This is a genomic window from Amaricoccus macauensis, from assembly GCF_049800915.1.
Taxonomy (GTDB): domain Bacteria; phylum Pseudomonadota; class Alphaproteobacteria; order Rhodobacterales; family Rhodobacteraceae; genus Amaricoccus; species Amaricoccus macauensis_A.
The window spans coordinates 1-55,578 of sequence record NZ_JBNAFY010000011.1 but is presented as its reverse complement, the minus strand read 5'-3'; the positions used below and the strand labels follow the sequence as shown (position 1 = coordinate 55,578).

General features: G+C 61.1%; 57 protein-coding genes and 4 pseudogenes (1 of these 61 only partly in view). 24 read left to right on the top strand and 37 right to left on the bottom strand.

Features of this window, described 5'->3' with window-relative positions; all coding sequences use genetic code 11:
* Together ACP15W_RS20400 and ACP15W_RS20395 are read left to right on the top strand one after the other, a co-directional pair.
* Positions 1-2,126: the 3' portion of a relaxase/mobilization nuclease domain-containing protein gene (locus ACP15W_RS20400; protein ID WP_424934727.1), read on the top strand. It extends 223 nt beyond the left edge of the window; only the last 2,126 of its 2,349 coding nucleotides appear in the window; its start codon lies beyond the left edge, outside the window; the stop codon is at positions 2,124-2,126.
* Positions 2,119-4,074 (top strand): type IV secretory system conjugative DNA transfer family protein, encoded by a 1,956-nt coding sequence (locus tag ACP15W_RS20395; protein ID WP_424934726.1) that lies wholly within the window; start codon positions 2,119-2,121, stop codon positions 4,072-4,074. The genes ACP15W_RS20400 and ACP15W_RS20395 overlap by 8 nt, the downstream gene beginning before the upstream one ends.
* 276 nt (positions 4,075-4,350) lie before the next feature.
* On the opposite strand, the gene ACP15W_RS20390 is transcribed toward ACP15W_RS20395, so the two are convergent.
* Positions 4,351-4,707, bottom strand: coding sequence for a c-type cytochrome (locus ACP15W_RS20390; protein WP_224953406.1), 357 nt, complete (start codon positions 4,705-4,707; stop codon positions 4,351-4,353).
* A 172-nt stretch (positions 4,708-4,879) separates the two neighbouring features.
* Here ACP15W_RS20390 and ACP15W_RS20385 point away from each other — a divergent pair, with 172 nt between their 5' ends.
* From ACP15W_RS20385 to ACP15W_RS20350, 8 genes are all read left to right on the top strand, one after another.
* Positions 4,880-5,275: a hypothetical protein gene (locus tag ACP15W_RS20385; protein WP_010141886.1), complete on the top strand. Its 396-nt coding sequence runs from the start codon at positions 4,880-4,882 to the stop codon at positions 5,273-5,275.
* 74 nt (positions 5,276-5,349) lie between these two features.
* On the top strand, positions 5,350-6,894 hold the full coding sequence (locus tag ACP15W_RS20380) for a multicopper oxidase family protein (protein ID WP_089849739.1): 1,545 nt from the start codon (positions 5,350-5,352) through the stop codon (positions 6,892-6,894).
* A gap of 121 nt (positions 6,895-7,015) precedes the next feature.
* Positions 7,016-7,144, top strand: coding sequence for a hypothetical protein (locus ACP15W_RS20375; RefSeq protein ID WP_018001747.1), 129 nt, complete (start codon positions 7,016-7,018; stop codon positions 7,142-7,144).
* A gap of 16 nt (positions 7,145-7,160) precedes the next feature.
* On the top strand, positions 7,161-7,547 hold the full coding sequence (locus tag ACP15W_RS20370) for a DUF302 domain-containing protein (RefSeq protein ID WP_018001746.1): 387 nt from the start codon (positions 7,161-7,163) through the stop codon (positions 7,545-7,547).
* A 1-nt stretch (position 7,548) separates the two neighbouring features.
* Positions 7,549-8,220 carry a TVP38/TMEM64 family protein gene (locus tag ACP15W_RS20365; RefSeq protein ID WP_018001745.1) on the top strand — a complete coding sequence of 224 codons (672 nt, stop codon included), beginning with the start codon at positions 7,549-7,551 and terminating at the stop codon, positions 8,218-8,220.
* Positions 8,220-9,572 carry an APC family permease gene (locus tag ACP15W_RS20360; protein ID WP_010139851.1) on the top strand — a complete coding sequence of 451 codons (1,353 nt, stop codon included), beginning with the start codon at positions 8,220-8,222 and terminating at the stop codon, positions 9,570-9,572. The genes ACP15W_RS20365 and ACP15W_RS20360 overlap by 1 nt, the downstream gene beginning before the upstream one ends.
* A 49-nt stretch (positions 9,573-9,621) precedes the next feature.
* Positions 9,622-11,955: a heavy metal translocating P-type ATPase gene (locus tag ACP15W_RS20355; protein ID WP_424934725.1), complete on the top strand. Its 2,334-nt coding sequence runs from the start codon at positions 9,622-9,624 to the stop codon at positions 11,953-11,955.
* Positions 11,956-11,986: 31 nt separating this feature from the next.
* Positions 11,987-12,472 carry a DUF411 domain-containing protein gene (locus ACP15W_RS20350; protein ID WP_424934724.1) on the top strand — a complete coding sequence of 162 codons (486 nt, stop codon included), beginning with the start codon at positions 11,987-11,989 and terminating at the stop codon, positions 12,470-12,472.
* A gap of 35 nt (positions 12,473-12,507) precedes the next feature.
* On the opposite strand, the gene ACP15W_RS20345 is transcribed toward ACP15W_RS20350, so the two are convergent.
* From ACP15W_RS20345 to ACP15W_RS20280, 14 genes are read right to left on the bottom strand one after another with little or no spacing between them, the layout of a single operon-like run.
* Positions 12,508-13,533: a type IV secretion system protein gene (locus tag ACP15W_RS20345; RefSeq protein ID WP_128910814.1), complete on the bottom strand. Its 1,026-nt coding sequence runs from the start codon at positions 13,531-13,533 to the stop codon at positions 12,508-12,510.
* Positions 13,533-13,952 (bottom strand): hypothetical protein, encoded by a 420-nt coding sequence (locus tag ACP15W_RS20340; RefSeq protein WP_424934723.1) that lies wholly within the window; start codon positions 13,950-13,952, stop codon positions 13,533-13,535. The genes ACP15W_RS20345 and ACP15W_RS20340 overlap by 1 nt, the downstream gene beginning before the upstream one ends.
* 16 nt (positions 13,953-13,968) lie before the next feature.
* Positions 13,969-15,003 (bottom strand): ATPase, T2SS/T4P/T4SS family, encoded by a 1,035-nt coding sequence (locus ACP15W_RS20335; RefSeq protein ID WP_424934722.1) that lies wholly within the window; start codon positions 15,001-15,003, stop codon positions 13,969-13,971.
* 1 nt (position 15,004) lies between these two features.
* Entirely contained in the window at positions 15,005-16,330 is a 1,326-nt protein-coding gene (locus tag ACP15W_RS20330; protein WP_424934721.1) for a TrbI/VirB10 family protein, read from the bottom strand.
* Positions 16,327-17,028: a TrbG/VirB9 family P-type conjugative transfer protein gene (locus ACP15W_RS20325; RefSeq protein ID WP_424934720.1), complete on the bottom strand. Its 702-nt coding sequence runs from the start codon at positions 17,026-17,028 to the stop codon at positions 16,327-16,329. Before ACP15W_RS20325 ends, ACP15W_RS20330 begins: the two co-directional genes overlap by 4 nt.
* Positions 17,025-17,672 carry a virB8 family protein gene (locus tag ACP15W_RS20320; RefSeq protein ID WP_424934719.1) on the bottom strand — a complete coding sequence of 216 codons (648 nt, stop codon included), beginning with the start codon at positions 17,670-17,672 and terminating at the stop codon, positions 17,025-17,027. Before ACP15W_RS20320 ends, ACP15W_RS20325 begins: the two co-directional genes overlap by 4 nt.
* A gap of 14 nt (positions 17,673-17,686) precedes the next feature.
* Positions 17,687-18,484: a type IV secretion system protein gene (locus ACP15W_RS20315; RefSeq protein WP_057796681.1), complete on the bottom strand. Its 798-nt coding sequence runs from the start codon at positions 18,482-18,484 to the stop codon at positions 17,687-17,689.
* Positions 18,481-19,647, bottom strand: a complete 1,167-nt coding sequence (locus ACP15W_RS20310) for a lytic transglycosylase domain-containing protein (protein WP_424934718.1) — start codon at positions 19,645-19,647, stop codon at positions 18,481-18,483. The genes ACP15W_RS20315 and ACP15W_RS20310 overlap by 4 nt, the downstream gene beginning before the upstream one ends.
* A gap of 4 nt (positions 19,648-19,651) precedes the next feature.
* On the bottom strand, positions 19,652-19,867 hold the full coding sequence (locus ACP15W_RS20305) for a hypothetical protein (RefSeq protein WP_028095514.1): 216 nt from the start codon (positions 19,865-19,867) through the stop codon (positions 19,652-19,654).
* Positions 19,864-22,248, bottom strand: coding sequence for a type IV secretion system protein B4 (locus ACP15W_RS20300; RefSeq protein ID WP_424934717.1), 2,385 nt, complete (start codon positions 22,246-22,248; stop codon positions 19,864-19,866). Before ACP15W_RS20300 ends, ACP15W_RS20305 begins: the two co-directional genes overlap by 4 nt.
* Entirely contained in the window at positions 22,238-22,516 is a 279-nt protein-coding gene (locus tag ACP15W_RS20295) for a type IV secretion system protein VirB3 (RefSeq protein ID WP_424934716.1), read from the bottom strand. The genes ACP15W_RS20300 and ACP15W_RS20295 overlap by 11 nt, the downstream gene beginning before the upstream one ends.
* A 9-nt stretch (positions 22,517-22,525) precedes the next feature.
* Positions 22,526-22,816 (bottom strand): TrbC/VirB2 family protein, encoded by a 291-nt coding sequence (locus ACP15W_RS20290; protein WP_287257506.1) that lies wholly within the window; start codon positions 22,814-22,816, stop codon positions 22,526-22,528.
* The gene (locus tag ACP15W_RS20285; protein WP_424934715.1) at positions 22,813-23,496 is read right to left on the bottom strand and encodes a lytic transglycosylase domain-containing protein; all 684 of its coding nucleotides are present in this window, start codon (positions 23,494-23,496) and stop codon (positions 22,813-22,815) included. The genes ACP15W_RS20290 and ACP15W_RS20285 overlap by 4 nt, the downstream gene beginning before the upstream one ends.
* Positions 23,453-23,779, bottom strand: a complete 327-nt coding sequence (locus tag ACP15W_RS20280; protein ID WP_010138156.1) for a hypothetical protein — start codon at positions 23,777-23,779, stop codon at positions 23,453-23,455. Before ACP15W_RS20280 ends, ACP15W_RS20285 begins: the two co-directional genes overlap by 44 nt.
* A 192-nt stretch (positions 23,780-23,971) precedes the next feature.
* Here ACP15W_RS20280 and ACP15W_RS20275 point away from each other — a divergent pair, with 192 nt between their 5' ends.
* A complete protein-coding gene (locus tag ACP15W_RS20275; protein ID WP_283983972.1) occupies positions 23,972-24,250 on the top strand; it encodes a hypothetical protein in 279 nt (92 codons plus the stop codon).
* A gap of 14 nt (positions 24,251-24,264) precedes the next feature.
* On the opposite strand, the gene ACP15W_RS20270 is transcribed toward ACP15W_RS20275, so the two are convergent.
* Together ACP15W_RS20270 and ACP15W_RS20265 are read right to left on the bottom strand one after the other, a co-directional pair.
* Entirely contained in the window at positions 24,265-24,585 is a 321-nt protein-coding gene (locus ACP15W_RS20270) for a type II toxin-antitoxin system RelE/ParE family toxin (RefSeq protein ID WP_424934714.1), read from the bottom strand.
* Between the two features lie 5 nt (positions 24,586-24,590).
* Positions 24,591-24,833: a type II toxin-antitoxin system ParD family antitoxin gene (locus ACP15W_RS20265; RefSeq protein WP_194098604.1), complete on the bottom strand. Its 243-nt coding sequence runs from the start codon at positions 24,831-24,833 to the stop codon at positions 24,591-24,593.
* 474 nt (positions 24,834-25,307) lie between these two features.
* Between ACP15W_RS20265 and ACP15W_RS20260 the strand changes: the two genes are divergently transcribed.
* Positions 25,308-25,961, top strand: a complete 654-nt coding sequence (locus ACP15W_RS20260) for a hypothetical protein (RefSeq protein WP_283983975.1) — start codon at positions 25,308-25,310, stop codon at positions 25,959-25,961.
* A 236-nt stretch (positions 25,962-26,197) separates the two neighbouring features.
* Positions 26,198-27,040, top strand: coding sequence for a hypothetical protein (locus ACP15W_RS20255; protein ID WP_424934713.1), 843 nt, complete (start codon positions 26,198-26,200; stop codon positions 27,038-27,040).
* A 640-nt stretch (positions 27,041-27,680) separates the two neighbouring features.
* Here the strand turns inward: ACP15W_RS20255 and ACP15W_RS20250 are convergent.
* Positions 27,681-28,547: a LysR family transcriptional regulator gene (locus ACP15W_RS20250; RefSeq protein ID WP_424934712.1), complete on the bottom strand. Its 867-nt coding sequence runs from the start codon at positions 28,545-28,547 to the stop codon at positions 27,681-27,683.
* A 150-nt stretch (positions 28,548-28,697) separates the two neighbouring features.
* On the opposite strand from ACP15W_RS20250, the gene ACP15W_RS20245 reads away from it, so the two are divergent.
* Positions 28,698-29,417 carry a putative quinol monooxygenase gene (locus ACP15W_RS20245; RefSeq protein ID WP_012187353.1) on the top strand — a complete coding sequence of 240 codons (720 nt, stop codon included), beginning with the start codon at positions 28,698-28,700 and terminating at the stop codon, positions 29,415-29,417.
* A gap of 200 nt (positions 29,418-29,617) precedes the next feature.
* On the opposite strand, the gene ACP15W_RS20240 is transcribed toward ACP15W_RS20245, so the two are convergent.
* Positions 29,618-29,923 (bottom strand): hypothetical protein, encoded by a 306-nt coding sequence (locus tag ACP15W_RS20240; RefSeq protein WP_424934711.1) that lies wholly within the window; start codon positions 29,921-29,923, stop codon positions 29,618-29,620.
* Positions 29,924-29,976: 53 nt separating this feature from the next.
* Between ACP15W_RS20240 and tnpA the strand changes: the two genes are divergently transcribed.
* The 6 genes and pseudogenes from tnpA to ACP15W_RS20210 form a co-directional block, all read left to right on the top strand.
* On the top strand, positions 29,977-30,381 hold the full coding sequence (gene tnpA, locus ACP15W_RS20235) for an IS66-like element accessory protein TnpA (protein WP_054538607.1): 405 nt from the start codon (positions 29,977-29,979) through the stop codon (positions 30,379-30,381).
* Positions 30,378-30,728 (top strand): IS66 family insertion sequence element accessory protein TnpB, encoded by a 351-nt coding sequence (gene tnpB / locus ACP15W_RS20230; RefSeq protein ID WP_054538608.1) that lies wholly within the window; start codon positions 30,378-30,380, stop codon positions 30,726-30,728. The genes tnpA and tnpB overlap by 4 nt, the downstream gene beginning before the upstream one ends.
* A gap of 59 nt (positions 30,729-30,787) precedes the next feature.
* Positions 30,788-32,401: an IS66 family transposase gene (gene tnpC, locus ACP15W_RS20225; protein ID WP_054538609.1), complete on the top strand. Its 1,614-nt coding sequence runs from the start codon at positions 30,788-30,790 to the stop codon at positions 32,399-32,401.
* Entirely contained in the window at positions 32,398-32,700 is a 303-nt protein-coding gene (locus ACP15W_RS20220; protein WP_224888767.1) for a hypothetical protein, read from the top strand. The genes tnpC and ACP15W_RS20220 overlap by 4 nt, the downstream gene beginning before the upstream one ends.
* A 33-nt stretch (positions 32,701-32,733) precedes the next feature.
* Complete coding sequence (locus tag ACP15W_RS20215) at positions 32,734-32,994, top strand: CoA transferase (RefSeq protein WP_424934710.1); 261 nt, start codon at positions 32,734-32,736, stop codon at positions 32,992-32,994.
* Between the two features lie 62 nt (positions 32,995-33,056).
* Positions 33,057-33,278, top strand: a pseudogene (locus tag ACP15W_RS20210) (IS3 family transposase); the annotation flags it as partial.
* On the opposite strand, the pseudogene ACP15W_RS20205 reads toward ACP15W_RS20210, so the two are convergent.
* The 13 genes and pseudogenes from ACP15W_RS20205 to ACP15W_RS20145 form a co-directional block, all read right to left on the bottom strand.
* Positions 33,203-34,564: pseudogene (locus ACP15W_RS20205) on the bottom strand (ISKra4 family transposase). The pseudogenes ACP15W_RS20210 and ACP15W_RS20205 overlap by 76 nt on opposite strands.
* Before the next feature lie 330 nt (positions 34,565-34,894).
* Positions 34,895-35,884: an aldo/keto reductase gene (locus ACP15W_RS20200; protein ID WP_424934709.1), complete on the bottom strand. Its 990-nt coding sequence runs from the start codon at positions 35,882-35,884 to the stop codon at positions 34,895-34,897.
* A 72-nt stretch (positions 35,885-35,956) separates the two neighbouring features.
* Positions 35,957-37,348, bottom strand: a complete 1,392-nt coding sequence (locus ACP15W_RS20195) for an NAD-dependent succinate-semialdehyde dehydrogenase (RefSeq protein WP_009573569.1) — start codon at positions 37,346-37,348, stop codon at positions 35,957-35,959.
* 95 nt (positions 37,349-37,443) lie between these two features.
* The gene (locus ACP15W_RS20190) at positions 37,444-38,538 is read right to left on the bottom strand and encodes an alkene reductase (RefSeq protein ID WP_009573568.1); all 1,095 of its coding nucleotides are present in this window, start codon (positions 38,536-38,538) and stop codon (positions 37,444-37,446) included.
* A 189-nt stretch (positions 38,539-38,727) separates the two neighbouring features.
* Positions 38,728-39,714 (bottom strand): aldo/keto reductase, encoded by a 987-nt coding sequence (locus ACP15W_RS20185; protein WP_009573567.1) that lies wholly within the window; start codon positions 39,712-39,714, stop codon positions 38,728-38,730.
* Positions 39,711-40,544: a glutathione S-transferase family protein gene (locus tag ACP15W_RS20180; protein ID WP_342741275.1), complete on the bottom strand. Its 834-nt coding sequence runs from the start codon at positions 40,542-40,544 to the stop codon at positions 39,711-39,713. Before ACP15W_RS20180 ends, ACP15W_RS20185 begins: the two co-directional genes overlap by 4 nt.
* On the bottom strand, positions 40,519-40,650 hold the full coding sequence (locus tag ACP15W_RS20175) for a glutathione S-transferase N-terminal domain-containing protein (protein WP_256376246.1): 132 nt from the start codon (positions 40,648-40,650) through the stop codon (positions 40,519-40,521). Before ACP15W_RS20175 ends, ACP15W_RS20180 begins: the two co-directional genes overlap by 26 nt.
* 10 nt (positions 40,651-40,660) lie before the next feature.
* Complete coding sequence (locus tag ACP15W_RS20170; RefSeq protein ID WP_009573565.1) at positions 40,661-41,338, bottom strand: type 1 glutamine amidotransferase domain-containing protein; 678 nt, start codon at positions 41,336-41,338, stop codon at positions 40,661-40,663.
* A gap of 9 nt (positions 41,339-41,347) precedes the next feature.
* Positions 41,348-42,385: an NADP-dependent oxidoreductase gene (locus ACP15W_RS20165; protein ID WP_009573564.1), complete on the bottom strand. Its 1,038-nt coding sequence runs from the start codon at positions 42,383-42,385 to the stop codon at positions 41,348-41,350.
* 12 nt (positions 42,386-42,397) lie between these two features.
* Complete coding sequence (locus ACP15W_RS20160; RefSeq protein WP_009573563.1) at positions 42,398-43,555, bottom strand: iron-containing alcohol dehydrogenase; 1,158 nt, start codon at positions 43,553-43,555, stop codon at positions 42,398-42,400.
* A gap of 4 nt (positions 43,556-43,559) precedes the next feature.
* Positions 43,560-43,976 carry an organic hydroperoxide resistance protein gene (locus ACP15W_RS20155; RefSeq protein ID WP_009573562.1) on the bottom strand — a complete coding sequence of 139 codons (417 nt, stop codon included), beginning with the start codon at positions 43,974-43,976 and terminating at the stop codon, positions 43,560-43,562.
* Between the two features lie 55 nt (positions 43,977-44,031).
* Positions 44,032-44,619 carry a TetR/AcrR family transcriptional regulator gene (locus tag ACP15W_RS20150; RefSeq protein WP_009573561.1) on the bottom strand — a complete coding sequence of 196 codons (588 nt, stop codon included), beginning with the start codon at positions 44,617-44,619 and terminating at the stop codon, positions 44,032-44,034.
* Between the two features lie 186 nt (positions 44,620-44,805).
* Positions 44,806-45,135 (bottom strand): ArsR/SmtB family transcription factor, encoded by a 330-nt coding sequence (locus ACP15W_RS20145; RefSeq protein ID WP_009573560.1) that lies wholly within the window; start codon positions 45,133-45,135, stop codon positions 44,806-44,808.
* Between the two features lie 87 nt (positions 45,136-45,222).
* Between ACP15W_RS20145 and ACP15W_RS20140 the strand changes: the two genes are divergently transcribed.
* A complete protein-coding gene (locus tag ACP15W_RS20140) occupies positions 45,223-46,419 on the top strand; it encodes an MFS transporter (RefSeq protein ID WP_009573559.1) in 1,197 nt (398 codons plus the stop codon).
* 45 nt (positions 46,420-46,464) lie between these two features.
* Here the strand turns inward: ACP15W_RS20140 and ACP15W_RS20135 are convergent, their stop codons facing one another.
* Together ACP15W_RS20135 and ACP15W_RS20130 are read right to left on the bottom strand one after the other, a co-directional pair.
* Positions 46,465-46,752 (bottom strand): hypothetical protein, encoded by a 288-nt coding sequence (locus ACP15W_RS20135; RefSeq protein ID WP_009573558.1) that lies wholly within the window; start codon positions 46,750-46,752, stop codon positions 46,465-46,467.
* 346 nt (positions 46,753-47,098) lie between these two features.
* Positions 47,099-48,127, bottom strand: a complete 1,029-nt coding sequence (locus tag ACP15W_RS20130; protein ID WP_224888745.1) for an IS110 family transposase — start codon at positions 48,125-48,127, stop codon at positions 47,099-47,101.
* Positions 48,128-48,261: 134 nt separating this feature from the next.
* Between ACP15W_RS20130 and ACP15W_RS20125 the strand changes: the two are divergent.
* Positions 48,262-48,520: pseudogene (locus tag ACP15W_RS20125) on the top strand (transposase); the annotation flags it as partial.
* Positions 48,521-48,713: 193 nt separating this feature from the next.
* Here the strand turns inward: ACP15W_RS20125 and ACP15W_RS20120 are convergent.
* Positions 48,714-51,537, bottom strand: a pseudogene (locus tag ACP15W_RS20120) (Tn3 family transposase).
* Positions 51,538-51,702: 165 nt separating this feature from the next.
* Between ACP15W_RS20120 and ACP15W_RS20115 the strand changes: the two are divergent.
* Positions 51,703-52,290 (top strand): recombinase family protein, encoded by a 588-nt coding sequence (locus ACP15W_RS20115; protein WP_424934708.1) that lies wholly within the window; start codon positions 51,703-51,705, stop codon positions 52,288-52,290.
* 99 nt (positions 52,291-52,389) lie between these two features.
* Here the strand turns inward: ACP15W_RS20115 and ACP15W_RS20110 are convergent, their stop codons facing one another.
* On the bottom strand, positions 52,390-53,457 hold the full coding sequence (locus ACP15W_RS20110; RefSeq protein WP_424934707.1) for a hypothetical protein: 1,068 nt from the start codon (positions 53,455-53,457) through the stop codon (positions 52,390-52,392).
* 227 nt (positions 53,458-53,684) lie between these two features.
* Between ACP15W_RS20110 and ACP15W_RS20105 the strand changes: the two genes are divergently transcribed.
* Positions 53,685-54,566 carry a recombinase family protein gene (locus ACP15W_RS20105; RefSeq protein WP_263830049.1) on the top strand — a complete coding sequence of 294 codons (882 nt, stop codon included), beginning with the start codon at positions 53,685-53,687 and terminating at the stop codon, positions 54,564-54,566.
* Between the two features lie 237 nt (positions 54,567-54,803).
* On the opposite strand, the gene ACP15W_RS20100 is transcribed toward ACP15W_RS20105, so the two are convergent.
* Positions 54,804-55,487, bottom strand: coding sequence for an IS6 family transposase (locus ACP15W_RS20100; protein WP_424934706.1), 684 nt, complete (start codon positions 55,485-55,487; stop codon positions 54,804-54,806).
* Between the last annotated feature and the right edge of the window lie 91 nt (positions 55,488-55,578).

The following is a 55,578-nucleotide window of genomic DNA, read 5'->3' as shown; positions in this document are numbered from 1 at the left end:
TCCTCGACAGTCGCGGCACCCATGACGGGAAGAAGCAGCTCTCGGAAGCCGAGATCAACCGAGTGGCGCGGCGGTTCGAGAACCAGTGGAACGAGCGCTACAGCCCCAAGCTTGGCCATACGTCGCATCTGCTGATGGCATTCCCGGTTGGAACCAGCGGCGAGGAGGTGCGCGATATCACCCAGGCGGTCTGCGAGAAGTTCTTTCAAGGTGAGGGGTCGCAATTCGACTATATTGCTGCAATACACCAAGATCGCGCGCATCCACATGCGCATATCGTTCTGAACCGCCGCAGCAAGGATGGCGAAATGTTCTTTCTCGGGAAGGATCATCACTTCAACTACGACGCCTTTCGCGAGGCGATGGTCGAGGCGGCCCAAGTTCATGGGATCCGCCTTGAGGCGACGCGGCGTCTGGATCGCGGCGTCACGACCTACCGCGCCGAGATTGATGAAATCTACAAGGCCCGCGACGAAGGTCGTCCCCCAGTCGAGCGCCAGAGAACCGGTGCTGACTTGGCGGCCGCACTGGAAACCGTCCGGCACAACGCTTTGATCTATCGCGGGCTCGCGGCGGAGGCGTCCCGTTCGAATTTCGAAGACGTGTCCGAGGCGCTCGAGAGGGCCAGCACCATCCTTGCCAGTGGCGGTCAGATTCAATCTGACGGAGCCATCTACATGTCCCAAGACGAAGCAGCGTTCGACACGCTGATCTCCGAGTTTTCTCAGAACATTCGCCAGATCGAGGCGGCGATCGACAGGGCGCCGGCGGCCGAGAGGCCGGTGATCGAGCGCAAGCTGACCGACGTTCTGGCCTCGGTCGCGCATTTGAACCCGCTCGGGGATCGCTCCGCCGCCCTGGTCGATGCCCCATCCAGGGACGGCATCTATGCAAGGCCGAACTTAAGTGAAGAACACCTCGCGCGTCTTGACGATGGAGAGGTGGCAACAAAGCTGGCCGAGGCGTTGCAAGGCACGGGCATCGATGCCGAGGCTGTGGCCGCGCGCCTGCGGGAGGGGGCAGGCAATGCCGCATTGGAGCGCCAGTGGCTGGCACAGGATCTGCAGGGGATTGCCAAAGCAAGCGATCTCGATCTGGAGAAATCTGCGGACCGGGAAGAAGCGCTCGACCGGCTGGAAGCCGTGCATGTTCGGTTGGGCGATGTCCTGACCGACGTACGCGTCCTTCGCGCGCCAACCGAGATCGACGAGGTGGACAACGCTGAGCCAGCGCTCGGCGAGCGGTTGGCGGCATCAGGGGGTGATCTCGAGAAGGACGGGCCCGAAATCTTTGCCCCATCGGAGCGGCAGGCGTTCAGGGCGCTGGTGGCGCAGTTCCGTCGGACGGATTTCGATCATCCGTTCTCCGACGACCCGTCTGTAAGGCGGGCCGGCGCCGTGGAGGTTGAAGAGGCCCGCGTCGCGTTCGACGCCTATGCGCAGAGATCTCCGCAACATGCCGAATTGGCCTCGATGGCTTGGGAACAGATGACTGACAGTCGAATGCCGCCGCAATATGCGGTATCGGAGCAGGACCGCACGCTTCATGCTGGCGACATGGACCTCGCCTTGCGGGATCCTTCGGATCATCTCGGTCCGATCACCGAAGAGCTCCGCATCCTCGCCCGTTATCGCACGGAGATGCCGGATGACGAGTTCGGGCAGGCCGTCCAGGACGAAATCAATCACCTTCGTTCGCTCGGCGCGTCGCGTGCCTATATCAGCGAACGCAGTTTCGAGATCGAGGACCAGGCGCGACAGGACTACGCCGAGCGCCGGTATCTGGAGGAGACAGCGCCAACCGTCATGGCCTTTGTGCGAAACGCCGACGTCGAGGGCCCACTCTCCGAGTCAGAGCAGCAGGACATCGTGCAGCAGATAAACGAGCGACTAAGCCCTGACGCAATCGACGCGCTGCGGGCGGGAAATGCGGACGTCCTGGACAAGTTTACCGAGGATCCGCAGCGCCAGCTGGAACTCGCCAAGACCTATCTTCAAAGCAGTGAGGTCACCGCGCATGGCCCGGCCATGGAGCGCGTTCTCGATGCTCTGGCCGAAGAGCAGATCGAGGCGCAGCGCGCGCGCCACGCCGCGGCACATGGTGAGAAGGGGATCACCCATGGATAAAGGCAAGATTGCCCTAGGAGTTTTGAGCCTCGTGCTGGTCGGTCTCGCCATGGGCTATGTCGTGGCGACCGGCTTTGTCATGTTCCGCTATGGGCTTTCTCCCACGCGTTTCGACGTCACCCTGCTTGCCCGCGAATATCGGGGTCTGTCTCAGTCTGCACCGAAAGACTTCCTTTGGGTGAACCTCATCTTGGGCGGCTTCGGCCTGGCATCGCTGATGCTGAGCGTCACGCTTCTGGGGGATGCATTGACCCGCTTCGGGACGACGCATTGGCAGACTCGCAGCGAGATGAAGAGGAACGGTTTCTTTGCCAAGCCTGGCGGCGGCTTCCTTCTGGGCAAGCTCGGCTCCCCGAAATCCAAGCGCCCGTTCCTAGTCTCAAAAACCTTCCCCCACGCGCTGATCGTGGCGCCGACAGGCCGGGGCAAGGGCGTGGGGTTCGTGATCCCGAACCTGCTGACCTACAAGGGCTCCGCGGTGGTGCTCGACGTGAAAGGCGAGAACTTCCGCGAGACCTCGCGCTTCCGAGCCAGCATGGGGGACAAGGTTTTCCGCTTCGCGCCGACCGACTGGGACCGACCGACACATCGCTATAATCCGCTGGCGCGCATTGCTGCCATGACCAACCCCGACCGGCAGCAGATGGAGCTGAAACTCACCGCTAAGCTCTTCCTGCAGACCGACAATGAAAAGCTGAGCGGGCTTCTGGCAGGCGGTATCGACTTGTTCGTGGCGGCCGGTCTTCTGGCCTTCGAGCGCGGCGTGCCGACCATCGGCGAGATCTACCGCATCACAGCCTCGGGGGGCGACAAGCAGAAGGAATACCTGAAGCGTACGCAGGAGGTGAAGAACAAGTCGGCCAAGCTGATCTTCGAGCGCATGGCTTCGACCAACAACGACACCCTCACTTCCTACCTCTCCCTCCTGATGACATCGGGTCTCGACACCTGGGACAACCGCGCGATCGACGCGGCCACCGCGACCTCTGACTTCTCATTCCGGGATATCCGCCGCCGCCCACATGCGATCTATCTTGTGGTTGAATCCGAGATGATCCGCCCGCTGGCTCCGCTGATCCGCCTCTTCTTCTCGGACCTGATCGCCTCGCTGCAGGCTCAGGAACCTGGAGACGACGAGCCTTGGCCGGCCATGATCATGCTCGACGAGTTCGACCGGCTGGGGAAAATGCCGATCGTCGCCGAAAGCATCAAGACGCTGCGCTCCTTCGGCGGCAACCTCGCCATCGTGACCCAGACCATCCCCGCGCTGGACGAGATCTATGGTGAGAACACCCGCAGGTCGCTTCAGGGTGGCGCCGGGGTAAAGCTCTACCTTACCCCGTCCGAGCAGAAGACCATCGAGGAATTGAGCCAGGCTGTCGGCAAGACGACCAAGCGCGTGGTGACCCGCTCCCGTGCTGTTGGACGCAATCCATTCGAAGGGCGCAGCGTCTCGGAAAGGACAGAAGATACCCCGCTTCTGACCGAGGATGAGGCCCGGCGCATGGACCTAGACGAGGTCATCCTTGTGATCGACGCGCAGATGCCGATCCGGGCAAGAAGGGTGAAGTATTTCGAGGACCCGGTGTTGAAGGTTCTGCACGCCGGTCAATCGGGAAGCTTCCCGTATCCGGATGAGGAAGGCCTTCGGCGGGACCGACAGATGTCCGAGACTCGCGAGACGGTCGAGAAGCTGAAGCAGGAATTGCAGGAGGTTCGGGCGGCTGCGGGACCGCGGGAAGTCGACCCGAATGCGCCTAACGCGGCGAAAACTGACCCTGTCAGCGCAGCGAAGGTTCGAGGCCGCGCGGCTCGTGCTGCTGGAAGCGGAGGTGGCCAGGGACAGCTGTCGCTCGATCTCGCAGGAATGGGTCTCAACCATGCAGGCAGATCAGAACTGGCAGCGGCAGTGCAAACGACGCGGGCGATCATTGAAGCGCATGGATGACTAATGGCCGCCGCCTCTCTGGCGGTATTATGCTGGCTCCCAGAGACGTGCACACGGATCGCACATCGCCGTCACAGGGCGTTGCGAAGTCGGTCCAATCTGCCCGAAAAATCCGAGGTTTCCCTGCAACAACGATTTGCTTGGCGACCGCAGGACGGGATGGACCCGATATCCAACCAACTCCACGTTAAACTATTGTTTCTGAATCGCTTCCCAAAACGCTCCGCCCACCACTGACGTTGCGACCATGCCCCGCATCAGCTCTACTTGGAGCATCTAGTTTCCCTGTGACATGCTTTCTTGATAGTTCCGCTCGCCCTCTGGCCATGTGCTCTTGATGTAGGCTAGCACCGCGCGGATTTCCGCGTCGCTCAGAACGCCTCCGAACCCCGGCATGTCGCTCTCGTAGCCGCCGCCGACGATCGCGGCCGTGCCTTCCTTTACGATGCGGAACAACACATCGTCGGGATGGTGCCAGGTGTGACCGCTGGCGTCATGGGGAGGCGGCGGCAACCGGCCCGAGGGAAGCGGCGAGCGCCAATCAGGTTGGCCTTCGAGATCCGTTCCGTGGCATGCGGCGCATTGATCGGAATAGATCTGCCGTCCTTGCGAGACGACCTCTACCGAGGCGATACCGCTGGTTGAAGCACTGCGATAGTGCCAGCCCGCAATCACAATGCCGCCAGCGGTCACACCTGCCACCGCTATTCGGACGCCTCTTCTCAAGTGTTCGGTCCCGATCGCTTTAGTAATTTATCGCCTTCACGCTGAGGCCGAATCAGCCAGAGACCTATCGCCGGCGGCAATGGACATTTTTGCGAGCAATGTCTATCTTTCTGGCATGTTCGCCCGAGTCCTCTCCATACTTGCCATAATCTCGATCGCCGTGGTTACGACGATCGGCGCAGCCCATGCTACGCGAATGGGCGGTATGCAGCTGGACCATACGGATCATCTTGGTGCGATGATGCACGCGTCCGGCGACGCTCATCCATCCTGTGACGGCAACCAGCATTGTGGAGCGACCGACGCCTCCATTTGCGAGTTTGTTTGTACAGGTCTGTCGGTTTTCCTGGCGATGCCGGGGGTGGAGACCGGACACGCCTTCGAGCCCGCGGACCACGACTCTCCCGCCGGGGCCGTCCACGTCAGCCATATGCCAGGACTGAACGAACGACCTCCCAAGCTCCGTCTCCTCTGATAGCGCCCGGGCCGACGCCCGCGGCGTCCCCATAGGCATTTTTGTACGGGACGGAATGTCCCGAGGAGACGACCATGAACACCCTTTCACGACGCGGTTTTCTTGCCGCAAGCGCGGCCGCCGTTGCAGTTGCGCACATGCCCCGGTTTGCCCTTGCGCAAACCCCTGACTCACTTCGCCTAGCCGCGGCCACGCGCACGCTCGACATCGACGGACGCGCGGCTTCAGTCTTCGGCCTTGCCGGTTCCGGCGGCCAGGGACTGGTGCTCGATCCCGGACAGCGGTTCCGGGTCGATCTGACCAACGATCTCGACATCGGCACGATCATACACTGGCATGGGCAGATCCCGCCCAACGCGCAGGACGGCGTGCCCGACATGCCGATGCCCCTGCTCGCGCCGGGCGAGACCCGATCCTACGACTTCGAGGCGCGGCCCGGCACGCACTGGATGCACAGCCATGTGCCAACCCAGGAGATGCAGCTGCTCGCCGCGCCGCTGATCGTGCGCTCGGCCGAGGATGTCGCCGCCGACCGGCAGGAGGTCGTGATGTTCCTGCACGACTTCTCGTTCAAGTCCCCGGAAGAGGTTCTGGCCGAGATAAGCGGCGGTCACGCGGGCGGCGGCCACGGCGCACACGCGCATCACGGCGGTGCTCAACCCATGCAGGGGACGCCCATGGGCGGCATGGGCGCCATGCCGGGCATGGATCACGGCGCGATGGGCGGCATGCCAATGGACCAGATGCCGGGTATGGGCGGGATGATGGGCATGGGCGGCCAGATGGGCGGCATGGCCATGGACCTGAACGACTACGACTGGGACGCCTATCTCGCCAACGATCGCACGCTATCTGACCCCGACGTGGTGCAGGTCGAGCGCGGCGGTCGCATCCGGCTCCGCGTCATCAACGCCGCGGCGGCCACGGTGTTCTGGATCGATACCGGGGCGGCCGGGGCGCGCCTCGTCGCGGCGGACGGTCACGCGGTGCAGCCGCTTTCCGGCAACCGTTTCGGGCTCGCCATGGGACAGAGGCTCGATCTCGAGATCGACCTGCCGAACGAAAACGGAGCCTGGCCGATCCTCGCGCTGCGCGAGGGGGCGAGGGAGCGCACCGGTCTGATCCTCGCCACGCCCGGTGCCGAGGTGCGGCGCGTCGATGCCGTGGCGGAGGCTGAAGCGCCCGCGTTCGACACCGATCTTGCGCAGGAAGCACGGCTGATCGCGGTGGACGCCCTGCCGGAGCGCCCCGTGGATCGCAGCCAGATGCTGATGCTGGGCGGCTCGATGCAGCCCTATGTCTGGACGATCAACGGCGCCGTCTGGGGCCAGCACCAGCCGGTCACGGCGCGCAGAGGCGAGCGGGTTGTGCTCTCCTTTCACAACATGTCGATGATGGGGCACCCGATGCATCTGCACGGCCACGTGTTCCAGGTCGTCGGGTTGAACGGACGCCGCGTGGCAGGCGCCTTGCGCGACACGGTCTACGTGCCGCCGATGTCGATGGTGGACGTGGCGCTGGACGCGGGCGAAGCCGCGCGCTGGATGCTCCATTGCCATCACATGCCGCACCTGGCGACCGGCATGATGACCGAGTTCGCGGTATCGGCTTCGGTCTGACCGCAGGCGGGGCGTTCGCTTCGAGCGCCCCGACGTCCCGATCGCTGCGGTTTCGCTCCACCACCTTCTCGCGAGATCCGCAGAGACGGGCCTCTCGCAGCCCGGAAAACAGGAGGACGACATGATGAACTGGAACGACATGGGCACCGGTATGGGTTGGGGTATGGGGTTTGGCTGGCTGTTCGGCCTGCTGATCCTTGTGCTGCTGGTTTTGGCCATAGCAGCGCTGATCAAGTATCTTCGGAAATAGGAGAAAGGATTTCGCGATGACCTACACGATCAATCGCATGATCCCCGACGCAAGTATCGACGACGTCGACGCTCGGGCACGAAAGGCGCTGGCGGATCACGGTTTTGGCGTTCTGACCGAGATCGACGTCAAGGCGACTATGAAAAAGAAGCTCGACGTCGACATGCCGGCCTATCGCATCCTCGGCGCCTGTAACCCGAAGATGGCCTGGCAGGCCATCGGGATCGAGCCGCGGGTGGGCGCAATGCTGCCCTGCAACGTCATCCTGCGGGAGGTCGAGGGCGGCGTGGAGGTCGGCGCCATCGACCCGGTCGCGTCCATGCAGGCCATCGAGAACGCCGAGCTGCACGCTGTTGCAGGCCAGGTCCGCGACCTGCTGGCGAAGGCCGTCGCGGCGGTTTGAGATGAGCCTACGCGCCGGCATTCTCACTGGTCTGGCGATCCTCGGGATCGTCCTGCTCGGGGTGTGGTTCATCGCGCCTTCGGCCCTTGCCGAGGTCCGGGACTGGTTCGAGCCCGAGCGACTGGAGGCGCTGGTCGCGCGCGCGGGTCTCTGGGGGCCGATGCTGGTCGTCACGCTCATGACAATCGCGGTCGTGGCCAGCCCGATCCCGAGCGCACCGATCGCGCTGGCGGCGGGTGCGGCCTACGGACATGTCTGGGGCACGGTTCAGGTCGTGATCGGCGCCGAGCTTGGCGCGTTGATCGCCTTCGGCCTTGCGCGGGTTCTGGGGCACGACGTGGTCCGCCGCGTCTTCGGGGACAGGATCGATGCCGGGCTTCTGGGGTCCCAGACCGCCCTGACGGCGACGGTGTTCGCCAGCCGTCTCATGCCCTTCGTGTCCTTCGACATGATCAGCTACGCCGCCGGGCTCAGCCGCCTGCATGCCTGGCGCTTCGCACTGGCGACACTGGCCGGCATCATCCCGGCGAGCTTCCTGCTGGCGCATTTCGGCGGCGAGGCGGTGAGCGGTGACCTTGGCCGGGCCACATGGGCGGTCCTCGGTCTCGGCCTCGTGACCGGGCTGCCGCTGATCTGGGCCGCGACGCGAGGGAAGGCAGAAAGGAAGAAGTGATGGCCCAGCAGTATCAGAAGAACAGCCTGTCGCTCTTCGACACAGTGGCAATGGGAACCGGCGTGATGATCGGAGCGGGCATTCTCGCACTGACCGGGCAGATTGCAGAACTTGCGGGTCCCTTGTTCCCCCTTGCCTTCGTCGCTGGCGCCGTGGTGACGGGATTCAGCGCCTATACCTACGTCAAGATGTCCAACGCCTGGCCGTCTGCGGGCGGGATCGGGATGATCCTGACCAAGGCCTACGGTCCGACGACGGTCGCGGCCGGTGCCGCGCTGCTGATGGCGCTGTCGATGGTCATCAACGAAAGCCTCGTGGCGCGGACATTTGCGACCTACCTCCTGCGGGGGCTCGATCTGAAGCCCGAGGGCTGGCTGGTCCCTGCCATCGGCGTGGGCCTCATCGTCTTCGCCTACCTCGTGAATGCGGCAGGCAACCGCTCCGTGGGTCTTCTGTCGCAGCTCATGGCGGTCCTCAAGGTGGGCGGCATCGCGGCCTTCGGCATTGCCGCGCTCTGGGCCGGCGGCTTCTCTTTCGAGGCGGCGGAAGGCGCGGATGGCGGTGCGGTTGCGGGCTTCCTTGCCTCGGTGGCGCTCGCGATCCTGGCCTTCAAGGGCTTCACGACGATCACCAACAGCGGCGCCGAGGTCACCGACCCGCACCGCAACGTCGGGCGAGCGATCATCATATCCATCGCGATCTGTGTCGTCGTCTACCTTCTCGTCGCCTTCGCCGTCGGCGCCAGCCTGCCGCTCGATCGGATCGTGGCGGCAAAGGACTACGCGCTCGCCGAAGCGGCCGAGCCCGCCCTCGGGCGGATCGGCTTCTACCTGACAGTCGCGCTCGCACTGGTCGCGACCGCCTCGGGCGTGATCGCCAGCATCTTCGCTGTGTCGCGGATGCTGGCCATGCTGACCGACATGAAGCTGATCCCGCACAGCCATTTCGGTATGCCGGGCACGATCCGCGACCATACGCTCGTCTATACGGTGGTGATCGCCAGCGCGCTGACGATCTTCTTCGACCTCAGCCGGATCGCCTCGCTTGGCGCCTTTTTCTACCTCGTGATGGACATCCTGATCCACTGGGGTGTCTGGCGGACTCTGCGGGAGGAGATCGGCGCGCATGGATGGGTCCTGCTGACGGCGATCGGACTGGACGCGGTGGTCCTTGCGGCCTTCGCCGCGCTCAAATGGCAGAGCGACCCGCTGATCGTCGTCATCGCGATCGCCGGCATGACCGCCGTTTTCCTGTTCGAGCGCATCTTCCTCGCGCTCAACCCGCCATCGCACGAACCGGCGCATGGCAGCCACCATTCCGCACAAGAAGAAAGACACGAGCCCACCTCTTGACCTTCCAACGACTGGAGGCCGCACACCGGGACAGAAAGGACATCAATCCATGGCCAACCATCATCACCATCACGCTACCTCCGACACCAAAACCGGCGCAAAGACCGCGACCGACCCAGTCTGCGGGATGCAGGTCGAGATCAAGGAGGGCGCGCGGACGCGCGACTACGGCGGCGAGACGTTCCACTTCTGCTCCGCCGGGTGCCAGGAGAAATTCGACGCCGATCCGTACTTCTACGCCTCCGGCAACGCGAAGAAGGCCGGACAGAAGGTCCAGCCCGGCACGCAATACACCTGCCCGATGCACCCCGAGATCGTGCGTGACGAGCCGGGGAGCTGCCCGATCTGCGGCATGGCGCTGGAACCCATGGTGCCTTCGGACGAACCGAGTCACGAGCTCGTCGATTTCACGCGACGCATGTGGATCTCGGCGGCGGCGGCGGTGCCGCTCATCATCATCACCATGGGCGAACTCGTCGGGCTAGACGTGCGTGGGTGGATGGGGCACCGCCTCTCGGTCTATGCTGAGTTCGTGCTGGCGACCCCGGTGATCCTCTGGGCCGCGCTGCCGTTCTTCCGGCGCGGGATCGACTCGATCCGCAATGTCTCGCCGAACATGTGGACGCTGATCTCGCTCGGCGTCGGCGCGGCCTATCTCTACTCGCTGGTCGCGACCTTCGCGCCGGGCGTGTTCCCGGCCGAATACCGGATGGGCCACGGCGTCGGTACGTACTACGAGGCGGCCGTTGTCATCGTGGCGCTTATCTTCGTCGGTCAGGTGCTGGAGCTACGCGCGCGGGAGCGGACGGGCGACGCGATCCGCGCGCTTCTGGACCTCGCGCCCAAGACCGCGCGGCGCATTTTGGCAGACGGGTCGGAATACGACGCACCGCTCGAGAACATCGTCGAGGGCGACCTTCTGAGGGTCCGGCCCGGAGACAGCGTGCCGGTGGACGGCGAGGTGGTCGAGGGCCGGTCGTCGGTCGACGAGAGCATGATCACGGGCGAACCGGTCCCGGTGGAGAAAGTCGAGGGCGACCGCGTCACCGGCGGCACGATCAACAAGAACGGCACGCTGGCGGTGCGCGCGACGCAGGTGGGCGCTGACACGGTGCTGTCGCAGATCGTAGAGATGGTCGCCGGGGCGCGGCGGTCGCGGGCGCCGATCCAGGGACTCGCGGACAAGGTCTCCTCGGTTTTCGTGCCGACCGTCGTTGTGATAGCCATCATCGCCTTCGGCGTCTGGCTCTGGGCCGGGCCCGAACCGGCGCTGGCCTTCGCGATCGCCTCGGCCGTTTCGGTCCTGATCATCGCCTGCCCCTGCGCACTGGGGCTCGCCACGCCGATCTCCATCACCACGGCCGCCGGCCGGGGCGCGCAGGCGGGCGTCTTGATCAAGGATGCCGAGGCGCTGGAACGCATGGCGCGGGTCGATACGGTGATCGTCGACAAGACCGGCACGTTGACCGAGGGCAAGCCGCGACTGACCGATGTGGTGGCGCTTCATGGCGACGAGGCGGAGGTACTCGGCCTTGCCGCTGCGCTCGAGCGCGGGTCGGAGCATCCGCTCGCCGAAGCGATCGTGGCCGGGGCGAAGGACCGCAGCCTGTCGCTCGAGACTGCGGAGGACTTCGAGGCGGTCACCGGCAAAGGGGTCCACGGCACTGTCGGGGGACGCAGGGTCGCGCTCGGCAATGCGGCGATGATGACCGATCTCGGGCTGTCGACGGACGAGGCCGAGGCAGAGGCCGACACGCTGCGCGCGGACGGCAAGACAGCGATGTTCGTCGCCGTGGATGGCACGCTCGCCGGGATCGTCGCCGTGGCGGACCCGATCAAGGAGACGACCGAAGCGGCGATCCGCGATCTGCACGCGCTGGGTCTCACCGTCATCATGGCCACCGGCGACAACCGGCGAACGGCCGAGGCGGTGGCCTCAAAGCTCGGCATCGACGAGGTCCGCGCCGGCGTCCTGCCGGAGGACAAGCAGAAGCTGGTCGAGGAACTGCGCGCCAAGGGCAAGTCGGTCGCCATGGCCGGTGATGGCGTGAACGACGCTCCTGCGCTCGCGGCCGCGGACGTCGGCATCGCCATGAGCACCGGCGCCGACGTGGCCGTGGAAAGTGCCGGGATCACGCTCATGCGCGGCGATCTCGTGGGGCTTGTCCGCGCGCGGAAACTGGCCGTCGCGACGCTCAGGAACATCAAGCAGAACCTGTTCTTCGCCTTCGTCTACAACGCCGCAGGCGTGCCCGTCGCCGCGGGGGTGCTCTATCCCCTGACCGGCCTCCTGCTCTCGCCGATGATCGCGGCGGCGGCGATGAGCCTCTCGTCGGTCTCGGTCATCACCAATGCGCTGCGGCTCAGGCGGATCGACCTCTGAGCGCACCTGACTTCAACCCATGGAGAACGACATGACACAAGACACCCTCACCCGACGCGGCCTGCTGATCGGCAGCGCGGCCCTTCTTGCAGGGCTCCCCCAACTGTCGCTGGCGCAATCCGGAGGACCGTCGATACACGTCCTGAAGGACCCGAATTGCGGCTGCTGCTCGGCCTGGATCGAGAACCTGGAGGGTGATGGCTTCACCGTCACGACCGAGGCGAGCATGGGCACGATGCTGATGCGCTACAAGTCCGACAATGGCATCCCGCAAGAGATGGTCTCCTGTCACACCGGCCAAGTCGAGGGCTACATGATCGAGGGCCATGTGCCGGCCGCTGATATCCGGCGGCTGCTGGCCGAGCGTCCCAGCGCCGTGGGTCTGGCCGTTCCGGGCATGCCCTACGGTTCCCCCGGCATGGGGCCGGAGAGCGAACGCGAGGCTTACGACGTGTTCCTCATCCTTCATGACGGCAGCACCGAGGTGTACACGCGCTACGAGGCAGCAGGTCTCTAGCTGGATCATCAGCCGTTGCTCAGTCGCGCTGTGCTTCACCGCCCCAGCCTTTTCGCCCTCTCGGCCATCCTGACCACCTGCGCGCTCGCCGTCGTCGCAGCGCTCCGCACGACGGCGGGTGTTTTCACCGCCCCGCGCCCAATCGCCTCACCCGTCGTCAGCGTCCCGATCCGCGCCCTGCCCTTCACGCCGTCGGTATTGAAGATCCCCCGCATGATCCCGCTCGATCCGGCGAATACGGCGGGCGCTGCCGCCACCATCAGGTTGCCCGAGATCCCCCGCACAATCAGGGGCGTTGCCGCAACGAAGCCCTTGGCCAGGAACACCATCACGAAGAACGGCACCAGCGAGCCGATGTTTGTGGCTGAGTTCGGGTCGCCGAGCTGGGCCAGCAGCGAATTCGCCATGCCGACCACGGTCGAGAACATGGCGGCGATGACGATGGGGTAGAAGGCATAGCTGACCGTCGTCGAGACCCACCTGTGGAAGAAGTCCTTGGTCGCGTCGAAGAGCGACAGTGCGATCATGATCGGAGCAAGGCCGAGCATGAGGGTCAGCATCATCTTGGCGAATATGAGCACGATGCCGGTCATGAAGCCAAGAAGGCTCAACAGAACGAGCCCTATGCCGCCCAAGATCGCACCTGTCATCCAGTTCAGGTTGCTGCCGATGGCGTTCAAGTATTGGCTGAACTCTGAAATGAGATCATCGAACTCGGCCGCGAAGTATGTGGCCCCCGCCCCTCCACCGCCGACCGAAGAAATCAGGGCTCCAGCGACATAGTCGAGCCCGCCGATGATGGCATTCGCGACCGCGTTGAAGTTGGCCCAGTTGAAGGCGAAGAGCCCTATCAACATCAGCTTTATCAGGTACCAAAAGAAGCTGGCCCCATCCATGCTGCGGAATTGGAAGGCCATGTTGATGCAGACGCCGATCAACGAAAGAGTGGCCATCAGCAGGACGATCGCGCCGACATTGCCTGCCACAGCCCCGAACTGGGATTCGGCCGCATCGACAAGGAACGCGTCTGCGGTTCCGACCATCCAACTGACGACACCCACTACCAGGACCCTTGCGCTTCGCAGATATCCTGCACTTCACGGGCGATCTGGTTTTGTTGGTCCCTGAGGGCTAACCGAGCTTGAGTATGTTCCGCCTGAGTACTTGTCGCAAAACGTTCTTCATATTCCGCCGAGGCAGCATCCCATGGTGGGAAGCGGATTTCACAGCCACAATCGCCTGATGACTTGATCGCCTGCCAAGAACGCAATTCATAGAGCCGCATCATGGTTCGAGCCTTGTAGGCGTCCCGCGGGTCGATTTCGTCCATCCAGGTCGGGCGCGCCGGACGTTCGTTGCAGATCCGGTATTGTTGCGGCGACATATCGACTGTGAGATCGTTTGAGACCTGCGGCGAAGTCTGCGCCACAAGTGGGCCCGCAAAGGCGGCAAGCATGAGTGCGAGAATTGGTTTTCGCATCTGGGGGGGTCCTTTTTTACTCAGCGGCAACGGAGGGGCTCTTGTTGCCTCTGCCGTCGACCGTGTCGAGGTTCAAATCTGTGGTTTGACCCGGCAGGAAGAACTCGGTGATTCCGCGCGCGCCTTCATGGCGGCCTGCCTGAATGATCACGTCGATCGAGCCCTCGATATAATCGATCATGTCGGCATAGGTCATCGGCACATCGGTTTTCAGGGCGGCGATGGCGAGGCGGCGAACAGCAAGTTGTGGAGTCTCGGCATGGAGCGTAGTCAGCGATCCACCGTGGCCGGTATTGATTGCCTCGAGAAACGTCATCGCTTCGCGCCCGCGGACTTCGCCTAGGACGATCCGGTCAGGTCGCATGCGAAGCGTTGAGGCCAAGAGCACATCGGCACTGCGGGCATCCGTGTCCCGGTCCGAGATCAACGTCACGGCATTGGGCTGCTCGGGGCGCAGCTCGGCCGCCTCCTCGATGGTGATGATCCGCTCTTCGGGCGGAATCAGCGAAAGGATCTTGCGCGCCGCGACCGTCTTGCCGGTCGATGTACCGCCCGAAACGATCATGTTGAGCTTGTTCTCGAGGCAGAAGCGCAGCGCGGCGTCGATGTCGCCGGAGGCAACCACATTGCGCAGCGCGGCGTTTCGTTCGCGCCGCAGACCTTCGAGGCTGCGCTCCTTTCCAAAGAGGAAGCCGAGCCGGATTGCCTCCAGCGGCAGGGAGGAGAAGAACCGCAACGATATTGAAAACCCGCCCTCGACCGCCGGCGGCTGGATCACCTGCGCGCGGATCGGGCGATCTCGATATAGGATCGAGACCGAGACGATAGGCTTCTTGGTGCTGAGCGTCGTCGAGGCGGCCGAGGCGATCTGGTTGCCGAGGTCCTTGATCTCGGTCTGGCTCAGCGGGCTGCCGAGACCTCGCATGAAGTGATCGCCCTGGAATTCGCCCCAGACTTGTCCGTCGGGATTGATGCAGATCTCGATCGTGTCATCGCGCAGGGCCTCGGGGCCGAAACGGTCGAGCGACGCTTCCAGATAACTTGCAGCCATGTCAGAAAATCTCGAGGTCACGATCAACCATGACCGTGATCCGTGTACCCTGATCGACATGTATCACCGGCCGGATCGCCAGATAGTCCTGCATCACGCTTTGCGTACTATCGCGCAGATCGGTGCCGACATCACTCGCAACATCGGCCGCCGCCTCGCTGTCGATTTGACCCGCCGCAGCCGCAGGCAAGGCGCCGATCAAGGAGATCAGCGCGGCGGAGCCGAAGCGTTGCGCGAAACGGGTGTCGACAAACCCGGTGGTGCCAGTACGGCCGAGTTCGTCTCCACCCAAGGCGCTGATCTGCACGGTCTGATTATCGGGCAAGATGATCCGGTCCCATGCCACCATGACGCGCGATTGGGCAAGTGCGACATCGGAGCGGTAGCGCCCGATCAGCCGCGCGCCGCGCGGGATCAGGATACGCGTTCCATCGAAAGAATGGACGTCTTCCGAGACGATGGCGCGGATCGCGCCGGGCAGTGTGCTGTCGAGGGCCGTCTCTGTCACAGCCTGAATCATGGTGCCCTGAACAACCGTGTTCGATGGGTTAGCGATCACTTCGGCACGTGTCACCTGTGCAGGTTGCGCGCCCGAACGAACAAAGGCTTCATCTGCATTCAGACGTGCGGCTTCCAGCGTATTCTCCCTATCCGCACCTGCGCCCATCCCGGAGAACGCGATCATAGGAGATGCGATACGCTCTGCGCGGGCCTCAGCTTCAGCAGCGCGCCGCCTTTCGAGTTCGGCCAGCCGCAATTCTTCTTCACTTGGTCCCAATGAGGTCGGCTCTGGTGGCGCAAGCCGTGCAAGTTCCAATTCCATGCGGAGCTGATCCAATTCGCGATCCCGCTCGGTCAGTTGCCGCTCGAGGGCACGCTGAGCCTCGGCGGATGCTTCCTGTAAGGTGGCAATTTGCGCCGTCAGGTCCGCAATCGCCTGCTCCGCCCCGCTGTCCGCGGCCTCGGCCGGTCTTGCGCGCAGTTCCTCGAGTTCCGCTCTCAATGTCGCAAGACTTTCCATCAGCGCGAGTTCCGACTCGCTCGGACCTGTGTCCGCAGGCGGGGCTTGGCTGGGCTCCGGGGCAGAAATCGGCGCCAGATCTCCGAATCCGGGGCCGCTGCTCTGGAACTCTTCCGGCGCGGCTGTCGCCATTGGTGCTTCTGCCGACGGCTGTAGGGCAGCCCACGCCAGACCACCTGCCGTCGCGATGCCGACGACTCCAAGGATCGCGGCAAGCGGTGCAGGCCGCTTGTTTGCCTTCGCTTTGCCTGTCGAACCTTCGAGAGCCGCGAGGCGCGCGGCGAGGTCTTCCGTACCTTCGGTCATGATGTGGCCTGTCCTGCGTCCTGGACGCAAACCACCTCTTCGCCAAGGCGAAGAACCCATTGTCGGTTGACGCCAGACACGCGGATGACGCCGTCACTCAGTGCCTGGCTGTTCACCGCGCGTTCCCTCCCGTTCGAATATCGGAAGATGGCGGGCACAGGCGCGTTCCGTGCAAACCGGAAATACGTGAAGGTACCATCATCCCAGATGGCCGTCGGCGTGAACTCTTCTCGGGCGCTGACCGCATAGTTCGCGTTCGGCGCATCGGCCGCAACCGCCCTGGTGGGTTGCACGCGGTTTTCAGGATAGCGGAACTGCACGACATAATGCGGCGTCTCCCGGGCTTCGACGACATGGAAGTAGTAGGAGCGACGGTTGGTGTAGACGGTGATGTTGGTGGCGACGCCAGATGCTGTCGGCTTGATGGCGAAGGCACGGCCACCCGGGACACCGTCGAATTGAAACCCGACCGTATCGCCGGCGATGATCGAGCGGATGGTTTCACCCTCACCGAATTCGACTGTGGTGACGCGGGTCAGAGTCGTGACGACACGGTAAACCTGGCCTTCAGTCCAGGTCGCGACGCGCACGCGATTGTCATGAGAACCTGGACGGGGCGTAGTTTCGGCCAAAGCAGTCGTTCCCGCGAACGCGAGAATACTGGCGGCCAGCAGCGCAGAGATTGAAGTGCGAGTCATTCGGAACGGTCCGATCGGATGGCATATTGGGTAACGGTGAAACCGAAAGGGTTTTGCCAAACATCGTCGATCGCGCGGGTCCGCTCGGGCCGGAATTCGAACATCAACGTGGCAGTGAACGATCCATCCTGTACCCCTTGCGGGCCTGTCAGGCGCTTTCTGAGCCGCACCTGGGCGCGGTTCTCGCCGATCAGCGTGATCGAGGCGATCTCGACAGCCATCTCCGCAGCCGGGCCATAGCGCGTCGGCGGATAACTCTCCTGCCCGGAGGTCCACATCGCGCGCATGTTGGCCTCGGCCGATCCGGAAGACTGTGCGAGGACACGGCGGACACGAAGATCGTTGTCGAGCTGGTTGTAGGTTTCGCGGTCGAGAATGTAGCGGTAGATTTGCGCTTCGATCACGGCAGGGCGTTCGGCGAGCGACACGGTTTCAACCCTGGCATTGGGAAGCGCCATCCCGGTCGCGGGATCGTAGGGCACAACCACGGGAGGCGGCGTCTCGACCATCAGCGCGACAGCCGCAGCTGTCAAACAGCCGAATACACCAAAGCCTGCTCCAGAAAGGCCGATCATTCGCCAAAGCTGTTCCCGGCGCAGGGCACCGTAGACAAGTTCCTCTTCCACGAGTTCGCGCGCAGTCATCACCCCTGCCCTACTCATGGCTCAAGGTCCGGCAAGGTGAAGTCCATATAGCGGCGTTCTTCGGCAACGGTGGCGGCGTCGACCACGCCTGCATTGCCTGCGCCTAGGGTTTGAATCGCTTCCAGCTCCCACATCCGGGTCATAGCGATGGCGAGTTCCGCCGTGACGCGGGTGTTATGATCCATCGAGGCTTTGAGATCCTCCATGTCCGGGATCATCTCGACCAGACGTTCCACCCGTTCGAGAGACTGTTCCGCCTCTGCGTGGCTGTTCTGCGCCGCCGCCGACATCACAGCACCTGTGGTTGCCCGCGTGGCCACGCCTTCGGCGCCCGGATTGCCGCTGGTGGCGATCTCGCGGAGTGAATCCTCGTCGAACCCGGCGCTTGCCAGCGCCTGTTCCATCTGCGTGCGCATGGGCCCGGCATTGGGCCCGATGAGCGCGCTCCAATCGCCCGCCTGGATGCCTCGGATCAGGCCGGGGATGTCTTCGAAGTTGGCCTCAAGCAAGGTGTCGAGGTCCCCGCCCATGGCAAGCCCGAGGATGCTGCGCGGCCCGGTGAGCGAGGCATACATCTCGTTCAGCTGATCGAGCTGGCTTTGCAACATGTCCAGTTGCTCCAACGCATTGTCCAGAAGATCGGTCTGGATCCCGAAATCCTGCAGCATCTGTTGAAGCTGGCGGATTTCCTGAGCAATGTTCTGAGTGTCCACCGTGGGCACACCCTGTGCCGCGACAGGTCCGGTGACATTGAGGGTGAGCGCGAGAGCAATGCTACCGGCGAAAAGGGAACGGGGCAGGCGCAGGTTCAACGCAAATCCTCCTGACTGAAATCCATGAATTGCCGCTCGGCAGCTTGCGCTGCCGCCAAGGCGATCTGCTCGGCGCTGAGTGGCTCGGTTCGGGCGGCCTTGATCCGGGTCCGGATTGCGACCAGCCGGGCCAGTTCGGCCCGGGCATAGGTGTTGAGCGCGATGGCCTCGTGGAGATCCTCGGTCTCACCAATGCGGGTGATGATGTCCTGAACCCGCAGGGCGGCGGCACGGACCGAGACCAGCGAATAGTCGCCATACACCCCTGCGCCGTGGGCCGAGAGGCTGAAACTCGCGTTGGCGAGGAGCACAGGGTCGATGGTGCCGAGCGCATCGATGCCGCCCACGGCCGCGAGGTAGCTGTTGTACTGCTGCGGGATCACCACGACATAATGCTGGGTTTCCGCGAAGGGTGGCACACCGCCATAATCCTGCACATTGCCCGGCCCGGCGTTATAGGCGGCGAGCGCATGGATAATGTTGCCATCGAACTTATTCAGCATTTGTGCGAGGTATCGCGCACCGCCGGTGACCTGCAGATAGGGATCGTCGTAATAGGCCGGGTAGATCCCGAGATCGCCCGCGGTACCGGGCATGATCTGGGTAAGTCCGAAGGCCCCCACGGGTGAGCGTGCCCCGATCTGGAAACGGCTTTCCTGCCAGATCAGCGCCTGCAAGAGACAGCGCCATTGCACGAGCGAAAGACCTGCGCGGCCGACCCCGGACAGACTATGGGTGTCGCGTGCTGCGCGGATGATCAGCTCCTCGATCCCCTCCCTGGCATCGCCGAACATCCGCGCTGCCGCTGGATTGGTGTCCTCGGGCGCATAAAGACTGGCGACCGCGCTTTCGACGTCGTCTACCGCCCCCTGCCCCGCCTCGAGCCCCGCCACGGTTCCGGCCACGTCTCCAGCGCCAAGCGACATGGCATCCATCAGCCCTTCCAGGGAGGCGAGTTGCTGGCGCTCGATTTCGGCCAGTTCCTCCTCGCGGCTTAGCCGGTCCTGCTGCAGTGCCAGGTCCCGATCGGTCTGCTCAAGGATGGCCTGCCGCTCTGCGAAGAGGCGCAGATCGAAGGTCGGCACGCCCTGAGCGACCGCTGGCCCCGCCGTGGGAACTGCCAGCGCAAAACCGATCATCGAGAGAGGAAGCCAGGTCCGCATTGGTTCAGCCGCCCGCCCCCAAGAGGACGAAATCGCAGGCCGTGTCGCGGCGCGTGACCTCCGCCCCCATGGTCGAGATCGTGGCGGTGGCGGTTCCTGCCTGCGCAGGAGCCTCGCGAAAATTGAAGCAGTTGGCTTGCGGGGGGTTATGCTGCGCACAGGCTGTCAGGGTCAGGCCGAGCCCGAGCAGCACGACGCTGCGAATGATGGTACGGGTCATGTCACTCTCCAGAAATCAGGACGTTCGCGATAATCGGCGCCGACAAGCGCTTCGCCCTTCTCCATTCCACCAAGGATGGTCACGAGCGGGCCGAGCGCGCTGAGATCGGCATCGATCACGACGGAACCACGGTCGTCGCGTACAAGCGCGAGCCGCGAGGCCGAGCCGACGCCCAGAAGCACGTCGAGCTCTTTCTCGGTCAGGCCGAGCATCGCGTAGTCAGCGGCGGAAGCACGAATGTTGGGCAAGAGCACCTGCGTCGGCACCGCTTCCACGATGGTCTTGCCGGTGCGCGTGCGCTCGAGCTGGCTGGCATATTGCGTCATCATCACGACGACGGCGTTCTGCTTGCGGGCGGTCACCAGCCAGTTGCTGAGGCGCTCCGCAAAGTAGGCGTTGTCGAGGGCTTTCCATGCCTCGTCGATGACGATGATGGTGGGCTTGCGGTCCTCGATCACCCGCTCGACCCGGCGGAAGAGGTAGGACAGGACCGCCATGCGTTCCCGCTCGCTCTCGGAATCGAGGATGCCGGTGAGGTCAAAGCCCGCGACGTCTCCATCGATGCTGAAACTGTCCTCGGCATTGGCCCCGAAGATCCAGCCGTAGCGACCCTCGGCCGTCCATTCCTGCATACGCTCGAAGAGATCGCCCTCGTCATCGGTCGAGACCAGCAGCGAGGCGAAATCCGACCAGTTCCGTAGACCCGCATGTCCTGCGCTGGCGTTCTGGCGCACGACTTCCTGCAGTCGGTTGGTCTGAACCGGGGTTAGCGGTCGATCGCGCCGCTCCAAGAGGCTCGCGAGCCAATCAGCAAGCCATGTCTGGCCCCGCACGTCGATCTCGGTCTGGAGCGGATTGAGGCCCGTGGGGCGCCCCGCCCGCACGGTCGAATAGCTGCCGCCGAGCGCGCGGACGGCCATCTCCATGCCCGCGCGATAGTCGAATACGAAGACCCGCGCACCTGCCCGCCGTGCCATGGTCATCAGGAAAGCCGCCAGGACGGATTTGCCGGAGCCGGGACGGCCGAGGATCAGCGTGTGGCCTCCCGTGGGCTCGCGATCCGGCGCGCCCTGTTCGTGGAAGTTGAAGCGAAAACCACTGCGCTCGGGTGTCGGAAAGAGCGTGATCGGCACGCCCCAGGGGACTTCCCGCCCTGTCTTTCCGAGCGGGGTGCGGTGGAAGGTAGCGAGATCGGCGAAGTTGTGGTTCGTGATTGCGGCCTTGCGGCTGCGCGCCCCTGTGTTCCCGGGATGCTGCGCCATGAAATGCGCCCGTGCCCCGAAGGCTTCCGAGATCAGGTTGATGCCGGAGGTGGCGGAGATGTTGCGGATTTCGGCCGCGATGTCGTCAAGCGCCGTCTGGGTGCGGGCATAGACGGCCACGGTCATATGGTGCTCGCCGAAGATCAGGCGTTTGGATTCCAGATCGTCCTGCGCGAGTTCCAGTTCCTGGGCGAGACTGACGGCCCCGTCATTGGCGGCCTGCATAAGCCGCAGCTGCCGCTTGATCCGGCCCGCCATGATGTTGGCGTTGATCGGCACAAAAGAGTGCGTGACCACCATGTCGACGGGCAGGTTCAGCTCGTCGAGCATCAGGCTATCGGTCTTGGCGGGGTAGTTCTTCACCGCAAAGATCGCCCCGAGCTTGTCGCCGACAGCACCGTCCGAGAGTGCGATGGTCGTGCCGCGGAAGGTGACGCGGGTATTTGCGACGTCCTCGGCGATCACACCGAGGCGCGACCGGGGGAAGAGCGGGTGCTCCTCGCCTGTGTTGAGTGAACCGAGGAAGCCCAGAAGCTCGCCGCTGCTGGCGGCCATCAGGCGGGGCTTCAACTCGTCGAAGGAGGACAGAAGAAACCCCACGACCTCGTCGAGTTTCCGCAAGCGCCGGGTTGTGTCCGCCGCATGTCGGGCGCGGGACGCGCCCAGACCGAAGGGCAAGCGGCTGCCGGTCTCCGGGCGCTTCAACACCGTCAGGGTCAGCGTCTTGTCGCGCAAGCCCGCGCGGCCGAGATGCGCGTGCCATCGTTTGTCGACGGCGGCAGAAAACCCCTCGCCCGGAATGGGCGGCAGGGTCACGTCGACCGCTTTCGAGACCTTGTGCAGGTAGAATGAGAACTCGGTCCCGACCTGCGCGACGATGCCAGCCAGCAACCCTCCGATCCGGTCGAGATGCCCGTCCTCGCTCGTGGTGCTGTTCACCCCTTCGAGGCGGATGCACTGCATCAGTTCGTTGCCGCGTGTCCGGATCGTTCGGTCGTTCACGAGGCTCACATAAGGCAGCATCATTGAGAGCCGCTTCTCGCCCTTGACCCATGCGGGTAGCGCGGTCAGCGGATCGATGGCGTTCTCAACCTCATCGGCAATTCCATCACGGGGCATAGCTGTCGCCTCCGTGCAGCTTGCGGTTCGTCGTAGGCGGGGTTTCCTGCAAGGTGATCACCAGGACATCGAGGAAGTTCGGATCCCAGTCCGCGGCCTTCCAGAGCGCCGGCCAGGCCAGGCCCGTGAAGACGGCCACCACCCAGCTCTGCACCCAGAGGAACAGAAGCGTCGAGCCGAAGAGCCAGACCATTGCGTACATGATCGGCAAGCCCATCAGCTTGGGTGGCCTGAGAAGGCCGATGAACACGCGGGACTGGTCAGCCATGGATGGAGCTCAGGTGGTCCAGATGGCGGCGACAATGGTGGGTGCTGCGGCGATGCCCGCGATTGCAACCACGACCCACAGCGCCTGACGGAAGTCGAGGATGCCAAAGAGCCAGGAAAGGAACACCCCGATCAGCGCAAGCGTTCCGATCACGATCCCCAAGGGACCGGTGATCGCATCGACAATGCCTTGAAGCAGGGTCTGCACCGGCGAGAGGTCAATGCTCTGCGCAAGCGCTGGACCCGCCAGTACGATAAGGGCTATCGCGCCGAGCGCGACGATCGAAGGTCTCGATGTCATAAAAGATCTCCTCTGAGCCGCTCAAACACGGCAGTCACACGGGCCACATGCCCTTGGGTTTCTCGAAAAGGGGGGATGCCGCCGTAGCGTGTGACCGCCTCAGGTCCAGCGTTGTACGCCGCAAGGGCCAGAGAGCCCTCGCCGAACTGGTCGAGCATCATCAGCAAGTAGCGGGCTGATCCGTCGAGGTTCTGCGCAATGTCATGTGGGTCCACGCCGAGGTCGCGGGCGGTATCCGGCATAAGCTGGCCAAGGCCTATCGCACCGACAGGGCTACGTGCAGCCGGATTGTATGCGCTCTCGACTTCGATATTGGCCCGGTAAAGGAGCGCCCAATCAGTGACTGAAAGCCCCGCGCGACGCAGCGCACCATGCCCGGCATACCGCAGAGCCGTGCTCTCGATCGCATGGAGGATTTCTGGGGTGGCGCGGGCGGCGGATCGAGCCGGGATCGCTGTCTCGCTCGTTGCGTCAGGAACGCGAGGTTCTGCGAAGAGAAAAAGGCGCTCGTTTGCCTCTTGAGAAGTGGAAATCAATTGGCCGTCTGGACCAACCGAGAAGATGAAACCGTCGGCCAGGGCCGGGGGCGCGGAACAAACGCCTGTACCCAAAGCCGCGACGAGCGCAGTCGCGCGGTCAGCTGCCTTTGACCGGAGGCGCGGCGTGGCGCTCGCGGCCACCTTCTTCAAGTGGGATGCTAGCGGTCGTACAGCCCATGTCGGCCAGGAAACTGACAAGGCCAACGATGGTTTTGAAGTCGCGGAGCTTGAGGACGCTTCGGCTGGTGACGAGCATCTTATCGTCACGCCCATCAGTGGCGACGGCGCGGATGACCCACGAGCCGTACCAGCTGTTATGGCGCTTCTCTGCTCTCTCCTTGCAGACCACCTCAATGAGGTAGCCCTCGGCGAGCAAGCCGCGCAGTCCGTCTTCTGTAACCACATTCGGGGCTTCTTCTATCATGGCCTTCCCTTGGGTCCTTGTTCTGCCTGGGTGCAGTATCAGGCCCACGGGGTCGCAACACCGTGAGCGATACAAAACAACATTAATGATAGCAAGACGATTTATTCGAGTTGACGAACCGTCTTTGGCTGCAATAGGTAGCTATCGCACGAAACCATAAATTTGAAGTGGCAAAGGAGTTTTGCCCTGCGCATGTTTTGTGCATTTCGACACGGCTTGCTTGGTCTTGTTGTGCCGTTCGGACTGATCGGCCAAATCGCAAACGCCTGTATCGCGCCGGAACGGCCCTTCCTGCCCGAACGGCCGGAAGACGTTCGAGAATATGCCGATCTTCTGCGATCCGATTTCGAGGGCTACATCGTCGACATCCAGGACTACTTCCGCTGTCTTGATGCCGAGCGCCAACGCGCGTTTCAGGAGGCGCGCGAGGTCAGTGTGGACTATGGAAGGCTAGTCGAGCTATTGGAATGAGGAGACGCGTGGGCTTAACCGCCGTCGAGATCCTCGTAGTAGACGAGCGCGGGCATGTTGCGGCGCTGGTGCACGATGCGCAGGATGACTGCCGCGCCATCCGCCGCCTCGAGCCGCTTGTAGAAGATCACGTGACGCTGGCAGTTGACGGATCGCATCCCTGGGACAAAGAGACTCCTGTCCCGGCCCGCGTCGGGATCGCCAGTGATCCGCTCGAAGGCGGTGACCAACTGACGGTAATAGGCGAGCCATTGGTCCCTGCCCCAAGTATCGACGGTGTAGGCACGGATCTCTTCAAGGTCGGCCCTGGCCCGACCGGAAAGTCGAATGGTCATGCGGGTCAGCGATCAAACGCATCCGGTTCGAAAGCATGGGCATCGAACTCGGCGAAGTCCCCATTTTCGGCCAGGGTGGCTGCCTCCTCGAGGTCGGCCTTGAGGGCATAGAACTGCCGTGCGCCATCCCGCTCCATCAGCATCCTCACGCCGGCGCGCACGACTTCGCTCAGATTGGCGTAAGCGCCGGACTCGATCTGCGCCTGCACATATTTCTGCATCGGTTCGGTCAGGTGGACGTTTGGCATCAGACTCTCCTATCCGTGCTCAATCGTATCAGATACTGACATAGATATTCAAGCTCATGTTCGATCCCAACTTAGGCACCAACACAAGTTCGTTGCCCCACCCCGTCCTTCCGTTCCTGGATTCCAGCCGGGGAACCAGGCACGACAGTTTCCCGATACTGCCCCTCCCGAGACCATGAGCGCTACGACACGCCGTTTGACGGACTCTTGCGGTCCAGTCTTCCGTGACCGCTTTCGTGGCCGCATTGGAACGCCATATTTGTATTTTGTTACAGATGTTTGTTTGGCAGCCAACATGAAACAAGGCTGCAATTTTGGCCGCTTTTACTACACCACAAAAGCCCACACCGGCGTCAGAACTCGGAAGCCGTCAAGCGACACAAGCTGACTGTTGCACGCCACTAGCAATCAAATCCCCTTGCTATCATTAATGTTGTTTCGTATCGCTGCACCATTATAGATGGAGTCGGCATCATGAAGCACGTGATCCACGGCGTGGCCACTGCCACGGCAATAAGCATATCCGGACTAATGGCCTCGTCCGGTCCGGCTCAGGCCTATCAGGTGGACTGTGCAATCCTCCTCTGCCTTGCGGGGGGCTGGCCTGCCTCCGCGCCCTGCGCACATGCTAGAGCGGTCTTCATTCGGCGGATTACGCCATGGCCGATCGAGCCGCCTTTGCAAATCTGGCGGTGTCCGATGGGTGTGTCGTTCAACGATCCCAACCCGATGTCGCCCATGGAACGCCTTTATGACATCACGTTCCGCGATCCGTCCGTACCGCAGGAATCGACTCCGATCCCCCTTGTTCACGTCCAAGCAGATGAGCAAGCCGACATCGACATCTCGGGCGACGCCTTTGATTTCGTGCGCAGCATTCGCGTTTATCACATCCAGTACCGCCAGCATGAAAACCGAGATGGCGACTGCAATCGCAGCGACTCCACGCGGTTGGGGTCCTACGGCGTGCAGGGCGACTACCGATGGACAAGGTCCACCGTAGGCCAGGTGCCGGCCGCATCCGGCCTGAGCATCCCGAATGGATGCGGGAGCTACTTCTACCGTTCCGTCTTCGTCGACTGGCGCGATCACGCCGGGAACTATGGCTCTGAAGAGGTTCGCTACTGACAAAATCTGCGCGCGGTTTTGCCGCGCGCGTCCTGACAACCCCGCACGGAAGGCTGTGCAAGACCCCCGAAAAGGAGACGACGCCAGACCGTGAAGCCTGACGCCGTGCTAGAAAACTCCGTGAACAAGAGTTTCCTAGCGCACCGCTAAAACATCTGCAACCAGCAAAGTTGTTTTGCTGGCAAGAATGTTTTTGTCTCACGACATGGCGTCGGATCTCCAAGGAGACCTCGACCATGGAACCTACGACCGGCCTGATCCTGCGACGGATCACGCAGACAAATCTCTCTGTTGCTGCGCACAAGCTTGCTACCCTCATCCTCGATGCCATCGCCTGGAAGGATGGCTACAACGGTTTGTTGCGCGGAACGGCAGCCTTCACCCTCTCTGTCCTAGCGGAGAAGATGGGTGTCTCACGACAATATCTTTCGGTTCTTTTGAGTGAACTTGAGACGTCGGAGTTACAGCTCGAGCGGGCGAAGCCGAATGGCAAGTTCGCGCCCTGGATCTTTCGGTTTTCCGCCTTCGATGAGGAGAGTGAAACCCATGATCTCGTGTCAGGTGAAGGCGACACATCACTATCTAGAGATAATAATAACAAAACTATCTTCTCAGGGCTGATCGAAATCACCGAGAGTTCGAACGTTTTTCAGACCAGTTGGGCAGAGCTCATCAAAGCGGCGAAGGCCGCGTTGCCCTGCTGGAACATCGACACCCAGGTCATCTGGGATCGCTTCCTCGCCTTCAACCGATCCCGAGGCAACGGCAGGGTGCCGGCCGGCTTCCTGCTTGGCTTCATGCGCCGATGGCGAAATTCGTGGGGAACTCCAACTCGTCCCGCGGTCAAGCCGCCCGCCAGACCAATAACGGATCCCAAAGAGCGCGAATTGCTGAGACAGATGCAAGCCGCACCAACTGCGAACCGCCAGTTCCACGCGTCCGACTTGTGTCGCTTGATCGGACACGCTGCCTACGAAGCGCGTGTACTCGATGTGATTCGCAAGTTCGGGTGTCAGAGGTTTTCAGCAACTTTGGCGGTGCACGGAAGAGCGGTGTTGGCAGGGGAAATATCCAGATGATCCGCTGGCGGCAGCACCTGTAGGGAGTAAGAGCCAGCGTACTCGCTCCCGCAATGGATTAGTGCCTATCTCGCTCTGCTATACGGGTGGTCAGGTCCCAGCAGGCATGGGAGGCTGGTTTTTCAAATGTTTAGGGGGTGTCTGCAAATCGTGTTGGGATGTTGCGGGGCCTCTCGAAGTGGCAGCTACCCATTCTCACCGTCGCTGATCGGGGCGGTGCGCGGCTACGTCAGCGACTTCTGAACCGCTAGAGCGCAACGCTGGAGCGTGCGATAGTGCCCCTCATGCCGAAGGATGCCGTGCTGTGCTCGGACGGCGCTAAGGGTTACGCCACTGCGGCATCGAACACGTCTTGGTCGGCACCAAGCCCGGCACGCGCGTCACGGCGGGCTGCTATCACATCCAGAACGTGAACTCGCTTCACGCCCGCTACGACAAATTCATCAAGCCCCTCTGCGGACCGGCCACCAAGAACCTGAACCTTTACATCAGGTGGCTGGAGGCGCGGTGGGCATGGATCGGCCCAACGGACGTGTTACGAGCCTCGTAACGGGTCAGCACGGCCGGCAGATGTCCGCATCGAGCCCAAAGTACCAGTTACTGCACTATGCGCGAATGTCGGCCATCAATGATACTACGCCTACACACGCGCAATCTCACGGATCAGATCATTTGTCTCTGGTCTCGTCGTTTGGTGCCGATAACGAAGAGCAGAAACAGTTCGCGAAATTTCAAGGCCGTCGATGAGTATCGAAACGAGGCCCCTGTCTGCTGGAATTGCCGTGGTTGGCAAAATCACCGCGCCTAATCCCTGCCGCGCGAGTTCGACTAACCAATCCACGCGATTTGACCGATAGGCCGCGTAGAGTTCGTGACCTTGGTCTGCACATGCCCGATGCAACGCATCCCGCATTTCGCAATTGGGTCGATCGAGCATGTCAGTTTCAGCGAGTGTCGAAAGAGAAATAGCGTCTCGTTCAGACAACGGGTGCGACTTGGACACCACAACCTTGTAGGACTCGTCATAGAGCTGGTCTATTCGATAGAGGTCTTCACTGACCGTCGCCGCTGTGACAACGACGTCAAATTCACCCTCTCGCAATCCGGACAGAAGCTTGGAGGCAGACGCCACGATCAACTCTATTTCGGCTTGCGGCAATCGTGTACGGAAGCGTTCCACGGCGGCTGAAATCCGGTTGTGACCAATCGTTTCGCCAACACCGACAGAAATAGGAACCCGCTCCAGTCGCGTGTGGCGGACGGCTTCTGCCTTAGCTGCCTGCGTTTCGTCATGCGCTTTCTGTAGCCTTGGCTGCATGAGTTTTCCGAGTGCCGTCAACCTGCATCCCGCGCGGTCCCTGACAAACAGATCACCCCCGAGCTCGTGTTCAAGTTTCTTGATCGCGGTCGTCAAGGACGGTTGGGAAACATTTGAGGCGCTAGCTGCATGGGTGAAGTTGCGATGCTGGCAGACAGCCAAAAAATACCTGATCTGGTTCAACTCCACTGCCACAGTCTCCGTCACTTTCCGCCATGAGGTTCACCATAGCACATGCCTATCAAAGAATAGAAGTTCGGGATTGGTGCCTGAGGCATTCGGCATGAGAAAAGGGTGCATCGAAACCAACCACAACAACCTCTCAATCAGGAGGCGACCATGAAAGCCCAAATTCTCAAGACACTCGCCGCTTTGGCCTTGATCACGACATCTGCAGCCGCACAGGAAACCCCAATGGAAAATCACACTGCCAGCTACATCGCCATGCCCGCCGCTGAAGGCCAGACCGAAGCATTCGCCGAATTTCTGGCCGGAGCCGCCCCGATTGTCGCGGACACCGAACCAGGCACCGTGCTTTGGTTTGCCTTACAAGACGACGATACGCTCGCGATCTTTGATATCTTCGTGGATGAAGAAGCGCGCAATGCGCATTTCTCCGGCGCTGTGGCCGCGGCTTTGAACCAAAATGCCGACGCGCTGGTCGCCGGGGGCTGGGACGATGGTGTGGTCGCGAATATCAACAATTCCGATGTCCTGTCGGTGAGGGAACCGGTTGATCTCTACTCGGCCACGACAGCCACGTACATCACGCTCGAAGCAGCACCCGGCAGAGGGCCGGAATTGGCAGCCTTGCTGACCGCAGCTGGTCCCATCGTCGGAGAAACCGAACCCGGCACATTGTTCTGGGCGGCGCTGCAGATTGACGAAACATCCTTCGCAATCTTCGATATCTTCACCAACAATGCTGGCCGTGAAGCACACTTTGCCGGTCAAGTCGCCGGGCTGCTGAACGAACGGGCAGCGGAGTTGGTCGCTGGCGGGTGGGACGACGGTGTGGTCGCTAACGTCCACAACTTCGACATCCTCGCCATCAAGTAACGCGATGTGACAGGAACAAGAGGCGCCTGGTGCAACGCATCAGGCGCTTTGCCGAACGAATTTAGATTCACCGTGAAGCGGTCGTTCGAGTAACTGCAGCGAATTAGCGCTTTGTTCGCAAAGCCTACCAACACGATTTGTGGACACCCCCAATGTTTAAACCACGCCGAATGGCGTGAGCCGGCCGGCCGGAGACGTACTTACTCCGCCCTCATGAGGGCCGTGTCAAAATGCCCCTCGACCGGAAGGCAGTCGTCAGTGTCCGCTTCGGCAAAGAAGCTGTCCTTGCGGCACAAATGCGCAGAAAAGCTGCCTTTGATCGTCGATCCCTCTTCTTCGAGGGAGAGGGTGTCGATTGAGATACTCAGGTCCTCCCCGATCTCCTCGTTCATGTAGAATGGGGCATTCATCCCCTCTGGCCACCACGACACAGAGGCATCCATCATCGCGCCCGAGGCGTCTGTGCCCATAAGGGATATCTCGATCGTCAGGATGCCCGTAAGCATCCGCCGAGGGCCGTCTGACCGACCCACCCGGCTGCCTGTAAGAGCATGAAGCTATGACAGATCATAGCTTCATATCCCAAGTAGAGGTTCTTTCGGTCTCGGATACAGGTCGGCGGCGGCGGTGGACCGACGCCGAGAAGGTGCGGATCGTGGAGGAGAGCTACGCGGCGCCGCGGATGGCCGCGGCAACGGCACGACACTACGAGATCTCTCGTTCGCTTCTCACACGGTGGCGTCGCCTGGCCCGTGAGGGCCTTCTGATCGGCAATGGGGACCGGACGCATTTCGCAGCGGTTGCCGTGACGCCGGAAGTCGCCACCGATGCGCAGTGTCGGGCGGATGAGATGAGCCATGATCGGGTGGAGATCATCCTGCCAAACGGACGTCGCCTCGTGACCGCCGCATCGACCGAGACGTCGACCCTTGCGCGGCTCATCCAGGTGGTGGAACGGGCATGATCGCATTTCCGGCAGGCGCAAAGGTGTGGATCGCGGGCGGCGTGACGGACATGCGGAAGGGCATGAACACGCTGGCCTTGCAGGTGCAGCAAGGCCTCGGGCGTGATCCCTATGCCGGGGAGATATTCTGCTTCCGAGGACGCCGTGGCGATCTCGTGAAGCTGCTTTGGCATGATGGGGTCGGCGTGTCGCTCTATATGAAGCGCCTGGAGGCGGGCAAGTTCATCTGGCCGGTCAGCGGCTCGGGCGAGACGGTCCAGATTTCTGCGGCCCAGATCGGCTATCTTCTGGAAGGGATCGACTGGCGTAATCCGCGTTGGACGCAGCGCCCTGCAAAGGTAGGGTAAATATCCTTCAGAGCCCTATTTTATATAGCTTTATTGAGCCGGCATGGTAAATCTTGACCATGTCAGATGCCGCCTCCGAACTCGAGATACTGCGCGCCGAGCTGGCGGCCACAAAGGCCGAACTGGCCCGCTCTAATGCCGTGGTGTCGGCATCAGAAGCGATGATCGCGGGCCTGAAGCTCGAGATCGCGATGCTCAAGCGCGAGAAGTATGGCCGCAGCGCCGAGCGCACTGCTCGGCTCCTCGATCAGCTCGAGTTGCAGCTCGAGGAGTTGGAAACGGCCGCGGCCGAGGATGCCATTCGCGCCGAGCAGGCGGCAGAAAAGGCGACGAAGGTCCGTGCTTTCGATCGGCGCAAGCCCGTCCGCAAGGCGTTCCCCGAGCATCTGCCGCGCGAACGGGTGGTGATCAAGGCGCCGACGGCCTGCGCCTGCTGCGGGTCGGACCGGATCAAGAAGATGGGCGAGGATATCACCGAGACGCTGGAGGTGGTGCCGCGGCAGTGGAAGGTGATCCAGACCGTCCGCGAGAAGTTCACCTGTCGGGATTGCGAGAAGATCTCGCAGCCGCCCGCCCCATTCCACCCCGTTGCGCGGGGATGGGCGGGGCCAAGCCTCCTCGCGATGATCGTGTTCGAGAAGTTCGGGCAGCACCAACCGCTGAACCGCCAGGCCGAACGCTATGCCCGCGAGGGCGTGGAACTCAGCCTCTCCACGCTCGCCGACCAGGTCGGCGCGGTGACCGAGTTGCTGGAGCCGCTGCATACACTGATCGAAGCCCATGTCATGGCCGCAGAGCGGTTACATGGCGATGATACGACGGTCCCGCTGCTGGCCCGGGGCGGCACGAAGACGGCCCGGCTCTGGACCTATGTCCGTGATGATCGGCCCTTTGGCGGCACCGCCCCGCCGGCGGTGGCTTTCCGCTTCTCCCGCGACCGCAGCGGCGAACATCCGACTGGGCATCTCGCGGGCTGGCAGGGCATCCTGCAAGCTGACGCCTATGCCGGATACAACCAGCTCTACGACCCGAAGCGATTACCGGGGACTGTTGTGTCGGCCCTGTGTTGGTCACACGCCCGCCGCAAGTTCTTTGAGCTGGCTGACGTGGAAGGGAATATCCGCAAGGGCAAGGACGCCAAGGAGATCTCCCCGATCGCATTCGAGGCCGTTCGGCGCATCGACGCGCTCTTCGATATCGAGCGCGAGATCAACGGGTTCAATCCGGCGGATCGACTGGAGGCCCGGCAGCGCCTGTCGGCCCCGTTGGTCGAGGATCTGGAGCGTTGGCTGCGCGGCGAACGCGTACTCCTGTCCAAGCACGCCAAGGTAGCCAAGGCGATCGACTATCTGCTGGCGCCGAACCATTGGCCGGGCTTCACCCGGTTCCTCGACGACGGCCGCGTCTGCCTGACCAACAACGCGGCAGAAAGATCGCTACGCGGCGTGGCTCTCGGCAGGAAGTCGTGGCTCTTCGCGGGGTCCGAGCGCGGCGGGCATCGCGCCGCCTTCATGTATTCCCTGATCGGCACCGCGAAGCTGAACGACATTGACCCGCAAGCCTGGCTCGCCGACGTCATCGCCCGCATCTCCGACATGCCGGTCTCGCGCCTGCATGAGTTGCTGCCGTGGGAATGGTCCCAACCTGTCGGGCCGTCGAGGGAAGCCGCATGATGGCACGGGTCACGCAGGTCTACAGCATCGACGAGGTTGCGAGGCGGATCGGGGAAAGCCTGGACCTGATCGAAATCGTCAGTTGGAACGACGACAACATCGACTACGGCGAGATGATCCGCGTCTACAACGGCACCGACGAAAGCCTCGTCACCTTCACCGAGCGCGGCATCGAGTCCCTTCAGGAGCTTCTGGCGGATTTGCGCACGTGGGAGGGCGGCATCCATCAGTTCCTCATCGGCGAACAGTGTGACCCAGACGTCATCGAAACGATCATGGAACACGAGAAAAACACCTGATCCAAGACGGCCTTCGGCGCATGCTTACCCTGGTTGGCCATTCTCGACACACATGGCGTTCCGGCCGCGGCGATCAACGACATTGCAGCGGTGTTTTCGGACCCGCAGATAGAGGCGCGCGGACTGCTGACCGGCGGCGACGATAACCTGCCCCTGGTCGCCTGCCCAATCCGTTTTCGGCGCATGGCGCTTTCTGCCGCGATCCGACCGCCCAATCTCGGAGAACATAATGGCCTCTATCGGACGTCCGGGGTGGGTTCGGATATTCAACAGGAAAAGTTGCACCCGACTTGAAATCCAGAGGCCTGACAGTGCTAATAGATTGGTTCAGGTCGGCACATTGACGTCAATGCGCGGCCTTCTTCTCGTCGCTGAAGATCGAACGGGCAGCCCGCAAGGTCTACCGCACCCGTGACGCGGCACGCGCCGACGTGTTCGACTACATCGACCGCTTCTATAATCCAAGGCGACGGCATTCGAGGGAGTGGACAGAACATGGTGGTCATGCGGCGCGTTTTCTGTTTGCGACGGTCAGCCGACCAGCGAGAACTGCGGCCCTTGTGACGGCTACTCGGTGAGCCCCTTTGGGCGACCACCGCATCCTTCTGCGCTTTCCCATTCAGGCATTGGCAATGTCATCGACTGACCCTTCGGCACGAGATGACGAGATGGGCTGCCCGTTACGGTACCGTCGGCCATAGTCGACAAGGGATTCCATGTTGTTCGCGAGATAGGTGTACAGTGTCTCGCAGCGGGCCTGCACACGAGCGGCAGCGGTGCGGACAGCCAGGGGCTCTTCCGCAAGGCGGGTGCAATCATACATGAGCCCTTTCAGATAAGTTTCCGCGACCCGTGCTCTGCCATGCCACAGCCACCAGCGGAGGCTTTTCGCGGGGCGCTGGAACAGCACCGGAATTCCAGTGAATCCCGGTATCTGGACCAGACCCTGAACGGCGGCCTCGACATGTCGAATGCGCATCGAGATGTGCCACCAGTCGAGGATATGCTTCACCTGGCCGTCGCCACCCATGGCATTCCGCATGAGGTTCGGGAGGGCAAGCTCGCCATCAGAGATTACCGTCAACAGACGGCCCGGCTTCCATCCAAAGTCTGACAGCTCTTCTCGCATCCGGCTGCCTGGCGATGCAGTCGCATTGGCGACCAAGCCAAATCGTCGGCACATATTGCGACTTTCAATCTTACCGACCACAAGATCCAGGTGTCGCTGCTGATACTCCGGTCGACAGCGGATATGCGCACCGTCCAGAAAAACCGTCAAACCACCTTTGGGCGGTGCTTCAACGGGATCGCCTGATGCCCTTCGATTTTTCTCGAGCGCAGTGGCTACTCTTCCCAACCGGTCACGCACCGTGGTGTGATGGGGCGGATGGCAGGGGAGGAAGCTTTTCATCAGCCGCGCGGCTTCGCGAAAGGAATGCCGGGACCCGAGTTCCGCATAGAGCCGCTGCAGCTCCGGGGTAGCCCGGTCAGGAAAGAAATAGGCCAGCGGAGAAATAGGTCCGCCGGGCATCGCCGCTGACCTGGCATCACAAGAACAGCGGCGCAAGCGCGCGGCTTTGACCCGAACCCGCCCAAAGAGCGTGTCGAGATCGCGCGTGCGATAGTCATGAATGGCACGAACCGAGGCGCAATCCGGGCATACGCGGCTTTCTCGGATGATTTCCTCAACCTGATCGCAAAGAATTGCCCGCTGAATCTGTTCGACAACCCTCTTCCCATCCTCAAGGCGCAACCCGATCCCGTCTGGACAGGTCACCCGGTAGGGTCGAGAAATGCCGTCAAGCTGATGAGTGCGCTTCTCCCCGTTGTCGAAGGTAGTTTCGATTGAAATCCGTACGTCCATGGCAGCCCCCCACGCAAAGAACTCACCTTAGCACGGGCCGCAACGACGAAGATGACCCCCATGTTTTGTCCACTCCCTCCAGCAGTAACGCTTGTTGAATGGCGGCGGTGGTTGCAAAGGGCTCTAGGCCTTATACCGAATGCCCCGGTATCACTTCACGCCCTCCCTGCTCCCACAGGAAGGGCAAAGTGGTCGAGTCTTGCTCTGCCCGCCTAAGGGCTATGTCGCCGCTGCCGTGGACTAATTTTGCACCGCCGCTTTCAATAAGATCCAGCATTGGAACTTGAAGCCGAAGAGTTGATCCCCGATAGGGCGTAGACACCGGTTACGTTACTTGTCGACGTGCTGCATGCCTTCAACGGTATAGCGCTCACCGTTGATTGTACCTTTCGGTGCAATTTGATCAAGGGCAGAGATATCGTCTGCTGTCAACGACAACGCCGCCGCCGCAATGTTTTCGTCGACATAGCGTTCGGTGCGTGTGCCGGGAATTGGGATGACATGATCGCCCTGCGCCAGAACCCAGGCCAAAGCTAACTGCGCCGGGGTGCACCCCTTAGACTCTGCCAATGCAGTCAGGGTATCAACCATAGCCAAGTTCTTCTGCAAATTCGCGCGCTCGAATCGCGGCTGAGATGTCCGCCTGAAATCGTCGGCTGCCATGTCATCGACTGACCTGATCTTCCCTGTCAAAAAGCCCCGACCAAGCGGGCTGTAGGGAACAAAGGCGACGCCAAGCTCTTTGCAGGTCTCCAAGATGCCGTCTTCCGGGTCACGCGTCCACAGGGAGTATTCCGACTGCACTGCGGCAATCGGGTGGACGGCATGGGCGCGGCGCAGAGTCTCGGCTGAGACCTCACTAAGCCCCAAGCCGCGAACCTTGCCCTGCGTGACGAGATCAGCCATCGCACCCACGGTCTCCTCGACCGGCACGGCCGGGTTCAGGCGGTGGGCATAATAAAGGTCAATCACATCGATGCCTAAGCGTTTGAGAGACGCTTCATTGGCTTTGGCAATGTAGGCTGGGGTATTATCAATGCGGCGGTCCGCAAGCGGACCATCGCGCACAATGCCGAATTTGGTTGCGAGTGTGATTTGGTCTCGGTGGCGAGCGAGAAAGCTGTTGAGCAGTTCCTCGTTGTGGCCAAGACCATAAGTATCAGCAGTGTCGAAAAATGTTATACCTTTTTCGAGCGCATGCTCCAACGTCGCGAGCGATTGAGCTTTGTCGGAGGGCCCATAGAACTCGGACATTCCCATGCAGCCCAATCCAATAGCAGAAACGGCGCCCAGCCTGGCACCAAGATTGCGGAATTTCATAGCGGTGACCTTTCTTTATACTTTCAAGCTAATGCGCCAGCCCAACCACTGGTCGGATTGGCGCATTGTTCCCTAGAACGGGGCGTCGATATCAACCACTGAGATCAGCTTGTGGTTGACGAACTCCTTGATGCCGAGCCCGACCAGTTCGCGGCCGTAGCCCGAACGCCCGATGCCACCGAAAGGAAGGTCCGCCTTCGCCATGGTCGGGTGATTGACAAAGACCATGCCCGTAGAAATCTGTTTCGCAATCTCCGCGCCATGCTTCGGATCGGCCGTGAACACCGACCCGCCCAACCCGAATGGTGAATCGTTGGCAATGCGTACGGCGTCCGCCTCGTCCTTCGCGCGAAAAAGCATCGAAACCGGACCGAAAAACTCCCAATACCGAGCGGGGTTGTCTTCTGAAATATCGGTTAGGATGGTCGGCTGAACGAAAGCACCCGAATTGGGAACGCGCGGCCCGACTTCGGTTGCTGTGGCTCCGCAGGATACCGCCTGACGTATTTTGTCTTTGATCTCTTCTGCGGCGGCCTCGGAAGACAGGGGGGCCAAGGTTGTGGTTGGGTCCAGCGGATCACCAGCATTCAGCTTGGCGACACCCGCAGTGTAGCCTTCAAGAAACTGATCATAGACATCATCGACAATGATCATGCGCTTTGAAGACACACAGACCTGACCACCATTCCAGTGTCGGCCAAAGACTGCCCATTTTATGGTTTTCTCCATTTCCGCATCGGCCAACACCACAAAAGCATCCGCACCGCCAAGCTCAAGCGTCGATTTTTTCAAAGCCTTGCCAGCCTGCGAGGCGATGACCGAGCCAGCCCCTTCCGATCCGGTCAGCGCAACGCCATGAACGCGGGGATCGCCAATGATGGTTTCGATCTGAGACCGTGTTGCATAGAGGTTCTTGAACGCACCCTGAGGCAAACCAGCATCCAGCATCAGCTTTTCGAATGCGGCGGCGGCCTGCGGAACATTGGAGGCGTGTTTGAGCAACATGGTATTGCCTGCGGACAGCTGTGGTGCAGCGATACGGACCACCTGATAGAATGGGAAGTTCCAGGGCTCGATCGCGAGCAAGACCCCAAGCGGCTCCGCAGAAAGGACGGCGTCACCTTCATTGGGGTCGGCCACTGGCAGCTTTTCGGGAGCCAATAGCGCCTCGGCATTGTTTGCGTAATAGTCAAAGATGTCCGCTGACAGAGCAACTTCTGCTTTGGCTTCGGGCACAAGTTTGCCCATCTCAACAGTCAACAGATTGGCGAAAATATCGACATCACGCCGCAATATTTCAGCGGCATTGCGCATCACACGCGCGCGTTCTTCAAAGCTGGTTTCCTTCCACGATAGAAATGCAGCATGAGCAGTTTCAATCGCTTGATGAACTTCCGCGTCGGTTGCATCTGGAAAGGTTTCCAGAAGAGTACCAGTGTATGGATTTCGTGTTTCATAGGCCATGGTAGAACCCTTTTTGTTAGATCTGCTCACGGGAGGCAGAGGTTTCAGGACCGGCCATTGTCCAGTCCTGGATTGGTAAGTGTACGTTCCTGCGATCACTCATGTGGGAGAACAGGGTAATCGATGTATCCCTCGGCCCCGCCGCCATATGCGGTCGCGCCGTCAAGTGCGTTGAGGGGTGCGTTCTGCTGTAGCCGGGCCACCAGGTCCGGGTTGGCAATATAGGGACGACCAAAGGCGACTAGATCGGCGGCGTCACTGCGGCGCGCCGCAATTGCAAGGTCTCTGTCATAGCCATTGTTGGCGATGTAGATCCCGTTGAAACGCTGCCGCAAGATATTCAGATCAAATCCACCCTCGACGGCTCGTGCTCCGCCCGTCACACCTTCCACAACGTGGAGATAAGCCAGATCAATATCATTCAACTGATCGACAAGTGCGGTGAACACGGGTGCAGGATTGCTGTCCGTAAGGCCATTGGCAGTGCTGATTGGGGATATCCGAAGACCTGTGCGGCCATCATCGCAGATGGCCGCGACAGCTTTCGTGACCTCAAGTGTCAGCCGAATGCGGTTCTCGACCGACCCACCATAGGCATCAGTACGCTGGTTGGCCCCGTCACGCATGAACTGATCGAGTAAGTATCCGTTCGCGGCGTGAATCTCGACGCCATCAAACCCTGCGGCAAGAGCGTTGTGCGTCGCTTGCGCGTAATCTGCGACAATCCCCGGCAACTCCTCCAGGGCCAGCGCCCGCGGTGTGAGTGCTGGTTTCTTTCCATCCGGAGTGAACGCATCCACTTCAGGGCGAACAGCGGAGGGAGCGACAGGCAATATCCCACCGGCCTGCACATCCGGGTGGGACACCCTGCCGACATGCCACAGCTGAGCAAAGATGCGGCCACCCTTGTCATGGACACCGGCCGTGACGGGGCACCAGCTTTCGATTTGCTCGTCGGTCCAGATCCCGGGAGTAAAGGCGTACCCTGTGGCCTGCGGCGAAATGTTCACGCCTTCACTGATGATCAGGCCTGCCGATGCGCGTTGGGCGTAATATTCCTGCATCATTGGGGTGGCGATGTTTTCGGGGGACCGCGCGCGGGTTAGGGGGGCCATTACGATGCGGTTTGACAGCGTATAAGGTCCGACAACGACGGGGGAAAAGAGGTCAGTTTCAGGGATGGTTGACATAATGACTCCTCGTCTCCTGACTGGCAGGAGAGTGAATTTGGGACAAAGGGGTGGGCCGGTTGCTTTGGGCGTGTCGGATGTGGCCAACGCCTGATCCGGTCGTTTTGGGGGCGAATTTGTGGCGGCGGCGCAGGGCTTAGGTCAAAGAGGCTGCGCCGCCGGTCGAGTTTGCAATGCAGGCTTTCCGATCTACAGATCGGTCATCTGCATCCCTTGTTCCGTGTAACGATCGCCAGCGGCAGCGCCGCGTGGGAACAAGGTGTCGAGGCGGGTGAGAATGTCCTCGGTTAGTGTGACATCGGCGGCCCCAATATTGTCTTCAAGATAGGCGCGCCGTTTGGTGCCCGGGATCGGAATAATATGATCGCCTTGGGCCAAGACCCATGCGAGCGCCAGTTGCGCAGGCGAGCATCCGGCGCTGTCGGCGATGGCACGGTATTGCTCCAGCAAGTTCAGATTCTGATCCAGATTTCCATCGGCAAAGCGCGGCTGGGTGTGCCGGAAATCATCATCAGCCAGGTCGCTTAGTGTGGTGACCTTGCCGGTCAGAAAGCCGCGCCCAAGCGGGCTGTAGGGTACAAAAGCCGTGCCCAATTCGGCGCATGTGGCCAGCATCTCTCCCTCTGGGTCGCGCGACCACAGCGAATACTCTGTCTGAACCGCCGCAACCGGATGCACCGCATTTGCCCGCCGCAAAGATTGTGCAGAGATTTCGCTTAACCCGATGCCTCTAATCTTACCTTCTTTGATAAGATCAGCCATCGCTCCAACCGTGTCCTCAATCGGGGTCACCCCATCAAGGCGATGCGCGTAATAAAGGTCGATCTGATCAATTCCCAGACGTGCCAATGAGGCCTCGACTGCCTGTTTCACATAGGCCGGGCTGGTGTCGATAAACCGCGAGGTCGGGTCTTGGGATCGGATGATGGCGAACTTGGTCGCCAGCGTGAGGTTGTCCCGGTTTTGCCGAACGAAATCCGACAACAAGGTTTCATTCGCGCCGTTGCCATAGATATCGGCGGTGTCGTAGAACGTGACGCCCAATTCAAGCGCACGGTCCAGCGTTTCATAGGATTGATCGCGGTCGGTTGGGCCGTAGAATTCGGACATGCCCATGCAGCCAAGTCCAATGGCTGATGTCGCGCCAAGTCCGGCGCCCAGATTACGCGTTTTCATGTGTTTTCTCCTTGAATTGAGGTGGTACGAAGCGGATAGCCGTGACGCGGGAAATGCACGGCAACCGTTCCCACCTGTGGCATGTCCCGATGCAGAATGATGCGGGTGTCGTCGATATGGACCAGCGTACCGTCGATGACTTCCGTGCCAAATTCATCGACCAGAACCTGTACCGACGCGCCTATCGCGGGATGGGCAAGACCCGTTGCGGGAAGCGGGGCAGGGGTCGTCGAAACCGCGATTATGATCGCTTCAGCAGGCGCCAATTCGGTTCGTGTGCCGTGACCGAACTCCGCAATGCGCGCCATCCATGCCGACAATGCCGGGAACAGCGATAGACCGCTGCCGCTGGCGGTTGTGTCAGCTTTGGCAAAAAACCAAACCACATGATAGAGTGCCAGATCAGTCAGCGCGGGCGTGTCCCCGGCAAAGAAATCGGCACCGCCCAGCAGGTTCTCAAGCCAACCAAGCCCTGTTGTGATTTGGCCACGATGATATCCGACATCCGCCTTCAGGCCGTCCAGATCAATCTTGTGATCCCAAAACGCCTCGCGGTCGTGGATCAGGGCTGGGGGAACGGCATCGGCCCGCAGGCCCATGCTGTAACGAACCACTTGCCAGAACAAAATGCGGTCCGCCCAATTGTCGAGCAGCGGGGTCGCTGTGCCCGCAGTGTTCGGGGCAAGGGCGCGCGCCGGAAACCGCTGGTCAAGCTCGGCGGCGATCAGGGCGGAATCACAGTAGATATCCGCCCCGATCTGAAGCACTGGGGCCCGCCTGTAGCCACCCGTCAGGGTTAGCAGATCAGCCTTTGGCGCAATCGGAGGCACGATGACCGATGACCGATGACCATGATAGCCCCTTGAAGCCCATCAAAGTTCTGATTTTTTCGGAATAGGGAGAGGCTTCATAGTGGTGCAGGATCAGGTCGGTCATCGCTTTTCTCCTACTTCAGCAGCCCGAGGATCTCTTGCGCGGCGGCGGCGGATGAGGCGGGGTTCTGGCCGGTGACCAGTTTTCCGTCACGCAGCACGAAGCTGACCCAATCCGCCCCTTTTTCATACTGGCCACCATTGGCCTTCAGCATGTCTTCCACCAAGAACGGCACAACATCGGTAAGGCCGACGGCCTCTTCTTCGGTGTTGGTAAAACCCGTCACCCGGCGGCCAGACACCAGCGGTTTGCCGTCCGCGCCTTGGGTGTGGCGGAACACGGCGGGGGCGTGGCAAACTGCGCCGACAGGCAAGTCGGCGGCGGCGAAGGCCTCGATCAGGCGTTTGCTGTCCGCATTTTCGGCCAGATCCCACAAGGGGCCGTGGCCGCCCGGATAGAAGATGGCGTCGAACCCGTCTTCGGTTACATCCGAAAGCTTCAGCGTCGTCGCAAGATGCTTTTGCGTCTCTGGATCGTCTTTGAACCGACGGGTGTCGTCGGTCTGTGCGTCAGCGTTGTCGCTGGACGGATCAATCGGCGGCTGTCCCCCTTTGGGCGAGGCCAGTATAATGTCTGCTCCGGCGTCCTTGAAGACGTAATAGGGGGCCGCAAACTCCTCCAGCCAGAAGCCGGTTTTCTTGCCTGTGTCCCCGAGTGTGTCGTGGGATGTCAGTACCATCAGAATTTTCATGTTATTTTCCTATTTTTTCTCGCCGACGCGGATCACGCGCTTGCCAAAGTTTTCGCCATTCAGCAGGCCAATGAAGGCTTCGGGTGCATTTTCCAAACCGTCGATGATCTCTTCGCGGTATTTGATTTGGCCGCTTTCGATCCACGCCCCCATGTCTTTGGCAAAATCCGGGTAGAGGTGGCCGAAGTCGTCAAAGATGATGAAGCCCTGCACCTTGATCTTTTTGCGCAGGATTTGACCCATAAGCCAATTCATCCGGTCCGGTCCTTCGGGCAAGTCAGTCGCATTATACTGAGAGATCAATCCGCAGACCGGCACCCGTGCGTTTGAATTCAACAGCGGGATGACCCCGTCGAGGACCTTGCCGCCGACATTTTCGAAATAGACATCGATGCCATCGGGACTGGCCTTGGCAAGCTGTTCGGCAAAGTCATCTGCCTTGTGATCGATACAGGCGTCAAAACCCAACTCATTGACCGCATAGGCGCATTTCTCTGGTCCGCCCGCGATGCCGACCACGCGGCAGCCAAGGATCTTGCCGATCTGGCCCACAGTGGCCCCGACAGGGCCGGTCGCGGCCGCCACGGCGATGGTCTCGCCAGGTTTTGGCGCGCCAATTTGCGTCAGACCCGCCCAAGCGGTAAAGCCGGGCATACCCATGATACCGAGCGCCCAAGACGGATGCGCGGGTGATTTGCCAAGGTTTGTCAACCCCGCGCCATCCGACAGGGCATAATCCTGCCAGCCATTGAAGCTGAGCACCCAGTCGCCCGGCGCAAAGCCATCAACCTGTGAGGTGACGACCTGAGCCACTGTGCCGCCCTCCATCACGCCATCAATTTCCACCGGCGCGGCGTAAGATGGCGCATCGCTCATGCGCCCCCGCATATAAGGGTCCAGCGACAGATATTCGGTGCGCAGAAGCATTTGCCCAGCACCAGGGGAGGGGACGTCCCCTTCGACCAAGCGAAGCGTGTCCTTGGTCGGTTCGCCTTTGGGGCGTTCCGCCAGCACAAGCTGGCGGTTTACTGTTTCGGTCTGTGTCATGGTCATCATCTCCTAGAAGGCTGTTTCAAGAATGCGGCGGGCATCCTCGGGGGTGATGGCATTTTGTTCGCCAAGGGCGGTCATGCCGTGATCCTTCAAGGCGGCGACGATGCGATCAATTTCAGGTGCAGCAATTGCGTAATCGCCGAGTCGGGTTTTGATGCCCACCTGTTCAAAGAACCCGCGTGTTGCCTCGATCACGGCATCAATCCGCGCATCATCAGATCCCTCGCGGATGTCCCAAACATTGGCAGCATATTGCAGCAGTTTCTCGCGTTTGGGGCCACGTTGGTCGTTCATCAGTGACGGCAACACGACAGCCAGTGTGCGGGCGTGGTCGGTGTCATTGAGCGCGGTAATCTCATGTCCGATCATATGGCTTGCCCAGTCCTGCGGGACACCTGCGCCGATCAGGCCATTCAGGGCCAGCGTTGCCGTCCACATCAGGTTGGCGCGAACGTCATAGTCCTCCGGCGTCTCAAGGGCTTTGGGCCCAAGCTCGATCAGGGTGCGTAGCAGGGTTTCGGCAAAACCGTCCTGAACGCGCGCGGCGGATGGATAGGTCAGATATTGTTCGATGATGTGAACAAACGCGTCGGCCACGCCGTTCGCGATTTGACGGGGCGGCAGCGTGTAAGTGACCTCGGGGTCCAGCACCGAGAAAACCGGGTAGCAATGTGGGCTACCAAACGGAAGCTTAGCGCCCTTCTCGGGATTGGTGATCACAGCGCCAGAGTTCATCTCCGAACCGGTGGCGGGCAAGGTCAACACGGTCCCAAAGGGCAGCGCTTGCGTGATGACCGACCCGCGAGATGTCAGGATGTCCCAGGCGTCGCCATCATATTTGGCCGCCGCCGCGATAAATTTGGTGGCGTCAATAACGGAACCACCGCCGACAGCCAACAGGAAGGTGATCCCTTCTTGGCCAATCACCTCGACAGCTTTCAGCGCAGTGGCGAAGCGCGGATTGGGCTCAATGCCGCCAAATTCGACCAAGGTCCGGCCCGCAAGTGCCGCACGCACCTGACCAAGGACGCCTGTTTTCTCCGCGCTGCCTCCACCATAGAGGATCAGCACCTTTGCGTCAGCCGGAACCTGATCCTTTAGGTCCGCGATACGGCCCTTGCCAAACAGGATATGTGTCGGATTGCGAAAGTCAAAATTATTCATGGGTTCAGTTTCCTTCAGTTTCAATGTGCAGGCGCACGTCAACGTTTCCGCGTGTGGCGTTGGAGTATGGGCAGACCTGGTGCGTCGCTTCGACAAGTCTTTCAGCATCCTCGCGGGTCATGCCCGGCAGATGTGCGGTAATGTCGAGATCAAGTCCGTATCCGCCCTCGGCGCGTTGGCCGATGCCCACCTCAACCGACGTTAATGCCGCTTTGGCATCAAGCTTGAGTTGTTTTGCGGTCATTTCCATCGCGCTATCAAAACAGGCCGCATAGCCAAGCGCGAACAACTGCTCGGGGTTCACCCCCGCCTCGCCACTGTCCGGGCGAACCATCTGGACTGAAAAGCTGCCATCGTTGAGGGCGGCGGTTCCCGAGCGGCCCCCTGTTGCCGTTGCGGTGGTTTTGTAGAAGATTTTCATGAGCTTCCTTTCGCGAATAGACTGGTCGTCTATAGATGTGTCAAAATTTTTGGGGTTATGTTCCTGGAACGAGCACCTTTGTGGCATTCATAGCGGAATTGAGCGGGGCTTCACTGTGCGAGAGGCTCGCGACGAGGCTGGCTCCAAGCCACATGTGGTAGATCATTTCTGCCGTGGAGCGGGGGTCTTCAAGCGCGGCGATCGTGCCATCGTCCGTTCCCTGTTCAAGGGTCTCCGTCAGGCGCGCGACGATTTCGGACACACTTTTCTGCAAGATATTGCTCATATTCTCCGAGAGGTCAGCAACCTCTGCGGACAGTTTGACGACCAAGCACCGGTCTTCGAGGTTGGGGCTGATCTGTTTTTTCCGCCACTCTTCGAAATAGGTCAGAAACCGAGACCGTGCATCCATGTCCGGATGCGCAAGCGACGCGTTCAGGCGTGTGCCATACTCCGTCATAAAATCGTTCAACAGCGCACAGCCATAAGCTTCCTTGGAGGCGAAATAGTGATAGAACGACCCTTTCGGAACACCGGCCTCTTTCAACAGCGCACTCAGACCGACACCTGTGTAGCCCTGCTTGGCTGTCAGGCGTCGTCCTGTGGTCAGTATCTGTGAGCGTGTGTCGTTTTTCTGTTCCATGACCCTCGATATAGCCTCATTAGACCGGTCGTCTAGGGGTGGTGTGGCTTTTTCTAATCACAGGGCCGTGAGCGGCGCTGAGAAACGGTACGGGAAAGGCGCTAGCCAGCATGCACACCAGTTAGCAGCTTTAACATCCAGCACAGAAAAACAAGCAATGCATACGCAAATCGATGCGGCACGCCCTTAGTTTGCGTTCAGCACTGCTTCCAGCAAACCAGGAAAGCGACGGTCAAGCGCATCTCTTCGCAGTGAAAGCAGGCGACCTCGCCCCTTGGGGATATTCCGGATCACACCTGCTTCGCGCAACACTTTGAACAGGTGCGACTTGGTGGATTTCGCCACTTCCGGGTCCATTAAATTGCAGTTTGCCATTTCGACCGGGCCGTCGCGGAGCTGACGCACGATGTCCAACCGGCCCGGATCGCTGAGTGCGAACAAGACCTGCGTCAGTTGCAGCTCCTGTTCCTGCGGGTGCGCAAGATCGGGGCTGGCAGTGTCGGGTAAGATACTCATGGTTCGAATATACTTGAACCTTCCGCAGAAAGAAACTAGAGAAAGGTTCGATAAACTTCGAACCCTCCTGAAGGACTGCATTCCAAAATGACCACGATTGTGATGTCACCCAAGGCTAGAGAGCGCGCTGGTTTCGCAATCGTGCTTACCGGAAGCGCTCTGATGATGGCGAGCGCGAGCGCGCCGTCCCCTTTTTATCCGCTCTTGCAGCAGCAACTTGGTTTTTCGTCTTTGGTCGTGTCGGAGATATTCGCAATCTACGCAATTGCCCTTCTTGCGACACTGTTAGTGGCCGGATCAATCTCGGATCATGTCGGGCGACGCCCTGTTCTGTCGATGGGGTTCGTGCTTCTCGCTGTTTCCGCCGCCGGATTCGAATTGTCAGGTTCTGTGTCTGCGTTGTTATTGGCTCGAGTAGTACAGGGCGTAGCATGCGGCCTTCTGTTGTCTACGCTGTCGGCTGCGATTACGGATCTTGAACCCCCTGAATTCAAGGGCATCGCGGCGATCTGTAATTCAGTCATCCCCCTCGTCGGGCTGGCCCTGGGGGCCTTGATATCCGGCTTCGCGATGGAGTACCTTACCGAGCCAAAATTTGATATATTCACCGGGATTGCCGTGGCCAGCCTGGTGCTGGCGCTGGCCACATGGGGCTTGCCCGAAACATCGCCACGGCATGAAGGCTTGTTGCAGGCGCTGAAGCCTCGCGTTGGCCTCCCGATCGAAGTCAGGGGCACCTTCTGGCGTGGCGCTCCGGCGCTATTCGCGGGCTGGGCCACAGGGGGGCTGTATCTGTCGCTTGGCGCGCTCATCATCTCACAGGTTTTTGGTATTCAAAATGTGATCGTCCAAGGGTTCGTGGTCGCACTGCTGGCTGGGGTTGGTGCGCTGGCTTGTTTTATTGCGCGCAACTACTCTGCTCGTGAGGTCATTTTGTTCGGCACCGCAGCGCTCGCAATGGGAACCCTCGCCACCTTGTTTGGAATTCAATACGAAAACTTAGTGCTCTACCTTAGTGCGCTCGCCGTTGTGGGGGCGGGTTTTGGCACCTGCTTTTATGGCTTCATCCGCTCGATTATTCCGCTGGTGCCCGAGGATGTCAGAGGAGAAACTTTCGCAGCGCTATTCTGTATCAGCTACCTGGCATTCGGTTTGCCGGTCGTGATAGCCGGGCTTTTGGTGCCATTGTTAGGGCTCAAAGTCGTTGTAATCAGTTACGGCAGTTTGATCGCTTCGCTGGCCGCGCTCGCAGGGCTGATGCGCAAATTCGGTCGAACCGACTAAGGACCGAACCTAGATTCAACACATTACCAAGTAAAATCAGGCGATTCAGGCTTTCAACCCGCTAAATGTCCCGGATGCAAAGAGACCGAATTTCACCGTTCCAGACATGGTGTCCCCGTCAAGTGTTCCTTGGAATTTCAGCTTCATCGGCATTGGACGCTCAACCTTTGTGGACCAAGCAATGGCTGCCGGACTAAGTTCCAAATCTTGCATTGGACCTTTTCCATTCTTACCAGCCATCTCTCCAACCGGAACACCGCCCTCATCACCTAAAGTCAGCGTCGCGTCAAATTCACCCGTTGGTGCTTTGATAGTGATATTCCAGTTTTCCATAAAATGGGTTCCTTGCTGGTGTTGCAGAGAATTGCATACTCTTCGTGGTCAGTCATACGACGAAAAGTATAGGCTTCTGTGGTTGCCGCCGTTTGTGCAAGAGGTTTTTTCCTTATGAACGTGTAATCGAGTGCGGTCTTCTGTCAGGCCATGATATGCGGCGCTTTCAAGATCCGCGGGCCGGTATGGCGATGCGCGGACCAGAAGCAAATCAACAGACCGAGCTCGGTGGCTCCTGCACAAATGCTGCTTTCTCTGACCCGGATCTGATCGATCCTTTGCCCTTACTGTTCAGTGACCTCCTCACACCCCCAACTTACCGGGACGTCGTGACGCGCAACCTTCGCTACGCCATCGCCGCCGCCGGATGCCGGTAATCCTCTTGTTTCGTCATCATGGCCCAGAGGCCACGTGCCATCTTGTTGGCCAGCGCAATCGCGGCGACCATGCGTGGCTTGCGGGTCAGCAGGCGCTTCAGCCAGCCATTGTTCGGGGTGTCGAACCGCTCGACAGCCTGAAGGACTGCCATGGCTCCAGAGACCAGGAGGGTGCGGATGTCGCGCTGCCCCATCTTCGAGGTCTTCCCAAGCCGGGCCTTGCCGCCGGTCGAGTGCTGCTTGGGCACGAGCCCAAGCCACGCGGCAAAATCGCGATCGCGTTTGAACGTGGCCAGGTCAGGTGCAAACGTCTCGATCGCAAGCGCCGTGAAAGGACCCACGCCCGGCATGGTTTGTGCGCGGCGGATCGAGTCCGCTTTTTTGGCGGCACATCTCATCTTCGCGTCGAGCTCTGCAACACGCGCATTCAACCCCTCGATCTGCTCCAGATACATCCGACCAAGTTCCCGCACTTCGTTCAGAAGAGTGGTGTCATCATCTGCGATTGCGTGCGCGAGCGTCTTGAGATTAGCAGGCCCCCGGGCCGCGACCAGTCCATGTTCGGCGAGGTGGCCACGCAAAGCATTGATCATCTGGGTGCGCTGGCCAACGAACATCTGCCGCGTGCGAAACAGCATGGCGCGGGCCTGCTGATCTTCCGTCTTCACTGCGACAAAGCGCATGGTAGGGTGCATTGCAGCCTCTACGATGGCCTCTGCATCGGCCACATCGTTCTTTTGGCGTTTGACGAACGGCTTCACATAAACGGGCGGGATCAGGCGCTCATCGTGCCCCACCTCCTCGAATGCACGACCCCAGCCGTGGGCCGTCGCACAAGCCTCCATGGCGATCACACACTTGGGCTGCTGTGCCACGAACGCGAGCAACTGCCCCCGCGACAGCTTCTTGCGAAACGCAACTGAACCATCACTGCGCGCGCCGTGCAGCTGGAAAACACGCTTTGCCAAGTCGATACCGATGAGAGTAACTTCGGACATGGATGCTCCTTCCGTTTGTGATGGCTTTAACACTCACCACAATGGCACATTGCGATGCCGTCGGGAGGGGCATCCACGCCATCAACAGAGCCCCGTCGCGCGGCAAAGCTTGTGCGACGGGCTCACTGGTCTTTATCTTGCGCGGACGACAGTCTGGCCCGCTCGACGCATGGATCGACAACGCAATCGTCGAACATCATCCCGATCATGCGATTTGCTCGAACGCTCCACCGCGACATCAATGCCGTGCGCAATGCCATTGAACTACCTTGGAACAACGGCCAAGCCGAAGGGCAGGTCAATCGCCTGAAGACCCTCAAGCGCGCGATGTACGGTCGAACCGGTCCAGAGCTGCTCAGAGCTCGAATGCTTCTGCTCCGCCACACAGATTGAGGCTGAACCCCGATCTAGCAAGCCCGGAAAACCGAATTTCAATTGTCGAGAGACCACATTCGATAACGCCCCTGCCCAGTCACCTCACGGATCAAACCATGCATCTCCATCCACGCCAAATTGCGCTGAACGGCAGCACGACTGGCGTTTGAGAGGCTTTGGGGTCTGATGCCGGAGGGGGCAGAATCCTACGCTAAGCTTTTTTCGGCCACCTGTACTCCCCCGTGAGCAGGAGATGGGCCCATCCGAGGGGCGAGATGCTTGGTATTCCAGTAGATGACGATTGCGGCGAGGAGGTTCAGCCCGGCCATGCGGAAGTGCTGGCCTTCGGAGGTGCGATCGCGGATTTCGCCCTGGCGGCCGATGCGAAGGGCGTTCTTCAGGGCATGATGGGCCTCACCTTTGTTGAGCCCGATCTGTGCGCGGCGCTGCATGTCGGCATCGAGCAGCCAATCGATGATGAAGAGCGTCCGTTCGACCCGTCCGATTTCTCGCAAGGTGACCGCCAGCTCGTGCTGTCTGGGATAGGAGGCAAACTTCCGCAGGAGTTGGCTCGGCGGCATGGCCCCTGACGCCATGGTTGCCACGCTGCGCAGGATATCCGGCCAGTTCGCGGCGATGAGACGGTCTCTGATCTTGCCGCCGATCAGCCCCTTCAGCTCTTTCGGGCAAGCGGCCGGATCGAAGAGGTAGAGGCGCTTGGATGGCAGGTCGCGGATGCGGGGGATGAACTGGAATCCGAGCAGGGCGGTGACAGCGAAGACGTGGTCCGTGAAGCCGCCGGTATCGGCATACTGCTCGCGGATCTTCTGGCCGGCGCGGGTCATCAGCAGGCCGTCAAGGATGTAGGGCGCTTCGTTCACGGTAGCCGGAATGGTCTGTGTGGCGAAGGGTCCGAACTGGTCGGAGACGTGGGTGTAGGCTTTCAGCCCGGGTTCATGGCCGTACTTGGCGTTGATCAGGTTCATCGCCTCGCCCTGACGTGTCGTCGAGAAGAACTGGCCGTCGCTCGACGCGGTCTGCCCGGCGCCCCAGAAGCGTGCCATCGGCAACGCCGACTGTCCTTCGATCACCATGGCCAGGGCGCGCGCCATCGCCTCGCTCTCGACATGCCAGCGTGACAGGCGGGAAAGCTGGAAAAAGTCGTGCGTGTTCGTGGCCCCGGCCATCTTGCTGAGGCCGAGATTCAATCCCTCGGCAAGCAGCACATTCAACAGGCCGATCCTGTCCTTGCAGGGCGCGCCGGTGCGCAAGTGCGTGAAGGCCTCGGTAAACCCGATCTCATCGTCCACCTCCAGCAGAAGATCCGTGACCCTGACTTCCGGCAGGCGGCCATAGAGATCGAGCACCAGGGCGTCGGCTTCCTCGGGAACCGCCGCGGTCAGCCGGTCGATTTTCAAGGTGCCGTCCTCGATGGAGCCGCCGGGGATCGCCCCGGCCTTTGCCGCGCGCGCCAGTCGGCATATGGCATCGGACATGCGCAGCTTACGATCCGCCAGCCAGGCCTCAGGTTCGAAGGGCATGGCCAGCCTTGGCGTGTCGCGTGCGACCTCGACCGGGACCAGCGCTTCCTTCAGATCGCCAAATCTGCGCGAATGCCCGAGCCAGATATCGCCAGAACGGAAGGCTTCGCGCAGATGGAACAGGACCGCGACCTCCCAGAGTCTGCTTGCCTCGTCAGCATCCGCGTTCAGATGCCGCAACCATTTCGAGCCTCGACGAAGGAATGTCAGTGGCAGGACCGTCGCCGTCTCCGTGCCCGCGATGATCGCGCTCGCCGCCAGCAGCGGTTCCGCCACGGGCGCGGCGCAAATGTCGAGCGCCCGCAACATGCGCGGCGCGTAGCGCCGGAACCGATGATAACCGTGACCGACATGCGCCAGCGGATCGGCGGCCAGGGTGTCTGTGAGCTGGGTCGCCGTGGCGACAAGCCCCTTGAGCGATAGCCAATCTCCGGCATTGCCGACGGCCTCTTCGAGGGAGGCCCGGTCCTCATGCGCTTCCAGGAGGGCGGAACCGAGGGTGGCGAAGGATTGCAGGGTGTCCTTCAGCGCCGATTTGGCATCGTCCATCCGGGCGTCACATCGCGATTTCGCCTCGCGCCAGGTCTTGCCGACGATCCGATCGTGGGTCTCGACCACGGCGTCGGCAATGGCGCTGCGCCATTCCAGAGCACAGACCGCAAGAATGGCGAGACGGCGGTCACCCGAGATATCCCGCAGATCGCCCGCGAAGTATCGCTCGCCCTGCCGGCGAAGGCGGGCAACCCGGTGCGGCGGTACATTCGCCAGAGTGCCCCGGTCCAATTCCAAAGCCTGCAAGTATTCCAGGCGGTCCAGCAGGCGGTTCATATCAGCCGAGTTCCGCCCGATCTCGAACTGACGCAGCCAGACGAACCGCGTAACCGAGCCGCCCGCATCTTCGGTCAGAAGGGCATCGAGCTGCGTTCGCATGTCATCGTCCAGCCGACTGGCGATCCGGGCGTCGACCCGCCGTTCAGCCGCGACGAGCGCATCCGCGCAAAGCCGCTCGATGACCGTGATTCCGGGCAGGACGGTCTGGGCCGCCCGGCATTGCTCGACGAAGCGCCGTGCCAGATCCTCGTTCGACCGGGCGGTTTCGGCCGCACCTTCAAGCCAGATTTTCAGATCGCGCGCCCCACGGCCCGCGAACATCTTGTAACCATAGATTTCGCGCAAGGTGGCCAGGTGCTCATGCCGGGTCTCCTCGCGCGCGGCATATCCGGCCAGGTCATCAGGCCTTATCCCAAGCTGCGCTGCCAGAAAGCGCGTGACTGCCAGTGGAATGACCTCGCCCGGCACCAGCAGCCGCCCGGGATACCGCAGCGCGCAGAGTTGCAGGGCAAAGCCGAAGCGATTGTGCGGACGGCGGCGGGCATGGATGATCTCCAGATCGTCGTCCGCCAGGGTGTAATGGCGCAGCATCGACGCGTCATCAGTCGGCAGGTCGAACAATGCCGCCCGTTGGCGGTCGGTGAGAATGCTGCGTCTTGGCATGGCGATCTTTCATGAAATCGTGATGGACGACCGTCCGTAAGGGGACCGATCAGCGGACATGGGTAGAGGTGGCAGAGAACGGCAAGGAAACCGCGCCTCGCCATGGCTCGTATAGATGGTACGATTTGATTCGCACATGTGGCCCCTTATCCGTACACTCGCGGCATGAATGAGACCAAGATTGGCTATGCTCGCTGCTCCACCGACCGTCAGGATCTGACGGCGCAACGTGCAGCCCTGGCAGTGCTCGGGGTCGCCGAAGATCGCATCTACACCGACCACGGCCTGACAGGCACGAACCGCGACCGGCCCGGTCTCGACCAAGCGCTGGCCGCAGTACGCGCAGGCGACACGTTTGTCGTGCCCAAGCTGGACCGGCTGGCCAGGTCCGTCCCGGACGCCCGCGCGATCGCGGATCAGTTGGAAAAGAAGGGTGTCAAGCTCGCCCTTGGCGCATCGGTCTACGATCCGGCCGACCCAATGGGAAAGATGTTCTTCAACATCCTCGCCACCTTTGCCGAATTCGAGGCCGATCTCATCCGCATGCGCACCCGCGAGGGCATGGCCATCGCCCGCGCCAAGGGCAAACTCCGTGGAAAACAGCCGAAGCTCTCGGAAAAACAACAGAAAGAGCTGAGCCGGATGCACGCTTCCGGCGACTACTCCATCAGCGATCTCGCTGAGCTCTTCTCCGTTTCAAGGCCGACCGTTCACAGAACACTGCAGCGAAAATCGGCCCAAACCACCCCTTAACGTAGGATTCTGCCCCCTCCGGCATCAGACCCCCTTCTGAGCATTGGAATATAGGGGATAGAAGTGCGTCAAGGAATTCGGGAAGCCCATCAACAGCATTCAGTTCGCGGTGCACCACATCCGATAGCGGCCTTGTCTCGTCACCTCACGGATTAGTCCTCGCGCTTCCATCCAAGAAAGGTTGCGCTGAACGGCAGTTCGACTGGCTCCTGTGATGGTCTCGGCCATTGGCGCAGAGACGAGTGGCCATTCTGTAAGCGTGGCGAGCAGCGCTGGAGGCGTCTTGCCCGAGAGCGGCGACATTTCGGTTTCTGCCCGCGCAAACCAAAACTCAATGTCATCTAAGTGCCGCATCGCAGTCAGGCACGACGTCGCCATTCCCTCAAGCCAGCGAGCGAGGCGATCGACCGGCGGGCCACTAACACGTAGCCCCCCTGCCCCGCCCATGGCGAGCGGAGCAAATATGGCACCCCTTGCATCGCCGGCAGCGATCCTGGACGCGGTGACCGCAGCTTCGATCTGATCACCGTGCGCACCGAGGCCCGCTAGGTTCCAGAGATGAAAGCCCATGCAAGCCCGGGTGATTGGGTGGAGCTCGGATGCGGCTGTCATTACGTCCAGCCACCCGCCCGCGCGATCGTCGAAACGCTCGGCGCAGTCTTCAATGTTCTCGGGATCGCGGCGATCCAGGAAGGCCGCCAAGTCACTTTTTGGTCCGGGACCGCCTGTCAGGCGCCGAACAGCCCATCCAACTCTTGCCAGTGCATTTGGGTCATCCTGTGCACCTGACAGCCGCATCGATATCCAGAGCGCCAGACGATCAGAACTCACCCGATCCCCTGCGAACCAGCTAAGGTCCGCTGCCTCGATAAGAGCGAGTCGGTGCCGCCAGCCTTCCGGGCCGCGCAGCAGCCGGTCATCCAGAGCTCCCAGACGTCCAGCCACTCTTGCCAGTCGGGCGGCGTGGACGCCTTCAGCCTTTCTCCAGTCTTCGATGGCAGCAGTGTCGGGCGGTTCTGCCCGTGGCCCCGGAGGCAAAACATGCGGTTCTTCTTCGAGTGGCCCAGGCAGAAACCAGAGATCGTCTTCGTGAGTCTCCTCATCCCCCTCGATTGTGATGAGGGGTTCGTCGAAATCATCCGATAAAGTAGATGCTTGCGGCTTCATATGTGCAAAATACTACTGTTTTGCACATTACCAAAGAAGATTCTCTGGCCGCTGCTTTCGCCCTTTGCAGATTGCACGCGCACAACTGCCGACGGAACCTCTGTGATCGCGCTCAGCGCAAGGAAACCAAGGCATTGTACGCCGGCGTGCCGAAAGAACATTCACTTGCATTCGTTTGTAAACGGTCGTTTATTAGAAATATCTTAAATTGCAAAGAGCCCGATTTCATGCCCCTGATAGGTTATGCGCGCGTCTCCACAGAGGATCAGACCCCCCTGCCCCAGTCTGAGGCCCTGCAGTCTGCAGGATGCATTGAGGTCTTTGAAGAGCAAGCCTCGGGCGGCAATCGTGCGCGGCCGGTGCTGGCACGCGTGCTGGAGCGCGTGGGCCAGGGCGATACGCTGGTCGTCGTTCGGATCGACCGGCTTGCGCGGTCTCTGTCTCACCTTCTCGAGGTGATTGAGCGTTTGGAGGCCAAGGGCGCCTTCTTCCGCTCCCTGCAGGACCCCATCGACACCGCATCCCCGCAGGGCAAGTTCACGCTGCAGGTTCTGGGCGCTGCGGCTGAGTTCGAACGCGCCCTGATCCGCGAGCGTACCAAAGCCGGACTTGCCTCGGCACGCTCAAAGGGCCGCGTCGGCGGCAACCCAGGTCTTCGCGCCAAGGACCCTGAAGCGCTGCGCAAGGTGCGGCTGGCGCGACAGGACGGCTACATGGAGCGCTTGAACGAAACTGCGCAGGATTGGGTGCCCCATGTGCGCCGTTTGCGCCCCGATATGGCTTGGGAAGACGTCCTGCGGATCATCAATGGCCCCCTGCCCCATGATCGGCGCTGGACGCAAAGCCGCCTGCTCCGCGCCGTGAAGGCATACGTGGCGGACGGATTCCTGCCCGCTGAAGTGCTTGGACGCGCTGGACGTCGCGAAACCGACGATCGCCTGCCTGCGATTGTCGCCGCAATCAAAGGTGCTGACCCCGAGATTACCTTGCAGGCAATCTGCGACCGACTGGAATCCATGCGTGAGCGCACCCCTCGCGGTCGCACCAGCTGGCAGCCTTCCTCAGTCAGAATGCTGCTGGAGCGTGCTGAAAAGCTGGGGCTCCTCTGAGGATCACACTTGTGTTGGCCTAACCGATTGCCACTAAATCTAGAAAGTGCTTGCACGAATCTGGTTGGTCGGGCAATAGTCTCGAAAAATAACGCGCGGCCACATAAAAAACGCGCCCACGGATCGGGGCAGACATGAGCGAAGTAGAGCAGGATCTAGACATCGCCATCGGGCACTACGCGGGGTTCTGTCGCAAACTTTTGTGGTGGTTGAGGGCAGGCCTTTGTCTGGACACACTTATCCTGCAAGAGCGACGAACTGCTGAAAGGCGGTCTGACCGTTGGCGGCGAGCTGGCCCTTTCGGATCATGTGAGCCGTCTCGATCCCGGCCAGGGTCGCCTGGGCCGCGGCGAAGGATTTGAAGCCCATCATCGGCCGGGTGATCTTCTTGATGAAGCGGTGATCCTGTTCGATGAGGTTGTTGAGGTATTTGACCTGCAGAACCTCGATCAGCCAGAACCAGCCGCTCAGGATCAGCAGGATGTTCATGGTCTCAAGACCCGCCAGGTTCGCTCCGCTCTTGTCGATGACGACCTTGTCCGGCCAGCCGTTGGCTTCGATCGTTCGGGCGAAGAAGGCGGAAGCGGCGGCCTCGTCACGACGCTCCGAGAGCATGAAATCAAGGGTCTTGCCGTCCCGGTCGATGGCCCGGTAATGATAGGTCCACTTGCCCTTCACCTTGATATAGGTCTCGTCCATGCGCCAGGACCGGCAGGTGGCCGACTTGCGCTTCTGCGCCTCTTCGGCGACCAAGGGTGCGTATTTCACCACCCAGCGGTTCAGAGTGGAATGATCCGCCCGAACCCCGCGCTCGAGCAGGATCTCCTCGACATCGCGGTAGGAGACGGCATAGCGGACGTAGAAATACACGGCATACAGGATCACGTCCCTCGGGTAATGGCTGCCCTTGAAATCGATCATACCGCCCACGCGCTTTCCGGACCTTCACCGCGGCGGATATAGCCGCGCAGTCGACGGCGCGAAAGACACCACAAAAGTTTGCGACAGAACC

Bases quoted from the DNA above. Each gene is read 5' to 3' on its own strand.
- ACP15W_RS20395 (WP_424934726.1), top strand. From the start codon at position 2,119: ATGGATAAAGGCAAGATTGCCCTAGGAGTTTTGAGCCTCGTGCTGGTC.
- ACP15W_RS20385 (WP_010141886.1), top strand. From the start codon at position 4,880: ATGGACATTTTTGCGAGCAATGTCTATCTTTCTGGCATGTTCGCCCGA.
- ACP15W_RS20380 (WP_089849739.1), top strand. From the start codon at position 5,350: ATGAACACCCTTTCACGACGCGGTTTTCTTGCCGCAAGCGCGGCCGCC.
- ACP15W_RS20375 (WP_018001747.1), top strand. From the start codon at position 7,016: ATGATGAACTGGAACGACATGGGCACCGGTATGGGTTGGGGTATGGGG.
- ACP15W_RS20370 (WP_018001746.1), top strand. From the start codon at position 7,161: ATGACCTACACGATCAATCGCATGATCCCCGACGCAAGTATCGACGAC.
- ACP15W_RS20365 (WP_018001745.1), top strand. From the start codon at position 7,549: ATGAGCCTACGCGCCGGCATTCTCACTGGTCTGGCGATCCTCGGGATC.
- ACP15W_RS20360 (WP_010139851.1), top strand. From the start codon at position 8,220: ATGGCCCAGCAGTATCAGAAGAACAGCCTGTCGCTCTTCGACACAGTG.
- ACP15W_RS20355 (WP_424934725.1), top strand. From the start codon at position 9,622: ATGGCCAACCATCATCACCATCACGCTACCTCCGACACCAAAACCGGC.
- ACP15W_RS20350 (WP_424934724.1), top strand. From the start codon at position 11,987: ATGACACAAGACACCCTCACCCGACGCGGCCTGCTGATCGGCAGCGCG.
- ACP15W_RS20340 (WP_424934723.1), bottom strand. From the start codon at position 13,952: ATGCGAAAACCAATTCTCGCACTCATGCTTGCCGCCTTTGCGGGCCCA.
- ACP15W_RS20335 (WP_424934722.1), bottom strand. From the start codon at position 15,003: ATGGCTGCAAGTTATCTGGAAGCGTCGCTCGACCGTTTCGGCCCCGAG.
- ACP15W_RS20330 (WP_424934721.1), bottom strand. From the start codon at position 16,330: ATGACCGAAGGTACGGAAGACCTCGCCGCGCGCCTCGCGGCTCTCGAA.
- ACP15W_RS20325 (WP_424934720.1), bottom strand. From the start codon at position 17,028: ATGACTCGCACTTCAATCTCTGCGCTGCTGGCCGCCAGTATTCTCGCG.
- ACP15W_RS20320 (WP_424934719.1), bottom strand. From the start codon at position 17,672: ATGACTGCGCGCGAACTCGTGGAAGAGGAACTTGTCTACGGTGCCCTG.
- ACP15W_RS20310 (WP_424934718.1), bottom strand. From the start codon at position 19,647: ATGCGGACCTGGCTTCCTCTCTCGATGATCGGTTTTGCGCTGGCAGTT.
- ACP15W_RS20305 (WP_028095514.1), bottom strand. From the start codon at position 19,867: ATGACCCGTACCATCATTCGCAGCGTCGTGCTGCTCGGGCTCGGCCTG.
- ACP15W_RS20300 (WP_424934717.1), bottom strand. From the start codon at position 22,248: ATGCCCCGTGATGGAATTGCCGATGAGGTTGAGAACGCCATCGATCCG.
- ACP15W_RS20295 (WP_424934716.1), bottom strand. From the start codon at position 22,516: ATGGCTGACCAGTCCCGCGTGTTCATCGGCCTTCTCAGGCCACCCAAG.
- ACP15W_RS20290 (WP_287257506.1), bottom strand. From the start codon at position 22,816: ATGACATCGAGACCTTCGATCGTCGCGCTCGGCGCGATAGCCCTTATC.
- ACP15W_RS20280 (WP_010138156.1), bottom strand. From the start codon at position 23,779: ATGATAGAAGAAGCCCCGAATGTGGTTACAGAAGACGGACTGCGCGGC.
- ACP15W_RS20275 (WP_283983972.1), top strand. From the start codon at position 23,972: ATGTTTTGTGCATTTCGACACGGCTTGCTTGGTCTTGTTGTGCCGTTC.
- ACP15W_RS20270 (WP_424934714.1), bottom strand. From the start codon at position 24,585: ATGACCATTCGACTTTCCGGTCGGGCCAGGGCCGACCTTGAAGAGATC.
- ACP15W_RS20265 (WP_194098604.1), bottom strand. From the start codon at position 24,833: ATGCCAAACGTCCACCTGACCGAACCGATGCAGAAATATGTGCAGGCG.
- ACP15W_RS20260 (WP_283983975.1), top strand. From the start codon at position 25,308: ATGAAGCACGTGATCCACGGCGTGGCCACTGCCACGGCAATAAGCATA.
- ACP15W_RS20255 (WP_424934713.1), top strand. From the start codon at position 26,198: ATGGAACCTACGACCGGCCTGATCCTGCGACGGATCACGCAGACAAAT.
- ACP15W_RS20245 (WP_012187353.1), top strand. From the start codon at position 28,698: ATGAAAGCCCAAATTCTCAAGACACTCGCCGCTTTGGCCTTGATCACG.
- ACP15W_RS20240 (WP_424934711.1), bottom strand. From the start codon at position 29,923: ATGCTTACGGGCATCCTGACGATCGAGATATCCCTTATGGGCACAGAC.
- tnpA (WP_054538607.1), top strand. From the start codon at position 29,977: ATGACAGATCATAGCTTCATATCCCAAGTAGAGGTTCTTTCGGTCTCG.
- tnpB (WP_054538608.1), top strand. From the start codon at position 30,378: ATGATCGCATTTCCGGCAGGCGCAAAGGTGTGGATCGCGGGCGGCGTG.
- tnpC (WP_054538609.1), top strand. From the start codon at position 30,788: ATGTCAGATGCCGCCTCCGAACTCGAGATACTGCGCGCCGAGCTGGCG.
- ACP15W_RS20220 (WP_224888767.1), top strand. From the start codon at position 32,398: ATGATGGCACGGGTCACGCAGGTCTACAGCATCGACGAGGTTGCGAGG.
- ACP15W_RS20200 (WP_424934709.1), bottom strand. From the start codon at position 35,884: ATGAAATTCCGCAATCTTGGTGCCAGGCTGGGCGCCGTTTCTGCTATT.
- ACP15W_RS20195 (WP_009573569.1), bottom strand. From the start codon at position 37,348: ATGGCCTATGAAACACGAAATCCATACACTGGTACTCTTCTGGAAACC.
- ACP15W_RS20190 (WP_009573568.1), bottom strand. From the start codon at position 38,538: ATGTCAACCATCCCTGAAACTGACCTCTTTTCCCCCGTCGTTGTCGGA.
- ACP15W_RS20185 (WP_009573567.1), bottom strand. From the start codon at position 39,714: ATGAAAACGCGTAATCTGGGCGCCGGACTTGGCGCGACATCAGCCATT.
- ACP15W_RS20175 (WP_256376246.1), bottom strand. From the start codon at position 40,650: ATGACCGACCTGATCCTGCACCACTATGAAGCCTCTCCCTATTCCGAA.
- ACP15W_RS20170 (WP_009573565.1), bottom strand. From the start codon at position 41,338: ATGAAAATTCTGATGGTACTGACATCCCACGACACACTCGGGGACACA.
- ACP15W_RS20165 (WP_009573564.1), bottom strand. From the start codon at position 42,385: ATGACACAGACCGAAACAGTAAACCGCCAGCTTGTGCTGGCGGAACGC.
- ACP15W_RS20160 (WP_009573563.1), bottom strand. From the start codon at position 43,555: ATGAATAATTTTGACTTTCGCAATCCGACACATATCCTGTTTGGCAAG.
- ACP15W_RS20155 (WP_009573562.1), bottom strand. From the start codon at position 43,976: ATGAAAATCTTCTACAAAACCACCGCAACGGCAACAGGGGGCCGCTCG.
- ACP15W_RS20150 (WP_009573561.1), bottom strand. From the start codon at position 44,619: ATGGAACAGAAAAACGACACACGCTCACAGATACTGACCACAGGACGA.
- ACP15W_RS20145 (WP_009573560.1), bottom strand. From the start codon at position 45,135: ATGAGTATCTTACCCGACACTGCCAGCCCCGATCTTGCGCACCCGCAG.
- ACP15W_RS20140 (WP_009573559.1), top strand. From the start codon at position 45,223: ATGACCACGATTGTGATGTCACCCAAGGCTAGAGAGCGCGCTGGTTTC.
- ACP15W_RS20135 (WP_009573558.1), bottom strand. From the start codon at position 46,752: ATGGAAAACTGGAATATCACTATCAAAGCACCAACGGGTGAATTTGAC.
- ACP15W_RS20130 (WP_224888745.1), bottom strand. From the start codon at position 48,127: ATGTCCGAAGTTACTCTCATCGGTATCGACTTGGCAAAGCGTGTTTTC.
- ACP15W_RS20115 (WP_424934708.1), top strand. From the start codon at position 51,703: ATGAATGAGACCAAGATTGGCTATGCTCGCTGCTCCACCGACCGTCAG.
- ACP15W_RS20110 (WP_424934707.1), bottom strand. From the start codon at position 53,457: ATGAAGCCGCAAGCATCTACTTTATCGGATGATTTCGACGAACCCCTC.
- ACP15W_RS20105 (WP_263830049.1), top strand. From the start codon at position 53,685: ATGCCCCTGATAGGTTATGCGCGCGTCTCCACAGAGGATCAGACCCCC.
- ACP15W_RS20100 (WP_424934706.1), bottom strand. From the start codon at position 55,487: ATGATCGATTTCAAGGGCAGCCATTACCCGAGGGACGTGATCCTGTAT.